The sequence below is a fragment of the Aureimonas sp. AU12 genome, assembly GCF_001463705.1.
Taxonomy (GTDB): Bacteria; Pseudomonadota; Alphaproteobacteria; order Rhizobiales; family Rhizobiaceae; genus Aureimonas.
Genome location: NZ_BBWH01000020.1, coordinates 113,798 through 160,124 on the forward strand (window position 1 = coordinate 113,798; position 46,327 = coordinate 160,124).

42 protein-coding genes and 1 tRNA gene (1 of these 43 only partly in view) are annotated in these 46,327 nt (G+C 69.6%); 20 read left to right on the forward strand and 23 right to left on the reverse strand.

The features are described 5' to 3' along the window. A protein-coding gene (locus AUL33_RS07515) for a HAMP domain-containing sensor histidine kinase (RefSeq protein WP_062206031.1) crosses the window boundary here: on the forward strand, nucleotides 1-1,424 show its 3' portion. It extends 1,150 nt beyond the left edge of the window; 1,424 of the gene's 2,574 nt are visible here — the last part of the coding sequence; its start codon lies beyond the left edge, outside the window; it ends in the stop codon at nucleotides 1,422-1,424. Next, a complete protein-coding gene (locus AUL33_RS07520; protein ID WP_062206034.1) occupies nucleotides 1,421-3,112 on the forward strand; it encodes an ABC transporter substrate-binding protein in 1,692 nt (563 codons plus the stop codon). Before AUL33_RS07515 ends, AUL33_RS07520 begins: the two co-directional genes overlap by 4 nt. A gap of 24 nt (nucleotides 3,113-3,136) precedes the next feature. Here AUL33_RS07520 and AUL33_RS07525 read toward each other — a convergent pair whose 3' ends face one another. The 3 genes from AUL33_RS07525 to epmA all read right to left on the reverse strand — a co-directional run bounded on the left by AUL33_RS07525 (nucleotide 3,137) and on the right by epmA (nucleotide 7,191). Then, nucleotides 3,137-4,711 carry an ABC transporter substrate-binding protein gene (locus tag AUL33_RS07525; protein ID WP_062206037.1) on the reverse strand — a complete coding sequence of 525 codons (1,575 nt, stop codon included), beginning with the start codon at nucleotides 4,709-4,711 and terminating at the stop codon, nucleotides 3,137-3,139. A 381-nt stretch (nucleotides 4,712-5,092) separates the two neighbouring features. After that, complete coding sequence (locus AUL33_RS22755; RefSeq protein ID WP_062206040.1) at nucleotides 5,093-6,142, reverse strand: lysine-2,3-aminomutase-like protein; 1,050 nt, start codon at nucleotides 6,140-6,142, stop codon at nucleotides 5,093-5,095. Next, nucleotides 6,139-7,191 (reverse strand): EF-P lysine aminoacylase EpmA, encoded by a 1,053-nt coding sequence (gene epmA / locus AUL33_RS22760; RefSeq protein WP_062206044.1) that lies wholly within the window; start codon nucleotides 7,189-7,191, stop codon nucleotides 6,139-6,141. Before epmA ends, AUL33_RS22755 begins: the two co-directional genes overlap by 4 nt. Nucleotides 7,192-7,353: 162 nt before the next feature. Here epmA and efp point away from each other — a divergent pair, with 162 nt between their 5' ends. The 7 genes from efp (at nucleotide 7,354) to AUL33_RS07570 (ending at nucleotide 11,873) form a co-directional block, all read left to right on the forward strand. Beyond that, nucleotides 7,354-7,923 (forward strand): elongation factor P, encoded by a 570-nt coding sequence (gene efp / locus AUL33_RS07540; protein ID WP_062206047.1) that lies wholly within the window; start codon nucleotides 7,354-7,356, stop codon nucleotides 7,921-7,923. A 101-nt stretch (nucleotides 7,924-8,024) separates the two neighbouring features. Further along, nucleotides 8,025-9,134 (forward strand): hypothetical protein, encoded by a 1,110-nt coding sequence (locus tag AUL33_RS07545; RefSeq protein ID WP_062206050.1) that lies wholly within the window; start codon nucleotides 8,025-8,027, stop codon nucleotides 9,132-9,134. 151 nt (nucleotides 9,135-9,285) lie between these two features. Then, on the forward strand, nucleotides 9,286-9,627 hold the full coding sequence (locus AUL33_RS07550; RefSeq protein ID WP_062206160.1) for a multidrug efflux SMR transporter: 342 nt from the start codon (nucleotides 9,286-9,288) through the stop codon (nucleotides 9,625-9,627). Nucleotides 9,628-9,629: 2 nt separating this feature from the next. Next, nucleotides 9,630-10,184 (forward strand): TetR/AcrR family transcriptional regulator, encoded by a 555-nt coding sequence (locus tag AUL33_RS07555; protein ID WP_062206053.1) that lies wholly within the window; start codon nucleotides 9,630-9,632, stop codon nucleotides 10,182-10,184. A gap of 167 nt (nucleotides 10,185-10,351) precedes the next feature. After that, nucleotides 10,352-10,618 carry a GlsB/YeaQ/YmgE family stress response membrane protein gene (locus AUL33_RS07560; protein WP_062206057.1) on the forward strand — a complete coding sequence of 89 codons (267 nt, stop codon included), beginning with the start codon at nucleotides 10,352-10,354 and terminating at the stop codon, nucleotides 10,616-10,618. A 323-nt stretch (nucleotides 10,619-10,941) separates the two neighbouring features. Next, nucleotides 10,942-11,322 (forward strand): DUF6481 family protein, encoded by a 381-nt coding sequence (locus AUL33_RS07565; protein WP_062206061.1) that lies wholly within the window; start codon nucleotides 10,942-10,944, stop codon nucleotides 11,320-11,322. A gap of 368 nt (nucleotides 11,323-11,690) precedes the next feature. Continuing rightward, nucleotides 11,691-11,873 carry a hypothetical protein gene (locus AUL33_RS07570; RefSeq protein ID WP_062206064.1) on the forward strand — a complete coding sequence of 61 codons (183 nt, stop codon included), beginning with the start codon at nucleotides 11,691-11,693 and terminating at the stop codon, nucleotides 11,871-11,873. Nucleotides 11,874-12,276: 403 nt separating this feature from the next. On the opposite strand, the gene AUL33_RS07575 is transcribed toward AUL33_RS07570, so the two are convergent. The 6 genes from AUL33_RS07575 to AUL33_RS07600 all read right to left on the reverse strand — a co-directional run bounded on the left by AUL33_RS07575 (nucleotide 12,277) and on the right by AUL33_RS07600 (nucleotide 19,345). Further along, complete coding sequence (locus AUL33_RS07575; RefSeq protein ID WP_062206067.1) at nucleotides 12,277-13,149, reverse strand: DMT family transporter; 873 nt, start codon at nucleotides 13,147-13,149, stop codon at nucleotides 12,277-12,279. A gap of 378 nt (nucleotides 13,150-13,527) precedes the next feature. Next, a complete protein-coding gene (locus tag AUL33_RS07580) occupies nucleotides 13,528-13,932 on the reverse strand; it encodes a host attachment protein (protein WP_062206070.1) in 405 nt (134 codons plus the stop codon). A 122-nt stretch (nucleotides 13,933-14,054) separates the two neighbouring features. Next, nucleotides 14,055-14,855, reverse strand: a complete 801-nt coding sequence (locus AUL33_RS07585; protein WP_244492049.1) for a DUF2189 domain-containing protein — start codon at nucleotides 14,853-14,855, stop codon at nucleotides 14,055-14,057. A gap of 182 nt (nucleotides 14,856-15,037) precedes the next feature. Next, nucleotides 15,038-16,210 carry a YihY/virulence factor BrkB family protein gene (locus tag AUL33_RS07590; RefSeq protein WP_062206073.1) on the reverse strand — a complete coding sequence of 391 codons (1,173 nt, stop codon included), beginning with the start codon at nucleotides 16,208-16,210 and terminating at the stop codon, nucleotides 15,038-15,040. A 157-nt stretch (nucleotides 16,211-16,367) separates the two neighbouring features. Further along, nucleotides 16,368-17,921 (reverse strand): GMC family oxidoreductase, encoded by a 1,554-nt coding sequence (locus tag AUL33_RS07595; protein ID WP_156419320.1) that lies wholly within the window; start codon nucleotides 17,919-17,921, stop codon nucleotides 16,368-16,370. Continuing rightward, nucleotides 17,918-19,345: an alpha/beta fold hydrolase gene (locus AUL33_RS07600; protein WP_062206076.1), complete on the reverse strand. Its 1,428-nt coding sequence runs from the start codon at nucleotides 19,343-19,345 to the stop codon at nucleotides 17,918-17,920. The genes AUL33_RS07595 and AUL33_RS07600 overlap by 4 nt, the downstream gene beginning before the upstream one ends. Nucleotides 19,346-19,527: 182 nt before the next feature. Between AUL33_RS07600 and AUL33_RS07605 the strand changes: the two genes are divergently transcribed. Next, a complete protein-coding gene (locus AUL33_RS07605) occupies nucleotides 19,528-20,919 on the forward strand; it encodes a deoxyribodipyrimidine photo-lyase (protein ID WP_062206079.1) in 1,392 nt (463 codons plus the stop codon). A 13-nt stretch (nucleotides 20,920-20,932) separates the two neighbouring features. Here the strand turns inward: AUL33_RS07605 and AUL33_RS07610 are convergent, their stop codons facing one another. Next, complete coding sequence (locus AUL33_RS07610; protein ID WP_062206082.1) at nucleotides 20,933-21,817, reverse strand: GGDEF domain-containing protein; 885 nt, start codon at nucleotides 21,815-21,817, stop codon at nucleotides 20,933-20,935. 267 nt (nucleotides 21,818-22,084) lie between these two features. Between AUL33_RS07610 and AUL33_RS07615 the strand changes: the two genes are divergently transcribed. From AUL33_RS07615 to AUL33_RS07630, 4 genes are all read left to right on the forward strand, one after another. Next, the gene (locus tag AUL33_RS07615; RefSeq protein WP_062206085.1) at nucleotides 22,085-22,795 is read left to right on the forward strand and encodes an ABC transporter ATP-binding protein; all 711 of its coding nucleotides are present in this window, start codon (nucleotides 22,085-22,087) and stop codon (nucleotides 22,793-22,795) included. Continuing rightward, nucleotides 22,785-25,328, forward strand: coding sequence for an FtsX-like permease family protein (locus AUL33_RS07620; RefSeq protein WP_062206088.1), 2,544 nt, complete (start codon nucleotides 22,785-22,787; stop codon nucleotides 25,326-25,328). Before AUL33_RS07615 ends, AUL33_RS07620 begins: the two co-directional genes overlap by 11 nt. Then, complete coding sequence (locus AUL33_RS07625) at nucleotides 25,328-26,398, forward strand: lipocalin-like domain-containing protein (protein ID WP_062206091.1); 1,071 nt, start codon at nucleotides 25,328-25,330, stop codon at nucleotides 26,396-26,398. Before AUL33_RS07620 ends, AUL33_RS07625 begins: the two co-directional genes overlap by 1 nt. Before the next feature lie 163 nt (nucleotides 26,399-26,561). After that, nucleotides 26,562-26,837: a hypothetical protein gene (locus AUL33_RS07630; RefSeq protein ID WP_062206093.1), complete on the forward strand. Its 276-nt coding sequence runs from the start codon at nucleotides 26,562-26,564 to the stop codon at nucleotides 26,835-26,837. Between the two features lie 163 nt (nucleotides 26,838-27,000). On the opposite strand, the gene AUL33_RS07635 is transcribed toward AUL33_RS07630, so the two are convergent. From AUL33_RS07635 to gspD, 8 genes are read right to left on the reverse strand one after another with little or no spacing between them, the layout of a single operon-like run. After that, the gene (locus AUL33_RS07635) at nucleotides 27,001-27,852 is read right to left on the reverse strand and encodes a general secretion pathway protein GspK (RefSeq protein ID WP_062206095.1); all 852 of its coding nucleotides are present in this window, start codon (nucleotides 27,850-27,852) and stop codon (nucleotides 27,001-27,003) included. 40 nt (nucleotides 27,853-27,892) lie between these two features. Continuing rightward, the gene (locus tag AUL33_RS22505; RefSeq protein WP_062206097.1) at nucleotides 27,893-28,651 is read right to left on the reverse strand and encodes a type II secretion system protein J; all 759 of its coding nucleotides are present in this window, start codon (nucleotides 28,649-28,651) and stop codon (nucleotides 27,893-27,895) included. Further along, nucleotides 28,648-29,085, reverse strand: a complete 438-nt coding sequence (locus tag AUL33_RS07645) for a prepilin-type N-terminal cleavage/methylation domain-containing protein (protein ID WP_062206099.1) — start codon at nucleotides 29,083-29,085, stop codon at nucleotides 28,648-28,650. Before AUL33_RS07645 ends, AUL33_RS22505 begins: the two co-directional genes overlap by 4 nt. A 3-nt stretch (nucleotides 29,086-29,088) precedes the next feature. Then, on the reverse strand, nucleotides 29,089-29,547 hold the full coding sequence (locus AUL33_RS07650) for a prepilin-type N-terminal cleavage/methylation domain-containing protein (protein ID WP_082652402.1): 459 nt from the start codon (nucleotides 29,545-29,547) through the stop codon (nucleotides 29,089-29,091). Next, nucleotides 29,525-30,001, reverse strand: a complete 477-nt coding sequence (gspG, locus tag AUL33_RS07655) for a type II secretion system major pseudopilin GspG (RefSeq protein WP_062206106.1) — start codon at nucleotides 29,999-30,001, stop codon at nucleotides 29,525-29,527. Before gspG ends, AUL33_RS07650 begins: the two co-directional genes overlap by 23 nt. Nucleotides 30,002-30,009: 8 nt before the next feature. Beyond that, a complete protein-coding gene (locus AUL33_RS07660; protein WP_062206109.1) occupies nucleotides 30,010-31,221 on the reverse strand; it encodes a type II secretion system F family protein in 1,212 nt (403 codons plus the stop codon). Between the two features lie 54 nt (nucleotides 31,222-31,275). After that, nucleotides 31,276-31,833: a prepilin peptidase gene (locus AUL33_RS07665; RefSeq protein ID WP_062206112.1), complete on the reverse strand. Its 558-nt coding sequence runs from the start codon at nucleotides 31,831-31,833 to the stop codon at nucleotides 31,276-31,278. Between the two features lie 20 nt (nucleotides 31,834-31,853). Next, the gene (gene gspD / locus AUL33_RS07670) at nucleotides 31,854-34,013 is read right to left on the reverse strand and encodes a type II secretion system secretin GspD (RefSeq protein WP_062206115.1); all 2,160 of its coding nucleotides are present in this window, start codon (nucleotides 34,011-34,013) and stop codon (nucleotides 31,854-31,856) included. A gap of 473 nt (nucleotides 34,014-34,486) precedes the next feature. On the opposite strand from gspD, the gene AUL33_RS07675 reads away from it, so the two are divergent. Genes AUL33_RS07675 through AUL33_RS22080 form a run of 4 tightly spaced genes read left to right on the forward strand, consistent with a single transcriptional unit; the run spans nucleotide 34,487 to nucleotide 38,611 of the window. Continuing rightward, nucleotides 34,487-36,199, forward strand: coding sequence for a GspE/PulE family protein (locus tag AUL33_RS07675; RefSeq protein ID WP_244492051.1), 1,713 nt, complete (start codon nucleotides 34,487-34,489; stop codon nucleotides 36,197-36,199). An 8-nt stretch (nucleotides 36,200-36,207) separates the two neighbouring features. Further along, complete coding sequence (locus AUL33_RS07680) at nucleotides 36,208-37,389, forward strand: PilN domain-containing protein (RefSeq protein WP_062206118.1); 1,182 nt, start codon at nucleotides 36,208-36,210, stop codon at nucleotides 37,387-37,389. Beyond that, complete coding sequence (gspM, locus tag AUL33_RS07685) at nucleotides 37,386-37,937, forward strand: type II secretion system protein GspM (protein ID WP_062206121.1); 552 nt, start codon at nucleotides 37,386-37,388, stop codon at nucleotides 37,935-37,937. Before AUL33_RS07680 ends, gspM begins: the two co-directional genes overlap by 4 nt. A 2-nt stretch (nucleotides 37,938-37,939) precedes the next feature. Further along, the gene (locus tag AUL33_RS22080; RefSeq protein WP_062206124.1) at nucleotides 37,940-38,611 is read left to right on the forward strand and encodes a hypothetical protein; all 672 of its coding nucleotides are present in this window, start codon (nucleotides 37,940-37,942) and stop codon (nucleotides 38,609-38,611) included. A gap of 127 nt (nucleotides 38,612-38,738) precedes the next feature. Here the strand turns inward: AUL33_RS22080 and AUL33_RS07695 are convergent, their stop codons facing one another. From AUL33_RS07695 to cpdR, 4 genes are all read right to left on the reverse strand, one after another. Then, entirely contained in the window at nucleotides 38,739-39,662 is a 924-nt protein-coding gene (locus AUL33_RS07695; RefSeq protein ID WP_062206127.1) for a ferritin-like domain-containing protein, read from the reverse strand. Nucleotides 39,663-39,793: 131 nt separating this feature from the next. After that, nucleotides 39,794-42,109, reverse strand: a complete 2,316-nt coding sequence (locus AUL33_RS07700) for a glycosyltransferase (RefSeq protein ID WP_210171788.1) — start codon at nucleotides 42,107-42,109, stop codon at nucleotides 39,794-39,796. A 622-nt stretch (nucleotides 42,110-42,731) separates the two neighbouring features. Beyond that, nucleotides 42,732-42,806, reverse strand: a tRNA-Val gene (locus AUL33_RS07705). Nucleotides 42,807-42,890: 84 nt separating this feature from the next. Further along, the gene (gene cpdR, locus AUL33_RS07710) at nucleotides 42,891-43,256 is read right to left on the reverse strand and encodes a cell cycle two-component system response regulator CpdR (RefSeq protein ID WP_019996719.1); all 366 of its coding nucleotides are present in this window, start codon (nucleotides 43,254-43,256) and stop codon (nucleotides 42,891-42,893) included. A gap of 164 nt (nucleotides 43,257-43,420) precedes the next feature. Here cpdR and AUL33_RS07715 point away from each other — a divergent pair, with 164 nt between their 5' ends. Both AUL33_RS07715 and hisN read left to right on the forward strand, forming a co-directional pair. After that, nucleotides 43,421-44,323 (forward strand): N-formylglutamate amidohydrolase, encoded by a 903-nt coding sequence (locus AUL33_RS07715; RefSeq protein ID WP_244492052.1) that lies wholly within the window; start codon nucleotides 43,421-43,423, stop codon nucleotides 44,321-44,323. A gap of 100 nt (nucleotides 44,324-44,423) precedes the next feature. Next, a complete protein-coding gene (gene hisN, locus AUL33_RS07720; protein WP_062206132.1) occupies nucleotides 44,424-45,206 on the forward strand; it encodes a histidinol-phosphatase in 783 nt (260 codons plus the stop codon). Nucleotides 45,207-45,225: 19 nt separating this feature from the next. On the opposite strand, the gene AUL33_RS07725 is transcribed toward hisN, so the two are convergent. Beyond that, on the reverse strand, nucleotides 45,226-46,327 hold a 1,102-nt coding region (locus tag AUL33_RS07725; RefSeq protein WP_210171789.1), incomplete at its 5' end, for an alpha/beta fold hydrolase.

The window sequence follows — 46,327 nt, forward strand, 5'->3', positions numbered from 1 at the left end:
CCCGCATCATCGCCGGGCGCTCGCCGCCGCAGGTGGCCGGGCTTCTCGCCGTCAGCCGCGCCATCGGCGACAACGTCGCCTCCCTGCCGATCTCGCCGCTGATCCAGACCGAGATGATCGACGCCATGCAGCGCTGGCAGGAGGATCTCGGCGCGATGAAGGAGGGGCTGGCCACACAGAACGGGCTGCTCGTGGCGATGTCGGACACGGCCGGTATCATGCTGCTGCAGGTCTCCGACCTCAACAACGAGCTGTCGGCGCAGGCCGACGAGATCGGCACCGCGGTGCGCCGCATCGGCCTCTTCGGCGGCGGGCTCGCCTTCCTCCTCGCCTCGGCCGGCGGCCTCCTCGTCGCCCGCTCGATCACCGGGCCGTTGCGCCGGCTGGAGACCGGCATGATGGACCGCGCCTCCTCCGGCCGGTCCTCGCCGCTGCCCGATGCCGGCCGGCGCGACGAGATCGGCTCGATGGCGCGCGCCACCAACCGTTTCCTCGCGGAGATCGGCCACCGCGAGGCGGCGCTGCGGCTGGCGGTGGAGGAGGCCGACGACGCGTTGCGGCGCCTGCGCGACACGCAGTCCGAGCTGATCCAGGCCGAGAAGCTCGCCTCGCTCGGCCAGCTCGTCGCCGGCGTCGCGCACGAGATCAACACGCCGCTCGGCGTGGCGCTGACCACCGCCACCACCGTGACCGGCGAGGTAATGCGCTTCGAGGCCGAAACCCGCGAGGGGCGGATCACCAAGGCCGCCTTCGACGATTTCGTCGCGCGCCTCGGCGAGGGAACGCGGCTGACCACCCGCAACGTCGAGCGCGCCGCCCACCTCGTGCAGGCCTTCAAGCAGGTCGCGGCCGACCAGACGAGCGGCGAGCGGCGCTGCTTCTCGCTCGGCGACTTCGCGCAGGACCTCTTCATCAGCCTCGGGCCGATGGGCCGGCGCGGCGGCCACCGGCTGGAGGTCGTCTGCGAGAAGGGGCTGGAGCTCGACAGCTACCCCGGCGCCCTGGCGCAGGTTCTGACCAACCTCCTCTCCAACGCCTATGCCCACGCCTTTCGCGAGCGGACCGGCGGCGCCGTCACCGTGACGATCGCACGCAGCGGCCCGGGCGGCGTGCGCATCCGCTTTTCCGACGACGGGCGCGGCATCGCGGCGGCGGACCGGGCGCGCATCTTCGACCCGTTCTTCACCACCGGCCGGGCCACCGGCTCGACCGGGCTTGGCCTTCACATCGTCTTCAATCTCGTCACCGCGACGCTCGGCGGCTCCATCGCGGTGGGCAGCGAGGTCGGGCGCGGCACGACCTTCACGCTCGACCTGCCGATCGAGGCGCCCCGCCACGACCCGGCGGCAACCCTCACCGACGAGGCGCCCGCCGAGCCTGCCCCTGCCGCCGCAGGGCGCACCCAAACGGGAGAGCCCCGATGAGGCCGATCCTCGCCCCGGCGAAACCGGTTCGCAAACGCCCGCGCCGGCTTGCCGGGTGGCTGGCGAGCGCGCTTCTCGCCGTCACCACGCTGGTTCCGGCGACCGCCGCCGCCAAGACCTTCGTCTTCTGTTCCGAAAGCAATCCCGAGGCGATCAACCCGCAGCTGGCGATCACCGGCACCGCGATGGATGCGGCACGGCCGATGTTCGAGACGCTCGTCGAGTTCAAGCCGGGCACGACCGAGATCCAGCCGGCGCTCGCCACCGCATGGGAGATATCGCCGGACGGGCGCGACTATACGTTCCACCTGCGCCAGGGTGTCGCCTTCCACGCCAATGACGAGTTCACCCCGACGCGGCCACTGACCGCCGCCGACGTCGTCTTCTCGATCGAACGGCAATGGCGCGCCGACAATCCGTTCCACACCGTGTCCGGCCCGCGCTTCGACTATTTCGCCGATGCCGGCTTTTCCGATCTTCTCGAAGCGGTAGAGGCGCCCGATCCCCACACGGTCCGCATTCGCCTCAGGCGCGCCGAGGCGCCGTTCCTCGCCAACCTGACGATGCCGTTCCTCTCGATCCTCTCGGCCGAATATGCCGAGGCGATGCTGCGCCGGGGCACGCCCGACCACATCGACATCCGCCCGATCGGCACCGGGCCGTTTCAGCTCGTCGATTTCCGGCCGAACGTGATGGTGCGCTACCGCGCCTTCGAGCACTCTTGGCGCGGTCGCCAGCCCATCGACACGCTGGTCTTCTCGATCACCCCCACCGCCTCGGCGCGGCTGACGAAGCTCTCGTCGGGCGAATGCCACATGAGCGCCTATCCGAGCGCCGAGGACATCCGGGCCATCCGCGCCCATCCCGCGCTGAAGCTCTACGAGAAGCCGGCTTTCAACATCGGCTATCTCGCCATCAACACGACCCGCCCGCCCTTCGACGACCCCCGCGTGCGCCGCGCGCTCAACCTCGCGATCGACCGCCCGGCGATCCTCGCCGCGATCTACGGCGACAGCGCCGTTCCCGCCGTGAACCCGCTGCCGCCGACGCTCTGGGCCTATGACGAGACCGCCGAGCCCGACCCCTACGACCTGCCGCGCGCCCGCGCGCTGATGCGCGAGGCCGGGTTCGAGGACGGTCTCGACGTCGATCTCTGGTACCTGCCGGTGTCGCGGCCCTACAATCCCGACGGGGCGGGCGTCTACGCGATGATCGCCGCCGATCTCGAGAAGCTGGGTATCCGCACCTATCCGCGCACGGCCGACTGGAACACCTACCGGCAGATCATGCAGGACGGCAACGTGACGCTGGCCCTCTACGGCTGGACCGGCGACAATGGCGACCCCGACAACTTCATGAACACGCTGCTCGGCTGCGCCGCAGCGCGGATTGGGGGCAACAACATCGCCCGCTGGTGCGACCCCGAGTTCGACCGGCGCATCCGCGAGGCGCAGACCGTGTCCGACATCGCCGTGCGGCGCCGGCTCTATGTCGAGGCGCAGCGCATCTTCCGGCAGGCCAGCCCCTGGGTGCCGATCGCCCATTCGGTTTTCGCGGTCGGCGCGCGGCGCGAGGTCCGCAACTTCGTGGTCGACCCGCTCGGCTACCACAACTTCGCCGGGGTCGATCTCGCGGACGAGGATCTGTCCCGCGAAGACCTGCCTCGTGAGGGCGAGCCGGCGAACTGACGGCCGCCGGCCGCCTCGCGGGTCTTACCGCAGCTGCGTCGCGGGTGTCAGCGTCGTGTAGTTCAGGGGGTGGGACACTGCGCCCTCGACGCGCGCCGAGACCGCGTCGAACGTTGTCTCGTGGACGATCGGCACCACCACGCTCTCGTGCACCACGATGCCGGCGACCTCGCGATAGAGCGCGAAGCGCCGTTCGGGATCGTCGTCGGCCCGCGCGCGCCGCAGCGCCTCGTCGATCTCCGGCCGGCAGACATGGGCAAGATTGTAGGAGCCGCCGCAGGCGAAGTCCGCCGCCAGGAAGCCGATGGGCTCGGCAACGTCGGTGAGATAGCCGCGCGACAGGAGCGCCAGGTCGAAATGCCCGGCGAGGAGGTCGGGCTCCAGTCCCGCATAGGTGCCGATCTCGATCTCGACGGCGATGCCGACCTCGGCCAGCGCATCCCGGATCGTCGTCGCGAGATCGGGAAAGTCGGACCGCTCGGAATAGGCGAGGAGGCGCAGGCGCAGGTGTCGCGGCGCGATGCCGGCTTCGCTGAGGAGCAGCCGGGCGCGCGCGGGATCGTAGGGGCTGGGACCGGGTCCCCGCCCGGCGTCGAGATCGGCGAGATCGGGCTGGCGGAACTGTGCGGCCGCATCGGGCTGCGCCTCGTCGGCTGGCAGCCCCCAAGGCTCTCCCGGCCGGAACAGCCCGGCGGCGGGTGGCATCAGGCCGTCGTAGAGCCCGTCCGAGATCGCCTCCCGGTCGATCGCCGCGGCCACCGCGCCGCGAAGACGGGCATCGGCGAGCGGACCGGAGCCGTTGTTGAGCACGAGAAGCGTGAGGCGCGGCGCCGGCACCTCGCGAAGGTCGAGGCCGGGCGTGCGCCGAAGGGTGGAGAAGCTAGCGGTCGGCACGAGGCGCGCGATGTCGGCGGCGCCCGAGGCGACGTCGGCGGCGCGGCTGGTGCCGTTCGGCACGAAGCGGATCCGGGCCTCCGCCAGGGCCGGCGCGCCGCCCCAGTAGTCGGGATTGGCGTGAACGCTCAGCCCCACGCCCGGCTCGACCGCGGTGATCGCGAAGGGGCCGGTGCAATGGCCCACCGGATCGACCCCGTCGCCGCGAAAGGCGGCGGGCGACAGGATCGCCGTCGCCGGGGAGGCGAGATGGGCCGGCAGCACCGCCAGGGGCTCGCGCGTGGTGATGCGCACGGCCATTGGCCCCGCCGGCTCCACGGCGGCGATGAGGCGTGTCGAGAAGGCGCGGGCGGGAACGGCTTCGCGCAACAGATGGTCGAGCGCCAGCGTCACGCTGTCGGCGTCGAGCGGCGCGCCGTCTTGGAACCGGACGCCCGGACGCAGCGCGAACTCCCAGACCGTGGGCGCGAGCCGCCGAAACGACAGCGCCAGCCAGGGTGTCATCCGGCCGCTCTCGTCGACCCGCGTCAGCCCCTCGTAGCAGCCGGCGCGCGCGCCGACATAGGCGTCGTCGGAGGCCATCTGCCAAGGGTTTCCGGGGATCCAGCTCTCGTCGACCACGAGGACATCGGCCGCGCGTGCCGGGCCGACCGCGCCGAGCCCCGACAGCGCAAGCGCAACGGCCGCGACGAGCAGGCGGGACAACCGATATCGCGGGGTCAGCGGCGCCACGCCGGATCCCCTTGCGAGCGGGGCCGGTCGGACACGATCGGCGGGACGGGGGGCCGGTTTGGCCGCCGACGCATTTGGGGCAGCAAGGCCCGGCGGTGGGGACGCGACGGGCCTGCGCATGATGTTCATTTCGGCCCTTCGTGGCCGTGCGAACGGCCTGCAAAGGACGAGGATCGAACGAAACGCGGTCTTTGGCCAGCCCGTTTTTCCAGTTCGTGCGACCGGTGTGCCGCCCGCGCCTCACAGCGATGGCGTTGGGCGCGCCCCGGCAAGGTCGCGGCTCGTCGCGACCGGGTGGAGCCGCCCGGCCGCTCGTTCATGGGGTCGCCGAAACCGTGTGGGCCGGCGCCGGCCTTAGACCTTCGGCGGATAGGCGTGGAGCCGCCCTTCGCGGTCGCGCACGCGCCAGGTCTCGCCGTCGCCGTCGCCGTCGTCCGCGCGCGAGATGGCGGCACGGGCGATCGGCACCTTGCCGTGGCCGCCGGGAATGTCGAGCACGTAGGTCGGCTGGCAGAGGCCGGAGATGCGCCCGCGCAGCGCCTCGACGAGCGCCTGGCCCGTCTCGATCGAGGTGCGCAGATGCGCGGTGCCGGGGGCGAGGTCGCCCTGGTGGAGATAGTAGGGCTTCACCCGGTTCTCGACGAAGGCGCGCATCAGCGCCGCCAGCGTTTCGGCGTCGTCGTTGACGCCGGCCAGCAGCACCGACTGGCTGACCATCGGAATGCCGGCATTCACCAACCGCGCGATGGCGGCGCGCGCGGCCGGGGTGAACTCGGCGGGGTGGTTGGCATGGAGCGCCACGAACACCGCGCCGTCGAAGCGCTTCAGCGCCGCGATGAGCGCCGCGTCGACGCGAGCGGGGTCGACGGTGGGAACGCGCGTGTGCAGCCGTAGGACGCGCACATGCGGGATGGCGGCGAGTTCGGCGGCGATCGCGCCGAGCCGGCGCGGCGAGAGGAGGAACGGATCGCCCCCCGTCACCACGACCTCCCAGATCTCGGGATGGGCGGCGACGTAGCCGAGCGCTGCGGCAAGCTCCGCCTCGGTGAGCGAGCCCGAGCCGCCGGGGCCGACGACCTCGCGTCGGAAACAGAAGCGGCAATAGACCGGGCAGACATGCAGGGGCTTCAGGAGCACGCGGTCGGGATAGCGGTGGACGATGCCGGGCAGCGGCGAATGCACTTCGTCGCCGATCGGATCGGCGCGCTCCTGCGGCGTCGTCAGGAGTTCTTCGGCGCGCGGCAGGAACTGGCGGCCAATGCCATCGTCGGCATGGTCGATCAGTTCGGCCATGTCGGGCGTGACGGCGACCGCGTAGCGCGCGGCGACGCGCTCGAGTTCGGGCAGGCGCGCCGGGTCGACATGGCCGGCGGCGACGAGATCGGCGGGGCTGCGAAGGGTCACGGGCCGGTGTCCGCCACGGGCGTCCAGATCACGTCCTCGACACGCGACGCGCCGACCGCGAGCATCGCCAGCCGGTCGAAGCCGAGCGCGATGCCGCTGGCCTCGGGCATGATCGCGAGCGCTGCGAGGAAGTCCTCGTCGATCGGGTAGCGCTCGCCGTAGACGCGCTCCTTCTCGTCCATCTCCGCCACCAGCCGGCGGCGCTGCTCGGCGGGGTCGGTCAGCTCGCCGAAGGCATTGGCGAGCTCGACGCCGCAGCAATAGAGCTCGAACCGCTCGGCGACGCGGGGATCCCCGGCCTTGCGGCGGGCGAGCGCGGCCTCGGGCACGGGATAGTCGCAAAGGACGCTCGCCCGTCCGAGCCCAAGCGTCGGCTCGACGCGCTCCACCATCACGCGGCTGAAGAGATCGGCCCAGCCGTCGTCCGGCGCGGTGCGCAGCCCGGCCGCCTCCAGCCCGGCGCGAAGGCCCTCGCGGTCGGTCGAGCCGTCGGGCGCGACGGTCGCGAGAAGGTCGATGCCGGCATGACGCTCGAAGGCTTCGGCGACGGTGACGACCTCGATCGGGGCGAGCGGATCGGCCTCGCGGCCCCGGAAGGCGAACCGCGAGCGCCCGCCGATCTCGGCGGCGAGCGCCAGGAGCGCGGCGCAGTCCTCGACCAAGGCCCCGGTGGTCTCGCCGACGCGATACCATTCGAGCATGGTGAACTCCGGATGGTGCAGCGCCCCGCGCTCGCGGTTGCGATAGACCGGGCCGAAGGAGAGGATGCGCCGCTCGCCGGCCGCCAGGAGCTTCTTGCAGGCAAATTCCGGCGATGTATGGAGATAGAGGGTCTGGGGCGCGTGCCCGAGGATTTCGGCCCGCGTCTCGAAGGCCGCGAGATGGGCTTCGTTGCCGGGCGAGACCTGCAGCGCGGCGGCCTCGATCTCGACGAAATCGCGCGCCGCGAACCAGTCGCGAATGCCGCGCGCCATCGCGTTGCGCTTCAGGAGGCGCGGCCGACGGTCGGCATGGACATGCGGGGTCCACCAGGGCGAGGCATCGGTCATGGCAGGCTCGAAGATCCAGGGGCCGGGGTGGGTCCGGGGTGGGCGCCGCGCGGGGAGGACCGGGCGGGAAGCGCTGGCGATCCGGCGCCAGATGGGCTAGGGCGCAGGGGAAGGCCGCCAGAGCCCAGATCCATCAACCCCATCGTGTCAGGAAAACCGTCCGTGAAAGTGATCGCCAGTTCGCTCCGCAAAGGCAACGTCGTCGAACGGGAGGACGGCAAGCTCTACGTCATCCTCTTCGCCGAGAACATCCATCCTGGCAAGGGCACGCCCGTGACCCAGCTCGACATGCGCCGCATCGCCGACGGCGTGAAGGTGTCCGAGCGCTACCGCACCACCGAGCAGGTCGAGCGCGCCTTCGTCGAGGAGCGCGATCACACGTTCCTCTACAATGACGGCGACGGCTACCACTTCATGAATCCCGAGACCTTCGATCAGGTCGCGGTGCCCGAGAGCGTCGTCGGCGATCAGGCGCCCTACCTCATCGAGAACATGGCCGTGCAGGTCTCCATCTACAACGGCGTGGCGATCTCGATCGAACTGCCGCAGCGCGTGACCTTCGAGGTGACGGACACCGAGCCGACCACGAAGGGCCAGACGGCCTCCTCCTCCTACAAGCCCGCGATCCTCTCGAACGGCGTTCGCACCCTCGTTCCCCCGCATATCGCGCCGGGCACGCGGATCGTCGTGATGACGGCCGATGGCTCCTATGTCGAGCGCGCCAAGGACTGATGCGACGACGGGCGGGGAGGGGCGAGAGCGCCGCTTTCCCCGCCGGGACGACGCGGGCGTGACGCCGGTGCGGGCGTGATGGCAGACGGGAAGGGACTTCGATGAGCAACCGGGCGGATCGGCGGGCGACCGCGAAGATCGCGAAACAGGCCGTCAAGCGGGCGCGCACGCCGACCGAGAGCGGCATCCTGCGCGCCGCCGCGGCGTTCGCGGGCGAGGATCTCGTGGGCCTCCTCGGCCCCCATCTCGACGCGGACGATTTCGACGACGCCTGGGCGCGGCTCACCCCGGATCTCCACGACATTCTCGAGGATCGCTTCGGGGAGTTCCAGGCGCAGGCTTATGCCGAAGCCGGGCTCGGAACGCTGGACGCCGCCGAGGCCGGTGAGCGCAGCATTGGGATGGGCGTTCGGCTGTTCCTCTGCCCCGTGGTCGGCGCGCCCGACCGACTGTCGCGCTTTGCCGCCAGCCCGGCCGATCTCGGCCGGCTCGCCGCTTCGCTGCGCGAGTTCGGCGTGGTGCCGGAGACGGGCCGCTGCCTCGTCGTGCCCGGTCTCGTCCCGATCTCGGCCTTCGCGCCCTCCGCCACGACGCCCGGCCGGGTGCGCGCCCTCTACCGGAACCTTCGCGCCCGCCTGATCGAGCCCGAAGGCGCACCGTCCGGCCAGGGTGATGCGGCCGGACTGTCCAACCTCCTCGGAGGGCGTCCCGAGGATGCCGGCGCAGGAGCCGCGTTCGCCGCGCTCGTCGGCATCGAGCTGGTCCCGATGGGCCGTGCGGAGGGGACAGAGGTCCCGGAGGAGGAGCTCGACGCCGAGGATATGGCGCGAGCCGCGGCCCTCGCCTCCTGGCACGATTCCTACGCCGCCGAGGTCGAGGGCGTCGCGATCAGCGCGCCGCTGGACTGGCCGGCCTGCGCCGCCGCGCTCGCCTTCGAAACGGTGCTGGTGCCGATGGAAGCCGCGCGCCTCGCCCGAAAGCTGCCGGACGGGAACCCGGACACGATCCACACCGGACTGTCCGACGATGGCGACCGCGTTTTGGTGTCGGCCGTCTACGGACGTGTCGCGCTCGGGCCGTTCCCGGCCGCCGCCGAACTCGTCTGGTTCGATGCGGACGAGTTCTTCGGCCGGGCCGAGGCGAGTGCCGGGGCGCTCATCGAGCACGATAGCGAACGCGGCGTGATGGAGACGCTTCTCGCGCGTCGCTGAGCCAACGAAACGGGGGGCGGCCTCCGGCAAGGCACAACGCCGCGTTCGTTTCGCAAGGGACGCCGAGCGTGATGGAACGGCGGCAGCCTTGCATGAAACCAAACGGTTGGTATCTTTCGGCGACCTGATCCTGTTCGCCGAAAGATCCGCCATGACCCCCGCTTACGCCTACGGCGCTCTTGCCATCGCGATCGTCTGCGAGGTCATCGGCACCCTGTTCCTGCAGAAGTCCGAGCAGTTCTCGAAGCTGGCGCCGACGCTGGCGATGGCGGTCTTCTACGTCGGCTCGTTCTTCTTCCTCTCGCAGGCGCTGAAGCTGCTGCCGCTCGGCATCGCCTATGCGATCTGGGGCGGGCTCGGCATCGTCCTGACCGCCGTCATCGGCGTCGTGGTCTTGCGGCAGACGCTCGATACGCCGGCGATGGTCGGCATCGCGATGATCGTCGGCGGCGTCGTGGTGGTGAACACGCTCTCGCAGTCGGGCGGGCACTGAAGGTGGAGAACGCCCACAGGCGCAAGAAGCAGCCCGGGATCGTCCGGCGCGCGCTTCTCGACCATGCCGCACGGCTCGTGGTCGAGGAGGGGCTGGCGGCGGTGACGGTGCAGGCAGTCTCCGATGCCGCGGGCGTCACCAAGGGCGGCTTCATGCACCATTTCCCGAGCAAGCAGGCGCTGATCACCGCCGTCTTCGAGGATCTGCTCGGCCAGATCGACCGCGATCTCGACGCCCGGATGGCCGGTGATCCCGAGCCGTGGGGATCGTTCACCAGGGCCTATGTCGAGGCGGTGCTGGACATGGTGCCGCGTGGCGATGGCGGGCCGCTGGCCGCGCTGTCGCTTTCGTGGTTGACCGATGCCGGGTTGCGGACCCTTTGGGCGGACTGGTTCGCGGAGCGCCTCCGCCGCCATGACGCTACGGACGGGGCGGTGTCGCTGGCGGTGGTCCGCCTCGCTGCCGACGGTCTCTGGCTTTCGGATCTTGCGGGGATCGCGGTGGCCGACTGCAACGCGCTTCGCCGGCATCTCGTCGAGGCGACGCGACCGGCCTGACCCGGGCTTCGCATCGGCCGGCGGTTCCCGGTGCCCTGCGCTTCCGTGCCCGGTTTCCGACCGATGATCTCGCTTGTTGACGCCAGAGGGGCGGAACTTCCGGTTCCCTAGGCCATTTCGTTCGCAATCGCGAGATCGCGAATGGAACGGGAACGAGGACGACGGACATGAACGACGCAGGCATCGGCTGGATCGCGGCCATCATCATCGGCGGCTTGGCAGGTTGGCTCGCGAACCGGTTCATGGGGCGCGACACCGGGGTCTTCCTCAATATCCTCATGGGCATCCTCGGCGCGGCCATCGCCAGCTTCCTGTTCGGCCTGATCGGCGTCTCCTTCGGAGGCTGGTTCGGCTATCTGGTGGCAGGCTTCGTCGGCGCCTGCATTCTCATCGCCATCATGCGGGCGGTCACCGGACGCACGGTTCGCCGCTGATCGATGCCGCACCGGCCGTCCCGCAATGACGCGCCGTGCGGGACGGCTCGACATCTTCCGGGGCCCGGCGGATTTTCGCGCAAGCGAAGACCGTCGGGCTCTTCGGCTTTTGGCCGGCCTGATCGGATCGCCGCGACACGGGCTGTTGGCGCAAAGGGCCGATCTGCCTTCCATCGCGACCGAGGTGCTCATAACGACGGCCGTGGTGCGGCGATCGCGTTCGTCATGGGGGAGACCTTTCGGCCGATATGTGTTATGGCCAGCCTCCACGCAGGGAAAGCGGCGATTGCCGACCCTCGTCACGATCATCAGCGAGACCCGATTTGAAGCACGACAATTCTGACTTTGCCGGACGCCTGACCGCAGCCAAGGATGCCAGGGCTGCCCTCATGGAAAAGGTGAACGCAAAGCGCAACGACCCGGCCGTCGAGGCGCGGCGCGCCGAGCGCGCCGAGATGGCGGCCGCGCGCGCCGAGCGCGAAGCGGCCAAGCGCGAGGCGGCCGCTGCCAAGGCCCTCATCGAGGCGCAGCAGCGCGAAGAGGAAGAGGCCCGGCGTCAGGCCGAGCTCGCCGAGCAGCAGGCGGCTGAAGCGGTCCGCAATGCCGAGGAAAACAAGCACGTCACGCGCTTCCTGCAGGACGAGGCCGCACTGAAGGCCGCCCGCGACGCGCGCTACGCCGCACGGCAGGCCCGCAAGGGCTGATCGGGCGAGGCGCCCGACCGGCGCCTTTCTCCCCATCCGCTTGGCCGCGCGTTTCAGTGTGCCTCCGCCTGCTGAGCCGACATGACGTAGGGCTCGGCATCAGTCGATGTTTTCGTATCGTCTGTTTCGAGACCCAATCCTGTTGCTGAACCTATTCAGGCGCATGGATTGTCTGCTGCTTCTCAAGCACAGGCGGCCCGGTGTGTAGGGTTGAGCGATCGATCGGGTCCGGAAACGCGACCGGCGACAGCGACGACAGCCATGCTTTCAGGCAAGGATCGACGTTTCGGGCGCGCGGGACGGTCTCCACTAGCATGACCGCCATTCCAAGCTGCATTACCCGACGAGCGTCGAGAGGATCCGAGACGATGGCCTTCAAGACGCCTGCGGAAACCGCCGCTGAAGCCGAGATCGCCAAGTCCGGCTGGAAACGCGACAAGAAGACCGGGCTCTGGAAGTGCTTCCGCGACCCCGATCGCGGGCGCACCTTTTCCGGCACGGCGGTCGAACTCGCGCGCACGCTGAACACCAAGCCCGTCGCCGAGACCTGAGGCAGGCGCCCGCCTTTTTGTTGCTCGACGGGCCGGTGATATCCCACAACTCTGTGAAACTTCCGGAGAAGCCGCGAGAGTCGACGAACCGTCGGCGCTCAGCCAGCGCCTGCGTCGGCGTCGCCTTTTGCCGTCTCGTCGGGCAGGCTGCCCGCACCCGGCGTCGCGTCTGGATTGGTGAGGTGCGGCTGGGCGTGAGGTCCCGCGGCAGGGAGGTCCGGGGAGGTTTTGGGGGCGGGATCCCGACCCTCGCGGGAGGGATCCGGGCGGGATGATGTCTCGGATCGTCGATCGGCCATGATGCACCGTCCTTGCGTTGGAGCACAGAACGATAAGTGCCGAGGACCGACCAAGGTTGCGCCCGAAGCCGTCTCGATCCGCCATCGCCGTCGCGACGGGTTCGTCAGGCGCCGACCTGCCGGCGGTTCTCGCGCCACCAGATATAGACGCCGCTGCCGACCAGGATGGCGGTGCCGATGATCGTCGTCGGGCGTAGCGCGTCGCCGAAAACGAGGAGGCTGAGGCCGCTCGCCGCCAAGACCTGCGAATAGAGGAAGGGCGACAGGAGCGAGGCCGGGGCTCGCGAAAAGGCGCGGATCAGCGTGAAATGGCCGAGCGCGCCGACCGTGCCGATGGCGATCATCAGCGCCAGCGTGACGGGCGCCGGGGTCTGCCAGACCGGGATCACCGCCAGCGACAGGACGATGGCGCCGGCAGCCGTGGTGTTGAACTGCGTCGAGGCGGCGTCCTCGCGGCCGGCGAGATGGCGGGTCAGGAGGAGATAGGCCGCGTTCGTCACCGAGGCCGCGAGCGACAGGCCGAGCGCGGGATGGATGGCGCCGAAGCCCGGCCGCAGGATCAGCAGCATGCCGGCAAAGCCCGCGAGCACCGCGAGGATGCGGTGCGGCCCGATCGTCTCGCGCAGGATCACCACCGAGAGGATCGTCACGACGATCGGCGTGAAGAACAGGACGGCGGTCGCATCGGCGAGCGGCACGCGCGACAGTGCCTGATACATCAGGAAGGTGCTGGCGAGCAGCATGAGGCCGCGCAGGATCTGCAGCACAGGATGGCGCGTGCGCAGGAAGCCGGTGCCCGTGGTCGCCGCCAGATAGGTCGACAGAATGACGGTCTGAACGAAGTACCGGCCCCAGATCACTTGCAGCACCGGCAACAGCGTCGTCAGGTGCTTGCCGAGCGCGTCCATGCCGGCAAACAACGCTCCGGCGAGGACGGTGAGGATGATGCCGGTGAGAAGCGGGTTCTTCGATGTCATCGGCACTTCGGCACTGCGGGGAGCGGTCAGCCGGGCTTATCGTGCGGCGGCGATCCTGCCTAGAGCACCGGACGTGAAAGAGGGCGCCGTCCTGGCCGGGCCGATCAAACGGTGCGCCAAGGTCGCGGCGGGTTGCAATCGCGATGTATCCCATCGGCGGTGGTCGACCAGACGCCTGGACGCGATCGCCAGCGATGCCGTCCATCGCGTCCAGGCGTCTGGTTGTCATGCTATGGGCGAGCGCCTCCGTCAGCCTGATGGCGCTGAGGGAGCGGAACTCAGGCCCCGTTGATCGTTCTGCGTCTGGGCGCCAGGTTGCGGACAGGTCGCAGAACAGGGCGACTCCGGCGGCAGGACACCGCCGGAGTCGCCGATCGCTCAGGCCGAGGCGATGGCCTTTTCGATGTCGTCGCTCGTCTGGCCCGTCAGGTCCTTCGAGATCTCGCCCGCCAGAACGTCCTTCAGCTTGGCGTGGTAGTGCTTGCGCAGCTCGCCGAGCGTGCGGGGCGCGGCGATTACGATCAGGCTCTTCAGCTTGCCGGAGACGGCCTGCGCGTTCAGGTGCTCGGCGATGCCTGCCGCGAAGCCGTCCTCGTCCTGCTGGCTGTCGTCAGGGTTGGCGGCGCTCGACGAATGGCCAGTGCCCCCGCTCTTGTTGCTGGTCGAGATGTCGCCCGTCGGGACGGCGGTGAGCTTGGGGTTCGCCTCGTCGCCGGTGTTGTGGAACAGGCTGAGCTTCTGGCCGTCGGCGACGGCGATCGTGGCACCCTTGGCGATCTGCATGTCATGTCTTTCCGTCTGCGAGGCCGGCGACGGGCGTCGGCCCTCACGTTGCGTCGGCGCATCCGGACTGATGCGCCTGTCGCGGCATCAACGTGCCTGCGGCGTTTTGGATGCCTTGGACGCTAGCCAATCACCCGGCGATAGAGGTGCCAGGTGGCGTGACCCATGACCGGCAGCACCACGGCGAGGCCGACGAGGAGCGGCAGCGAGCCGAGGAAGACCAGCCCACCGGCGATCAGCCCCCAGGCGGCCATCGGCGCGGGGTTGCGGCGCACCGCCTCGACCGAGATGCGCATCGCCTCGCCGGCGCCGACATGGCGGTCGAGGATGAGCGGCAGCGACACGACACTCAAGGAGAAGGCGACAACGGCGAAGACGAGACCCAGCATGTTGCCGAGAATGGCAAGGGTCCAGCCGGCGGGCGAGCCGAAGAGCTCGCGCAGGAACGCCGGATAGCTTGCGGCCTCGAGCGGCGGCGCCAGCACGGAGAACAGAAGCTGGGCGGTGACGAGCCAGGCCATGAAGAGGGCGACCAGCACGAGCGCGACCTTGGCGATGGCCGGCAGCGCCGGGCTATGAACGATGGCGAGGGCGTCCCGCCATTTCGCGGGCTCGCCGCGCTCCGCCCGGCGGCTGACCTCGTAGAAGCCGAGCGCGGCCAGCGGGCCGAGAAGCGCAAAGCCCGCGACGAGCGGGAACAGGACGGGGAAGGCGCTGGCGCCGGTGGCGGCGAGCGCGATCGCGATGCCGGCGACGGGATAGATGAGGGCAAGGAAGACGTAGTGCGAGGGATGGCGCCGGAAATCCTCGACGCCCCGCTCGAGGGCGAGCCGCAGATCGGGGAAGCCGATCGGCCGGATGGCCACGGCCACATGCGGGTTGGAGGCGCGCCGCAGGGGAATGGGCGTGGATGCCATGATCATGATCATGTCTCCTCTGACCGAGGACGACCGGTTTGGGAGGCCGGGGGCCACGGCGGGCCAGACGCCGCGAGCCGTCTATCCGCGCCAGCCTACACCCGAAGTCCGGGATCGCCGACCGAAAACGCGCCCGTGCCGATCCGCCGCAGTCGGGACGCGGCAGGCCGGCCCCGGGCGATGTCGGATCAACCCTTCGCTTCGCCCAGCGTATCGGCCATGTGCGCGCCGCGCGCGCCCATCGGGCGGGCCTGCCCCTTCGTCGTGTCGAGGGCCGTCTGGTGCTCGAGTTCGGCGTTGAGCTCGGCGCCGAGCAGCACGACGATGGTGGAGATCCAGATCCAGGTCATGAAGCCGATGGCGGCCCCGAGCGAGCCGTAGGTCTCATCATACGAGCCGAAGTTCTGCACGTACCAGGAGAAGAGGATCGAGAAGGCCACCCAGAGCACGGCCGCCACCGTGGCGCCGGGCGAGATCCAGCGCCAGGCGGCGACGCGCCGGCTCGGCCCCGTGCGGTAGACGACGGAGAGGCCGAGCGCCACGACGGCCAGCAGCACCGGCCAGCGCAGCGCGAGGAGCCAAGTCTCGGCCGAACCGAGGCCGACGAACTTGAGGACGATCGGCAGGAGCACGACGGAGGAGAGCGCAAGCACGAGGAAGAGGATGGTGCCGAGCGTGAAAGCGAGCGTCACGGCAGTCAGCTTGATGAAGCCGCGCTTTTCTTCCTCCTCGTAGACGATGTTGAGCGCATCGAAGAGCGTCTTCATCCCGGCATTGGCGCTCCACAGTGCGATGCCGAGGCCGAACACCATGCCGAAGCCGAGCTTCTCGTCGCCATGCGAGGCGACGCGCGCCATCTGCTCGCCGATGATGCTGAGCGCGCCGGCAGGCAGCACGCCGGAGAGGGCGTTCATCTGGTCGCCAAAGTTCGAGGCATCGGTAAAGAGGCCGTAGATCGAGATCAGCGCGGTGATGGCGGGGAAGAGCGCGAGGAGGACGTAGAAGGTGACGCCGGCGGCGACCAGCATCAGGCGGTCGGAGGAAAACTCCTCGTAGGTCCGCCAGAGAATGTCCTTCCAGCCCTTCGCGGGCACCCGCATGGGGCTGGCGGCGGCGCGCCCGCGACCATCCGGTACCGGAACCGTCACGGAGGGGGCCTTCGGCGTGGTGGCGCCGTCGCTCCAGGACGCTGCGCCGTCCGTCTTGTCCGCGGTCGGCTGCTCGCCGGGCCACTCCTTCTCGGTCGGGCGAGGCGAGAGACGCCCCGCCACGAAGCCGACGAGCGCGAGGCTTCCGGCCGAGGCGAGCCCGATGATCGCGTCCTGAAATGCGGTGTCGCGCCCGCGCTGCCCGTGGCTCATGGTGTCCCCTGTCCCGTCCGTCCCCGTCTGCTTAACGGGCCAGGACGGGAACGGATCCGTGATCCATCGGGTGCCGGGTGCGAGGCCGTCGCCTCCAGGTCTTTGTCGTCTCCGCATTCTACAACGACGAAGCGTATCCGCGTCGTCTGGAAATGCTCTAGCGCCCCGCCTTCAGGAAGGCGTCGGCGGTGCGAAGGCTCAGCGCCATGATCGTCAGGGCCGGATTGGCCGAGAGCGAGGACGGAAAGACCGAGTTGTCGCAAATGAAGAGATTGGGGATCTCGTGGCTGCGGCCAAGCGGATCGACCACCGAGCGGCCGGGATCGCGCCCCATCCGGCAGGTGCCGATCGTGTGGGCGGTGCGCTCCATCACCCAGATGTCGCTTGCCCCGGCGGCTTCCCAGATGCTCCGCATGAAGGCCGTCGCGTGGGTCTTCAGCTTTTCCTCGTTCTCGTTGTAGCCGAAACGGATGAGGGGCTTGCGCATGCCGGTCGCGTCGGTCTCGTCGGAGAGCGACATGAAATTGGTGTCGCAGGGCAGCGTCTCGCCGTTGATGCCGATGCCCGCGAGATGGTTGTAGCGGTCGAGATAGTCGACGAGCGGCTGGCCCCAGAGGCCGCGGCCGCGCGCCACCTGATCGGCGAAGGTCTGGAGGACCACGCCAAGATTCTGCACGAGATAGCCGCCGGCGAAATCCGCATCCCTGGGGCGCACCATGTCCTCGGTGATCATCGCCGAGGGGTAGCCCTTGTTCATCCGCATCTCGGTCGGGAACGTGCCCCAGACCTGCGTCGCGACATGCGCCGTGTAGTTGCGCCCGACCTGACCCGAGGCGTTGCCGGCGCCCAGATGGAGGAGGAGGCGCGGCGTCTCGATCGCGCCGGCGCAGAGAAACACCGCGCCCGTGCGCTGGCGATGATCGACGCCCTCGTGGCGATAGACCACGGCGACGACGCGGCCCTCGCGGTCGAACTCGATCTCGTGGACGAAGCAATCGGGACGGATCTCCGCGCCGTGTACGACGGCCAGCGGCAGATAGGTGACGTCCATCGAGGCCTTGGCGCCGTTGCGGCAGCCCTGGTGGCAGAAGCCGCAATTGACGCAGGCCTGCCGCAGATCGCCACCCTCCTGCTGGAAGGGGCGCGAGGTCACGGCGACGGGTCCGTCGCTGATGCGAAGACCCAGCCGTTCGCAGCCCGCCGCCATCGCCTGCGCCGGCGCGTTGCGCGGAACGGGGGGCAGCTTGTAGCCGCGCTCGGCGTCCCACAGGTAGTCGGCGGGGCCGGAGACGCCGATGAAATCCTCGATCTCGCGGTAGTAGGGCAGCAGCTCCGCGAATTCGAGCGGCCAGTCCTCGCCGACGCCGGTCTCGCTGCGCAGCTTCATGTCGCGCGCATCGGCGCGAGGCACGTAGGCCCCCCAGTGCAGGGTCGAGCCACCGACGCCGATGCCGCTGTTGTTGGCGCCGAAGGCTTCCGGCGTCGCGCCGCCGCTGATGCGCTCGCGCATCCAGTAGAGATCCCCGGACGCCGCCTCGTCGGCGACGAACTCGCTCTCGGGCTGGCGGTTCGAGCCGGCCTCCAGCGCCACGACCTTCAGGCCGGCCCTGGCGAGACGCGCCAGAAGCGGAGCGCCGCCGGCGCCCGTGCCTATCACCACGGCATCGACGGGCTCGTGGACGGCGTGGCGGCGCATGCGGTCGAGGTTCAAGAGGAGGCTCCGTCGGTGCGGGTGGGAAGGATCGGGGTCGCGTGCAGGGGGGTCGGCTCGAAGCTCTCGCGCTCGCCGATGCCGATCTTCTGGAAGCCGGCGAAGAGCGCGCCGCCCTCGCCGCCATTGGCGATGCCGGAATAGCCGAGGCGCGCCATCGTGGCGGGATGGGCGGCGTAAAGACGCACGGCGTCCGAGAGCACCTCCTCGAACCAGAGCTTCATGGCGGCGGCATCGAGCGGGGCGCCGGCACCGACCTCGAGTTCGCCCTTCGACATCGCGGCGAGCACGCGGTCCTGCGCGCCCGCGTCCAGCATCTCGAAGGCACCGCCGGGCGCATCGTCGCCCAGCGTGTCGAGCGCGGCATGATAGGCGTCGGGATCGCCCGGCAGCGCCTCGAAGCGCCAGCCGTTGCCCTCGGCCTCCGCCATCATCGCATCGAGCCGACCGGCCAGATCGAGCGCGGTTCCGAACGGGTGGGGCACCAGCCGGGCCAGAACCGCACGCAGACGCACCAGATGCTCGGCGGACATCGAGCGGGGCGGGGCGCCTGCGGGATCAGGCACGGCGCGCTCGAGAAGGATGCGGCGCAGCTTCGGCGAGACGCGCGAGGATTCGATGAGATCGCGATAGCCCGGGTCGAGAACGGGGTCGCTCGTCGCCTGCGCGGCGAAACCGGCAAGGAGATCGGCGAGTTCGCCCGCGCGCTCCAGCGGCAGGAGGTGCTTTGCGCGGCGCAGCGTCACCCGGCTCGCCTCGCCGAAATGCACTGCCATCAGCCGCGCCTGCGCGTCGGGGCCGAGATCCTCGTCCTCGCCGCCGGCAACGACGAGGGCGGGCAGGCGCAGCGTGCCGATCCGCGCCGTCCAGTCCTCGCGGCTTCCCGCATCCAGCCAGGCGCGCCAGGCGCGCGGGTCGAGGCGCAGGACGTCTTCCACCGCGAGGTCGCGATCCCTGTCGGACAGCTCGACGACGTTGGCGTCGACGAACTCCTCGGCCTCGCGGCGCGACTGCGCGTCGGGGCCGAGGAACCAGCCCATCATCGTCTGCCGGCGCTCCTCCGCCATCGGCTCGGGCGCGGGCGGCGAGCCGGCGACGGTGACGACGCCGCAAAGGCCGCTGAGCGACGCGTCGCCGTCCGCGGCGCGCCGCGCCAGCGCCAGCGCCACCTTCGCGCCCATGCTGTGGCCGACGAGGACGAAGCGCTCGGGCGCGGCCTGCGCCACGGCCTGCGCGACGTGGTCGGCCATGTCGGACACGCCGTAGCCCTCGACCTCGCGCGCGGCGCCGAAGCCCGGCAGGTCGACGGGCAGCGTCGGGATCGCGGCATCCGTCAGTCGCGCGACGACGGGCTCCCACGTGCGGGCGCTGCCGCCGAGGAAATGGAGAAGGACGAGGGTGGTCGGCGTGGCGGTTTTCGACATGCCGGCGCAGATGGGCTGGAACCGTTCCAAGGCAACCGCGCACCGTTGCATCAGTTTGCCGCAACCGATCCTCGGGTCCGCGGCCCGGCCGGACGCGTCGTGCCCTGTCCGCAGGGCCGGCGGGCCCCATCTCCTGTCCCCAGGTCGCGGCCGGGAGACGGTCGCCAGTTCCAGGGACGTCCATGACGATCGAAGACGGCCGCATCCGCATTCTCGCCGACGCCGAGCCCCGCGCGGATGGTGCCTACGTGCTCTATCTCCTGCAGCAGGCGAACCGGGCGCATTTCAACCCGGCGCTGGAACATGCGGTCGCGCAAGCCAACCGGCTGAAGCTGCCGGTGGTCGCCTGCTTCGGCCTCCTCGACGGCTCCAACGGCTTTCCCGAGGCCAATGCCCGGCATTATGCCTTCCTGCTGCAGGGGCTGGCGGATGCCGCCGCCGGTCTGGAAAAGCGCGGCATCGGCTTCGTCATGCGCAAGGCCTCGCCGGCCGAGATCGCGATCGACCTCGCCGAGGATGCGGCGATGCTGGTGCTCGACCGCGGCTACCTGGCGATCCAGAAACGCTGGTACGGCCAGATCCTGGAGGGCGTGAAGGGGCGCATCGTGCAGGTCGAGGGCGACGTGGTGGTGCCCGTCGACATCGCCTCCGACAAGCACGAATACGGCGCGCGCACCATTCGCCCGAAGATCAAGCGGCATCTGGAGGAGTTCCTCCATCCGCTGCGCTCCGCCCCCGTCAAGCACCGCGCCGACGACCTGAAGCTTAAGAGCGAGATCGACATCTCCGACCCCGACAAGGTTCTGGAAGGCATGACGCTCGATCGCTCGGTGGGGCCGGTGAAGCGCTTCACCGGCGGCGAGAGCGAGGCGCGGCGGCGGCTGAAGGCCTATCTCGCCGGGCCGTTCGGGCATTACGGCGCCGAGCGCGGCAAGCCGGAGGCGGGCGCGGCCTCGCACATGAGCCCCTACCTGCATTTCGGGCAGATCTCGCCGGTGGAGATCGTGCTGGCGCTGCGCGAGGCCAAGGGCGCCACCGACGAAGACCGGGATGCCTACACGGAAGAGCTGGTGGTGCGCCGCGAGCTCTCGATGAACCACGTCAACACGACCGAGCGTTACGACAGCTACGATCACGCGGTGCCGGACTGGGCGCGCAAGACGCTGCACGAGCAGGCCGGCGACCACCGCGAGCATCGCTACACGGAAGAACAACTGGCGGAAGGCGAGACGCACGACCACTACTGGAACGTCGCGCAGCGCGAGATGCGCGTCACCGGCTACATGCACAATCACCTGCGCATGTACTGGGCCAAGAAGATCCTCGAATGGTCGCCCTCTGCCAAAGCCGGGTTCGAGCGCACGCTGCGTCTCAACAACCGCTACTTCCTCGACGGGCGCGACGCCAACTCGTTCACCAACGTCGCCTGGACCTACGGGCTGCACGACCGCCCCTGGGCGCGGCGGCCGATCTTCGGCACGGTGCGCTACCAGAGCGAGAACTCGCTGCGCAAGATCGACGCCAAGGCGTACGAGCGGTCGGTGGACGAGCTGTGCCGGGCCGAGGAGGACTGACGCGGCACCCCTCCTAGCGGGAGCGAAGGTCGCCGGCGGTCGCCTCCGTGTGCATGGCGGCCTCGGCGGCGCGCGTCAGGGTCTCGGGCGAAGCGCCGGGCGACCAGACAGATCCACCGAAGCGCAGCGGCAGCGCCGTTGCGTCAGCGGCTTGCGCGGCTGCGAAGACCCGCCGCAGCCGGTCGAGCGCGACGGCGAGCGCGCCCTCGGTGGCGGCCGAGAGGATCGCCACGAAGCGCCCGTCGCCCACATGCGCCAGCCGGTCGTTGGCCCGGATGCCCTCGCGCAGCCTCAATGCCACCTGCCGGAGCGCGGCATCCTTGCCGTCGGCCCCGAGGCGCGCGGTGAGCGACGCGTAGCCCTCGACCTCGGCCAGGAGCACCGAGAAAGGACGCTTCATGTCGATGGCGCTGGCGATGGCATCGTCGAAATCGTAGTCGAGGCGGCGTCGGTTGGCGATGCCGGTGACGGGGTCGAAATAGGCACCTCGCTCCAGCTCGTCCTGACGAGCCTTGTCGGCGGTGACGTCGACGCAGAGGCCGAGGATGGCGACGACGCGTCCGCTGGCGCGATCGACGAGCGGCGTCAGGCTCGTGCGCCACCAGAAGCGGCCGTTCGGCAGGTCGAAGACCTCCTCGTAATCCTGATGGCGGCCGGTGAGCACGCAGCGCATGTAGCGTTCACCGACATGGCGCGCGAGGTCGGCCGGCAGGCACTCCTGCGGCGTGCGGCCCAGAAGGTCGGCCTCCCGCAGCCCGGTCAGTTCGCTGTGCACGGCGTTGAGGCTGCCGAACCGCAGCGCGAGATCCTCGCCGACATCCACCGTGAAGGCGGGAATGCCGATCCGGTGGACGTCGAAGAGCGTCGTGGCGGTGGGGGCGGGGACATGGTGCGTCATGGCGAACTCGGCGGCGATCGGATGAGCCGATCATGACAGGTCCGGCATCGGCCCGAAATCCTGAACTCTGGGGGGCGCGGTGCGTTTGCTGCTAGGGGCGACCGCCTTGGTGCTTCCGTAGGACGCCCGATGGGCGATCGACGGCGGCGCTCGATGCGGTGCGGCATCTTCGCGCGAGGAGGCGAGCGGCCGCCGCGCCGCCCCATAACGAGGCCATGCCCCGCCGTGTTGGGTGGAGACGGGCGGGACAACGGGGAAGGCGGCGCATTGCGGAACGGGACGGACGAGAACGGCGAGGGGCGTGCAGGCCTCCTGCAGGTGCAGGGACTGGCGAAATCGGTGCCGGGCGGACGGCGGCTCTTTGCCGGCCTCGATCTGGCGGTCGGCGCGGGCGAGGTCGTGGCGATCGTCGGCGAGTCCGGCGTCGGCAAATCGACGCTTCTCAATATCCTCGCCGGGCTCGACCGGGCCGACGAGGGCGAGGTGCGCGTCGAGGGCCGGGCGCTCGGCAGCCTCGACGAGGCGGCGCTGACACGGTTGCGGCGCGAGCGGATCGGCTTCGTGTTCCAAGCCTTCCACATCCTGCCCTACCTGACGCTGCGCCAGAACGTGGCCCTGCCGCTGGCGCTGGTGAAGGCGAAGCGCGACGCGATCGACCGGCGTGCCGGCGAGATGCTCGCCCATGTCGGGCTTCACGGGCGCGACGAGGGCTATGCGCGCGATCTCTCCGGCGGCGAGTTGCAGCGCGTCGCGATCGCGCGGGCGCTCGTTCATCGCCCGGCGCTGATCCTCGCCGACGAGCCCACCGGCAATCTCGATCCCGACACGGCCGGCACCGTTCTGCACCTCCTCGCCCGCACCGTGCGCGGCGGTGGCGCGGCGGCCGTCATCGTCACGCATTCGCAGGCCACCGCCGCGATGGCCGACCGGGTGCTGCGCCTGACCGCCGGCGGCCTCGAGGCCAGCGATGCGCGCTAGCCTCGCCGATCTCGCAGGCGCCCGGCTCGCGCTGCGCTGGCTGGTGGCGGGCGAGTGGCGCGCCCATCCCGGCCGCTTTCTCGCCACCGCCGCGGCCATCGCGGTCGGTGTCGCGCTCGGCTTCGCCGTGCATCTCGTCAACGGCTCGGCGCTCGCGGCCTTCGACGGGGCGGTGCGCGGCGTCAACGGCGCGGCGGATCTCGCGGTACGGGCCGCCAGCCCGCTCGGCTTCGACGAAGCGCTCTATCCGCTCGTCTCAAAGGCAGCCGGCGTCGCCGATGCCAGCCCCGCCGTCAGCCTGGAGGCCGAGGCGCCGAACGGCGCGGCCTTCACGCTTCTGGGTCTCGACGTGATCCGCGCGGCCGCGGTGACGCCGAGCCTCGTGGGGCTGGCGACGCGCGGCGCCGACACGGCGAGCGAGGCGGCCTTCGACCCCTCGGCACTCTTCCTCTCGCGCACCGCATTGCGCGAGGCCGGCGGCGCGATCGGCGACACGATCGAGGTCAGCGCCAACGGGCGCACGGTTCCCCTGCGGATCGTAGGCGTTCTCGAAGGCGCGGGCGAGGGCACACGGATCGGCGTTCTCGACATCGCCGCAGCGCAATGGCGCTTCGACCGGCTGGGGCGGCTCGACCGGCTCGACCTCAAGCTCTCCGACCGGCGCGCCGCCGAGACCGCGCTGGCCGCGCTCCTGCCGAACGACGCCACGCTGGCCAGTGCCGACGACGAGGCGGCGCAGGGCAGCGCCTTGTCGCGCGCCTACCGGGTGAACCTCACCATGCTGGCGCTGGTGGCGCTCGTCACCGGCGGGTTTCTCGTCTATTCCGCGCAGTCGCTGGCGGTGGCGCGCCGCCTTCGCGCCTTCGCGCTTCTTCGCACCCTCGGCCTGCCGCGCGGCGGCATCGTCGCCGCGGTGGCGCTCGAAGGACTGGTGATCGGCCTGATCGGGGCGCTCGCGGGCCTTGCGGCCGGCTACGGGCTCGCCGCGCTGGCGCTGCGTTGGTTCGGCGGCGATCTCGGCGCCGGCTATTTCGCGGGCGCAGGGGCGGGGCTCGCCTTCGATCCTGCCGCCGCGCTCGCCTTCTTCGCGCTGGGGCTGGCCGCCGCGCTTCTCGGCAGCGTCTTGCCGGCCCGCGCCGCCTCGCGCGCCGCGCCCGCCGCCGCCCTGAAGAACTCGGGCGACCTCGTCGACCCCCGCACGCCCGTCGCCTGGAAGCCGGCGCTGGCGCTGGGGCTGGGCGGCGCCGGCGCCTCGCTCCTGCCGCCGCTGGCGGGCCTGCCGGTCTTCGGCTTCGTCGGCATGGCGCTGCTGCTGGCCGGCGGCGTCGCCGGGGTGCCCTGGCTGGCGCGCCAGCTGCTGGCGCCGCTGGCGCGCCGGCACCTTTCGCCCGTACCGCCGCTTCTGGCGGTGCGCCACGTCCACGGCGCGCCCGGCGAGGCGGCGACGGCGCTCTGCGGCATCGTCGCCAGCACGGCGCTGATGATCGCGATGGCGACGATGGTGACGAGCTTTCGCGGCGCGGTCGATGAGTGGCTGGCACAGGTCCTCTCCTCCGACCTCTACATCCGCACCGTGGATCCGCGCGGCTTCGACCCGGCCGAGCAGGCGCGCCTCGCCGGCGTGCCGGGCGTCGTCCGGCTCGACTTCTCGCGCCAGATCCCGCTGCGCCTTCAGCCCGATCGTCCCGACGTGACGCTCATCGCCCGCCCGCTCGATCCCTCCAGCCCCGGCAGCACGCTCGTGCTCATCGAGCGCGCTGACGCGCCGGTGCCCGGCGCCGTGCCGGTCTTCGTCTCCGAGCCGGCGGCTCGCATCTATGGCTGGCGCGTCGGCGAGACGGTGTCGCTGCCAATCGGCGCGGCATCGGGTGCCAGCTTCGCGGTCGCCGGCATCTGGCGCGACTATGCGCGGCAGGCGGGCGCCGTGGTGATCGACACCGCCGACTACACGCGGCTGACCGGCGACGCCTCGCGCAACGAGGGCGCGGTGACGCTGGCGCCCGGGGCCGAAGCGCAGGGCGTCGCCCGCGCGCTGGAAGCGGCGCTCGATCCGCAGGCGCGCGAAGGGGTTTCGACCGCCGAGCCGGCGACGCTGCGGCGCTTTGCGCTCGATCTCTTCGACCGCTCGTTTGCCGTCACCTACGGGCTGGAGGCGGTGGCGATCCTCGTCGGCCTCGCCGGCGTCGCGGCCACCATGTCGGCGCAGACGATCGCGCGGGTGCGCGAGTTCGGCATGCTGCGCCATCTCGGCGTCGCCCGGCGTCAGATCCTCGGCACGCTGGCGATCGAGGGCGCGCTGCTCGGGCTCGTCGGCGGCCTTGCGGGTGTTCTTCTCGGCGGGGCGCTGTCGCAGGTGCTGATCCACGTGATCAATCCGCAATCCTTCAACTGGACGATGACGACGCGCATTCCCGCCGGCACGATCCTCGCCGTGGTCGCCGCGCTCATCCTGGCCGCCGCCGGCACCGCCGTGGTCTCGGGACGGCGCGCGGTGACGGGCCGGGCGGTGGACGCCGTGAGGGAGGACTGGTGATGGTTCGCGCGCTGACCCTTTTGCTCGCGCTGGTCTGGATGCTGCCGGCCTGGGCGGCCGAAGTCGAAACCGCGGCGGTGGTGCGGCCCGGCGTCGCCTTCGCCTTTCCGCGCGACCACGGCGCCCATCCGGCCTTCCGCACCGAATGGTGGTACGTCACCGGCTGGCTGCAGGGCGCCGACGGGCGCGAGATCGGCTTCCAGGTGACGTTCTTCCGCACCCGCCCGGGCCTCGACCCCGCCAATCCCAGCCGCTTCGCGCCGGCGCAGGTTCTCTTCGCCCATGCCGCGCTGTCGGACCCGGCGGTCGGGCGGCTGCTTCATGGCGAACGCGCCGCCCGCGCCGGCTTCGGCTTGGCGCAGGCAATCGAGGGCGATGCCGGCGTGACGCTGCGCGACTGGCGCTTCTCGCGCGAGGCGGACGGGCGCTTCGTCACCGACGTCGCGACGCCGGATTTCGCCCTGCAACTCGCCTTCGCGCCGACGCAGGACGTGTTTCTGCAGGGCGAGGATGGCTACAGCCGCAAGGGGCCGCGCGAGGGTGAGGCCAGCCACTACTATTCGCTGCCGCACCTGAAGGTCTCCGGCCGCCTGACGCGCGAGGGCACGGCGCAAGAGGTGACGGGCGAGGCGTGGCTCGACCGCGAATGGTCCTCGAACTATCTGGCACCGGAGGCCGCGGGCTGGGATTGGACCGGTCTCAACCTCGACGATGGCTCGGCGCTGATGGCCTTCCGCATCCGCGGGCGCGACGGCGGCACGGTCTGGGCCGGCGGCTCGCTGCGCCGCCCTGACGGCGAGATCGTCCGCTTCCAGCCCGGCGACGTCTCGATGGTGCCGATGGACCACTGGCGCTCGCCGCGCACCGGCGCGCTCTATCCGGTGGCGCAGATGCTGCGGGTGCGCCTGCCCGAGGGAGAGCGGTCCTTCCCGCTGACGCCGTTGTTCCCCGACCAGGAACTCGACGGCCGCTCGGGCGGCTTGCCCGTCTACTGGGAGGGCGCGGTCCGCACCACCGGTGGGCGCGGCTATCTCGAACTCACCGGCTACGTGGCGCCGCTGGCGCTGTAGGGCGGCCGGCCGACGCCGGTCGGCGGAGCGAAGGAGAAGCGGTCGCGACCGGCGTCCGGCTCCTCGTCTTTCGCGTGTTCCGCAATCGTTTGGCCGACCACATTGATTGTGACAGGCGCCTGCGCGACATCGTGTGACGGTTTTAAGACGATAGGAATTGCAGATGTCCGAAATTTCGACGATCGCCGCCACGGTGAGCACGCTGGCCGCGCCCGGCATGAAGCCCAAGGAGCTCATCGCCGCGGTGCGCGAGCGCCATCCCGAGGCGACCAAGAAGCAGGTCGTGCGCGCCGCGTTCTACGCCCTGACCGAAGGCGGTGAGACCGATCCCGAGGCGGCCCGCCGGCTCCACGACTTCGCTCTCACCGAGCGCGCCGCCCCCACCGAGGCGACGCCGGCCCCCCGCAAGCCCCGCAAGCGCAAGCCCGCCGCGGCCTGACCCACCGCCACCCGGCGCATCGTCGGCCGGATCGCCTGGCCCACCAGGTCCGTTGCCGAGCGACGAACCATCTCGTCGGATCGCGGAACGAGCGACGCTTCCTTCGATCGTGCGTGGAACTTGAAACACGCAGCGGAACCCAGAGAGCGGGCCGGGCGGCCGATCAGCGTTCGCGCCAGTCCGTGATCTGGAACGGGCGGTCGGAGAGGACGGGCGCGATGAGGACGACGTCGACCGTCCTGAGCGTGCCGGTCGGCGAGGCTCTCGCCTCGACGCGAACCGAGAAGACGCGAAGGGATTCGCCGAGGACGAGATGTTGCTCGAGCCCGCGGAAGATCGCGCGCAGATGGAACAGGCGGTCGAGGCCGGACCGCGCGCGGGCATCGGCCAAAGCGTCGAGGGCACCGGGCGGCAGGCCCGGCAGCGCCGTGAGGAGCGCGGGGGCGGCGAACATCGGATCGATCTTGCCCGATGGGTTCGACACGGTCACGAAGGGACCGAGCGCTGCGACATCCGGCGCAGAGAGGCCGAGCACGAACTGGAGATCCGCGACGGTCCGGAACGGCGCGTCGGGCGGCGTGTAGGCAAAACCGGCCGCCCGGTAATCGCCGGCCTCCGCTCCGCCGGGACGGGCCGTGTCGTCGGCATCGCGCCAGTCCGCCACACGCGCGGCGAAGTCGGCGGGCGCAAGGGCGCTGAGCCCCGCCGCTTGGTAGGCCGCCGCCAGCAGCATTTCGTCGGCCCCGTTGAGATCGACCCGTCCCGCTTCCGGGGCGGCGAAGAGCGTGACCGTTCCGTCGTCGAGCCGCACCTGCTGGCCGCTGAGCGCCAGCGGATCGACGCCGAGCACGAAGAGCTGATGCCCGGCAAGCTGGACTCCGGAGCGCAGGAGCGCATCGACGCGCAGATCCTCGCCCGCGAGCCGTGCCGTGTCGACGCTGCCGCGCGACAGGAGGACGACGCCGCCAAGCATCAGGGCGAGCAGCGCGGTGACGGACAGGACCGCGACCAGCATGAAGCCGGCATCGGGGCCTCCGTTTCGAGACCGATCCGGGTCAGCGCGCATAGCGCAGCCAGCCGAGCGGATCGTTGGCGTCGACCGCCTCGATGGGCAGGTCGGCATCGTCGATCGCGTCCGCCTCGCCCGTCTCGACATAGGAGCAGACGCCGCGCCGGGGCGAAGCGCAGCCCGGCTCCGCATCGACCATCAGGGGGATGCGGACGGACTTGGTGATCCCGCCCGTCTCCGGATCGATCAGGGCGACCCTGATCGCGGCCGGCATGTCGAGAGGCGCCGTCCAGGTCTCGACCAGGGCTTCCTGCCCCCCGCTGAGGCGCTGGAAGTAGGCGAAGCGGACGTTGGAGGCGCCGGCATCGAGATCGGTCGTGGCGCCGGGTCCCAGATCGCCGGGCCCGACCGCGAAGGGCGGAAAGGCCGCGTCGGTTCGAAGGACGCGCCCGTCCTCGGCCTCGAGCGTCACGAAGCGGATGTCGCCGATGCCGGCGTCGCGCTGGGCGAACTGCATTCGGCGGTCGGTGCCCGCGAAGACGAAGGGGGCTCCCACCCCGCCCCAGCGTGTCCGGCTGACCGGGCGCAGATCCCGGCCGATCGCGTCCAGCGCCCGGCTTTCCGCCTCGATCCGGCGCGAGAGCTCCACCGTCCTCGCATCGGCGCGTGTCAGGAGATGGACGAGCGACACGAGCGCGACGAGAAGAAACGCCCCGATCGCCATCGTCACCAGCGCTTCAGCCAGGAGAAACCCTTGCGATCCCCCCATGCGGCCCGGCTTGCGAGCGGTCCGTTCGCGTTTCATGGCCCGGCCACCATCGTTCGAACCGACTGGATCTGCTCGGCGGTGAAGACACCGTCTTTCCCGTCGGACAGGCGCACGTCGACGATCATGCGCATCGGGCGGAAGACGAAGAGGCCTCGCTGGCCGACCGCGCCCGCGGCGACCGGCACGTCCTCGAAGCGGGCCGTCCAGTCGTGGCCGTTCATTCGCCCGGATGTCGCCTGTCCGAGTTCGGCGACGGTGGGGCTGGACAGGAGAGTCTGCGCGACGAGGCCGGCATCGATGCGCTGGCGCGCCCGCATCGCGGCATCGACGCTGCCGACGACGCCGCGCTGGAGCACCACCATGACGATCGCGAGCACGAGAAAGGCCACGAGGGCCTCGATCAGCGTGAAGCCTGCGGCGTGTGATCTCCGGCCGCGTTTCAGGTGATCGGGCACGCGAGGGTCTGCCATCGCTCAGAACGCTTCGATCTGAACGGCCGCGGTCTGCGGATTGACGCGGATGCTGAGGCCGCGTTCGCGCGTGCCGAGGAGGAGGCGCCCGCCACTCGATCGTCCGCTGCCGGTGAAGGCGAAGGCCCGAAGGTCGCCCGGCTGCGCGGCCAGCGTCAGCGCCGGCGACAGGGTGATCTCACCGCTGGAAGCGCCCGACACCATGCGGCGCCCGGTGAGGTCGACGAGCGTCGTGACCGACCGGCCGGAGCGCAGTGCGGCGTTCCGGTCGGCCTGCAGGAGGGCGACGATGCGCTGCGCCTCGTAGCGCTGCAGCCCGGGGCCGGTGCCGAACCTTGCCGACGGCAGCGCCAGCGCCGCCAGAAGCGCGACGATCGCCAGCGCCAGCATCAGTTCGATGAGCGCGAACCCGCCCCGGCGATCGCGCAGCGTGGGCGGTCTAGTTGCTGGTGATGTCGGCATCGGACCCGCTGCCGCCCTCCTGCCCGTCCGCGCCGTTGGAGACGATGCGGTAGGGCGCGTTCTGGCCGGGCACCACGTAACGATAGGGGCTGCCCCACGGATCGGCCGGCACGCCGGCCTGCTGGAGATAGGGTCCGTTCCAGCTCTGCACCGAGGACGGGCGGGTGACGAGGGCGCCCAGTCCCTCGCTGGCGGTGGGGTAGCGGCCGGTGTCGAGGAAGAAGAGGTCGAGCGCGGACTTGAACGAGGAGATCTGCAGGCTGGCCGCCCGCTCGCGCGAACTCGTCAGGTAGTTGAGGACGCGCGGGCCGACCAGTCCCATCACGAGGCCGAGAATGACGAGGACGACGAGAAGCTCGACGAGCGTGAAACCGCCGGCCCGGTCGCGCCGGGCGGCCTTCGCGGTCCCGGACAGGGTTGCGGCGGACGGATCGGGAGATCGATGGGATCGCATGGGGTCTCTCATATCAGAAGATCGTTGATGCTCATGAGGGCGGTCATGATCGAGATGATCAGCCAGCCGATCAGCAGGCTGACGCTCATCATCAGGACGGGCCCGAGAATGGCGGTGAAGCGGGCGAGCGCCGCGTCGAGCTTGGCCTCGTAGAACACGGAGACGCGCGCCGCGCTTTCGGAGAGGTTGCCCGCCTCCTCGCCGACGCGCAGCATCTGCACGACATGGGCGGGCAGGAGCGGCCGGCGCGCCAGCGCCTGCGACAGGCGCGTGCCCTGGCGGACATCCGCCAGCACCGCGTCGATCGCCTCGGCCGATCGCGGCACGCGCGAGATGCCGCGGATGAGCCGAAGCGAGGTCGAGATGTCGACGCCGTTGGCGAGGAGGATCGACAGGGTGCGGCAGAAGGTCAGCGTGAGGCTGTAGATGACGAGCCGGCGGGTGAAGGGCAGACGCGACAGGAGTTCCAGCCCCAGCGAGCGTCCGCTCATCAGCCGCTTGGCCAGAAGGAAGGCGGCGAGAAGCGCGATGAGGGTCGGCAGAATGTAGCCGGACACCGCGCGCAGCCCTTCCGACAGTTCGAAGACGAACAGGGCCGACCCGTCGATCCGGTCGCGGAAGCCCTGGATGGCGCCCTCGAACTGCGGGATGATGTAGAGGAGAACGAAGAACAGGACGCCGATCGCCGCAACGCCCAGGAAGGCGGGATAGGAGATCGCGGACATCAGGCGCTTGCTCAGGGCTTCCGTGCGCTGGCGCTCGGCGGCGATGCTCGTCAGCGCTTCCTCCAGCCGGCCCGACATCTCCGCCACCTCGACCATCTTGACGTAGAGCGGGGGAAAGAGCGCGGGGTGGGATCCCAGCACCGACGAGAAACTCCGCCCCCCCGACAATTCGGTGTGCAGCGAACGCACAAGCTTCACCAGCCAGCGCCGGGTTTCCATCTGGGTGAGGATCACCAGCGCCTCGTCGAGCGAGACGCCGCCCTTGAGAAGCATCGCGAGATCGAGCGTGAAGGCCGTGATCTCGGCGGGCTTGGGATCGGGCGTCAGCCGCTCCGACCACGAACGCCCGTCGCCCGCGCCCAGGGGCTTGGCGGAGACGGGCGTGAAGCCGGCCTCGTCGAGCACGCGCACGACCTCTGCCGAGGACGCCGCGTCCATCGTGCCGTCGAGCATCTTGCCGGTCGCGTTCAGCGCCTTGTACCGAAACTTTGCCATCTCAGTGCCGGTCTCGGCCTGCTTTGCGGCGCTCTGGCGACGAAGCCGCCCCGGTCACAGGCTCGCTCCCGAAAGCCAGACGAGGAGAAAGGCCGGCGCGAGGCAGGCCCCGAACGCGACCTTGCCGCTCGCCCGGCCCGGCCGGACGCGTCGCTGAATGAGTGCGACCGCCAGACCGGCCAAGCTGGCGATGAGGAGCGCCAGCGAGAATCCGGCGAGGCCGCAGAGCAGCCCGCCGACGCCGGCCAGCTTCACGTCGCCGAACCCGATGCCGTCATGTCCCTGCCGGCGATAGTAGATCTCGCGCACGAGAAGCACGCTGCCGCCGCAGACGAGGCCCTCGAGGACGAAGGCGCCAGCGGCGAAGGCCGGATCGATCGCGAAGAGCGGCCGCGTCGTCAGGTCGAACACCGCCAACGCCGCCCATCCCGCCAGCGCCGCGTCGGGGATGGTGAAGCTGCGAAGGTCCTGCGCCGCGATCCACGCGACGAGGACGGCGAGCGCGGCTTCCGGCGCGTGCGGCACGACGGGAGCCGCGAGGAGAGCCGCCGCCACCAGCGCGCCGACGAGAACCCACGATCCTGCGGACCATGGCAGGATCGGACCACCCATGATGCGGGCGCTCCGCGGGCTCACTTGGACGGGGTGGATCGCATGCCCATCCCCCACATCTGAGACTTGAGTTCAGCGGCCACGGACGCGGCATCCTGCGACGAGCGCACGACGGTCGGCCGGATGAGCATGATGAGTTCGGTGCGATTGGCCGAATTGTCGGTCTGGCCGAGAAGCGTGCCCAGAACCGGAATGTTGCGGGTGCCCGGCACGCCGGAATTGCCCTTGCGGGCCTGCGCCGAGATCAGACCCGCCAGAAGCACGGTCTGACCGTTCTGGACGGAAATCTGGCTGGCGACGCGGCGCTTGGAGATCGTCGGGGTCAGCGTGTTGCTGCCCTGGACCACTGCCGATATCTCCTGCTCGACATTCATCGTCACGGCGTCGTTCTGCCCGATGCGCGGCGTCACGTTGAGAATGATGCCGGTGTCGCGGAACTCGACCTGGTTGACGAGGGGCGCGAGACCGTTCTCGACGCTCTGGGCCTGGCGGGTCGTGACCGGCACCTGATCGCCGACCTGCAGCGTCGCGGTCTGGTTCTCCACAACGACGAGCGAGGGCGACGAGAGGATCTCGACATTGCTGATGACGCTGAGCGCCGAAATGATCACGTCGGGATCTGAATTGGTCCCGAGCAGAAAGTTGAAGCCCGGAATCTGGCTCTGGACGACGCTCGACGCCACGTCCTTGACGCTGATCGACTGATTGTTCGAGTTGTTGAAGCCGACGCCATGGCTGTTGACGTAATACTGGACGCCGTATTTCAGCGCGTCGGTGAGCTGCACCTCGGCGATCGTCACGTTCACCGCCACCTGCTGCGGCGTCGAGTCGAGCTGGCGCAGCGCGACGAGAACCTTCTGGTAGACGTCGGCATCGGCGTAGGTGACAACGGAATTGTTCGACGGATCTGCGCTGATGCGGATGCCCGAACCGCCGCCCCCCCCGCCCTGCGGCTGGCTCGTCATGTCGATGACCCCGGGCGCGGTTCCCGAGCCGAAGTCGGCGCCCGTGCCGTTCGCGGTGTCGAAGGCCGAGGAGACGCGCGAGTTTCCGCCCTCGCCGGCGGTCGAGAACCCGTCGCTCCCGCCCTCGCTTCCATCCGGCGAGGCGCCGGACAGGGAAGCAGCCTGACGCGTCGGCCGCGCCGGTGACTGCCCGCCGCCGCCGCCGAACAGGCTGGATAGAACCTTGGCCAGATCCTCGGCGCTTCGATGCTTGGGCTTGTAGACGAATACACCTTCGCCGATGCCGGGATTTTCCCGGTCGAGACGCCGCACCCAGGTCCCCGCCCGCGTGATCAGCTTGGGGTTCTGCGAGATCGCCAGGATGCTGCGCAGCCGGTCGATCGAGCGGAACTGGATGGCCGCATCGTCGCCGCTGGCCCCGAAGATGCGCTGCAGTTCCGGGATGATCGCCTCGGGCTTGGCCTCCTGCAGCGTGAAGACGGAGACGGACTGGTTCTCCATCCAGTCGTCGTCGAAGGAGAGGACCGCGTTGACCGCCGCCTGACGCTCCGCGCCGCTGCCGCGGATGAAGATCGTGTTCTTGGACGCGTCGATCTTGAGGTTCTCGCCCTGCGCGACGAAGCCGGACAGAAGCTCCATCATCGTCGACGCCTTGACGAAACGGAGCGGCACGACGGAAACGCCATAGCCGAGCCGCGTCCGGGTTCCGACGTCGACGAGGGCGCCGGAGGATCCCGATGGCGAGATCCGGTAGGTTTCGCCCTCGCGGGTCAGGGAAAAACCGAGCGAGTCGAGCGCGGTTTCGAGCGTCGACAGAAGCTCCGCCCGGCTGACGGGACGGGTCGAGGAGAGCGTCACCGGCCCGGTGACGTTGCCGCTGACGACGTAGTTCACCTTCAGCGCATCGTTGAGCACGGCGCGCACGACGTCCTTGATGTCGGCATTCTCGAAGTTCAGCGTGTAGCTGCCGCCGCCCTCGCTCGTCGTGGGCGTCGCCATCGTCAGGCCGCGCGCCGACGTCGAGCCGTCCGACCGGAAGTTCTGAACGACGGTTCCCCCCGCGCCGGGCGCCTGGCGTCCCGTCAGGTCGCCGTAGCCGGGGTTGTTGCCCTCGGAACGAGCCTGCATGTCGCCGAAGGCGCCACTGAAGATCGAACCGGTCTCGGGCCCACTGGGATCGCTCGTCTGACACCCCGTCAGGATCAACGCAAACATGACTGACGACAGTCGACGACTCACGCGCACCCCATTCCCAAGCTTGTCCCAAGCTGACCGCAGCTTCATTCCTGCGCGCTTAGGTGGATCTTCACCATATCCAAATGGCAACAGAAGCGCTTGATTAGCTACGGGAACCCGGTCTCCTTGGCTTCGTCGTCCCCCTACATTTTAAGACAAGGTTAACATTTGGCGGCCCGGCGCCGACGCGGCGCGCTTCCGAACAAGGACGCGGGCATCGGCTCGGCATGCCGAACGGCTCCGGGCGATGGCGCGCGATCGCGTCGATGCCCGGCGCGGCATGCCGCAATCGTGACCATCGTGGGTTGCGGCCATCAGGTCCGCCGCGTGCGCCGGGCCTGTCTTCGAGAGCGCATGCCTGTCGGTGCGGCGTGACCGTCCCGCGCCACTCATGCTAGAGTTCGGGCCGTTCGATCCCTCTGGCGGCGGACGATGTTTCCGGGAGACGATCGGTGAACTGGACCTCGATCTTCGCGAAAGGCGATCGCGAACTGGGTGGCGGCTCGCCCGTGCCGGAAGCGGCGAACCATGACGCCGCGCTCGTGCCCGTCGAGGGAGGAGCGGCACCGGGGCCGTTCGCCGGACAGGAGCCGGAGGCCGCGTGGCGCGACGGCGCGGCGTCCGCAGACGACATCGCATCGCGCCTCGCCGCCCATCACGCCATGCCCCGCTTCGGCTTCGACGATGTCGCGGGCTGTCCGCCGCACTTCGTCGACCTGTCCCGCCGCTTCCTACGGGAAGCCTATGCCTATCCCCATCGCCGCGAGGACGGGAGCATGGCGATCGCGCTGGCCGATCCCGGCCGGACGGGCGCGATCCGTGCTATCCGCCTGGCGCTCGGCCAGCCAGCGGCGGCGGGCGTCCTGTCCTTCGAGGAGGTCGACCTCCTCTTCGAACGCGCCCTGCAGCAAGCCGATCCCGACGCTGCCGTGGCCTTCGCGACACCCGATGCGGTGGCCGATCAGGAAGGCTCGGCCGACGATCTGAAGGATCTCGCCCGCGGCGCCCCGATCGTGCGTCTCATCGACCGCATCCTCGAGCGCGCCGTGGAACTCGGCGCCACCGACATCCATCTGGAGACCGAGCGCGACCATCTCGCGGTCCGCTACCGCGTCGACGGCTTCCTGCGGCGCGACCAGAAGGTGCCGGCCACCATGGCGCCGGCCATCATCTCGCGCATCAAGATCCTGTCGGGGCTCGACATCGCCGAGCGGCGGCTGCCGCAGGACGGGCGCGCGAACCTGCGCGTCGGTTCGGTCGAGGCCGACCTCCGGGTCGCCGTGATGCCGACGATCCACGGGGAGACCGCGGTCCTGCGCATCCTGATCAAGGATGCGCGCCTTCTCGAGTTCGGACGCATCGGCATGACCGCGTCCGACCAGTCGGCGTTCGAAGCGCTCCTCGCCGAGCCGCATGGCATCGTCATCGTCACGGGCCCGACGGGCAGCGGCAAGACGACCACGCTGGCCACCGCCATCTCGCTCCTGAACGACCCGTCCCGCAAGATCGTCACGGTCGAGGATCCCATCGAGTATCAGCTGGCCGGCGTCCACCAGACGCAGATCAAGCCCCAGATCGGGCTGACCTTCGCCACGGCCCTGCGATCCTTCCTGCGCCACGACCCCGACGTCATCATGGTCGGCGAGATGCGCGACCGCGAGACGGTGGGGATCGGCATCCAGGCCGCCCTGACCGGCCACCTCGTGCTGACGACGCTGCACACCAACTCGGCGGTCGACGCGGTCGTGCGGTTGATGGACATGGGCGTCGAGCGCTACCTGATCGGCGCCAGCCTGCGCGGCATCCTCGGCCAGCGCCTCGTCCGGCGCCTCTGCGAGCGGTGCCGGCGGCCCGACGCGTCGATGGCGGCCGCCGCGCGGGACCTCGTCGCCCAGCGGCAGCTGCGCTGCGAGCCGGCCGACACGTTCTATGCACCGGGCGGATGCGACATCTGCAGCCAGACGGGATATCGTGGCCGCATTGGCATCTTCGAGGTGATGCGCGCCGATGCCGACCTCCATGAACAGATCCGCGAGGTGCGCGACGCCGGCCTGATCCTCGAGGCGGCCCGCCGCGGTGGCATGCGCACGATGCTGGAAGACGGGCTCGACAAATGCGCGAGCGGGCTGACCTCCTTCGAGGAAGTCCTCAGGGCGACGGGTTGAGAGCGGCAATGGCGAAGACCGCGAAGTTTCCCTTTCGAACGCCGCCCGTGCCGCAAACGGTGCAAGGCTTGCCGGTCGACGTGCTGCCGGCGCGTCGCAGCCTTGCGGCCCTCCAGACCACGGCGGCGACGCCTTCGCTCTCGATCCGCGGGCTGCGCGATCTCGCCGACGTCGCCGCTGACATGATCGAGTCGACGCTTGGAAACCGGGGCAGCCGTCGGCGCTGGGTCGTTCGCGAGGCGGGATCGGCCCTCGAGGTGATGCGCGTCACGCGCGGCGCGAGCGAGAGGCTGGCGACGATCGAGGACGGCGCGGTGTCGGGGGGCGAGCCATGGCGCCGGGATTTCGCCAAGGCCGACATCGTGGAACTGCGTCTCGATCCCGAAACGATCGTACGCCAGCGCTTCACCCTGCCGGCCGAAAGCCGGGCCTTCGCCGCGGCGATCGTCGAGCATCGCCTCGATCGCCTGACGCCCTGGAAGGCCGACGACGTCATCTACGGATACACGGTGCGACCCGGGGCGGGTTCCGGCGAACCGATCGAGATCGACTTTGCGGCGACCTCCCGCGACATCGCGGCCAAGGCGCTGGAGCGGGTCGCGCGGTTGGGCCGAGCGCCCACCGCGATCGGCTCCGCCGCCGATCCGGCGTCCGAGCCCCTGGCGGTCGATCTCCTCGGCGGCGCGTCGGGCGCCAGGCCGACCGGCAGGCACCTCGCGCTTCGCCGCCTGTGTCTCGCCGTCCTGCCGCTTTCGATCGCCGCGTTCCTGGGAACGACGCTGTTGCAGGCCAAGGTGCAGGGCGATCTCGATACGGCCACCGCGGCGCTCGATCTTCAACGCCGCGCGGTCCAGTCGCGCATCGCCAACGACGATCCCGCGCAAGCGATCGCCGGATTGCTGGCGACCAAGACGATGGACGGCGCGACCTTCGTGCTCATCGACCGGTTGTCCCGAACCATTCCCGACGGAACGTTCCTCACCGACATCGAGATTTCGCCGACCTTGCTGCATCTCAAGGGACGCTCGACGAATGCGCTGGCGCTGGTGCCGATCCTCGAAGGCGAAGCGGGCCTCACGGGCGTTCGGTTCGAGTCGCCGGTCATCCGTGAGGCCAACGGCGGCGACCGCTTCGACATCGTCGCGAGCCGCGAGATCCCGGCTCCGGCTGCGGAGCCCGTCCAGCCATGACACTCGAAACCGCCAGCACGCCACGTCGCTACACTGCGCTTGCGCTCTTCGTGATCCTGCCGCTGGCGTTGCTGCTCGTCGCTGCCGCCAATCTGGCGGGCATCGCGGATCTCGGCACGCAGGCGGACGCGACGCTCGACCAGCTCGACCGCTACCGAACCCGGCTGGCGTCCGGCCCGGTGCAGGAAACCCCGGCGGCAACCTCGTCGGCCTTCGTCGATGCGCCGTCGCGAAGCCTTGCCGAGGCCGAGTTGCAGCGCAGACTGGTGGCGCTGGTCGAGGCCTCTTCGGCACGGGTCGTCGAAAGCAGCTCGGGCGCCGTTCCCGAGGCGGATGCCGGCAGCGTCATCGAGATCCGCGCGACGCTCGACGGCGACAATGGCGATCTCCTGCGTTTCCTCCACGCCATCGAAACCGGACTGCCGCTGATGACGATCGTCGATCTCGCCGTGCGCCGTCTCCAGTCGGAGGACAGCGATCTCGGCGCCAATCCCGAACTGCGCATCGACGTGGTGGTGCGGGCACCCTGGAAGGCGGCGGTCTCTTGAGAATGCTGGCAACCCTCATCGGCGCCTGCCTCCTGTCGTCTGCGAGCGCGTTCGCGCAGGACAGTCCCGCCGTCCCGCCGTCACCGCAGGTGGTCGACCCGAATGCCCTGGCGAACCCGCTGGCCGGCATCGCCGTCTCCGACATGACCTCGTTCCTCAGCCGACCGTTGTTCAGCGTCAGCCGGCGACCCGCCCTGCCGGCCGCAACGATCGCCGCCCCGGCACCCGCGCCCCCGCCGGTGACCGTGTCGACGGCGGAGAACCTGCAACTGGTCGGCACGCTCGCCTCCGACACCGGCCGCTTGGCGCTCATTCGCGACACCGCCCGCGCCGAGACGGTTTCCGTCGCGGACGGCGATCTCGTCGATGGCTGGCGTGTCGTCGAGATCCAGTCCGCCCTCGTGCGCATCGAGCGCGATGCCAGAACCGTTTCGCTCGAAATGTTCCGGCCGGGCGCCGTGCCTCCGCCGCCAGCCGCCACCCCTGGCAGACCGGCCGTCGCGGCTGCGCAGTCCGGCGCAATCGCCCCGGTCGCATCTCCGCCTGCACCGCAAGCCGGGGCGGCGCCCGGCGCAGCCCCGCCCGGTACGGTCGCGGGCACGGCGGCCGCCGCGGTTGCCGCCCAATCCCCCTATCGGCTGACATTCGGCGCTCCGCCCCCAGCGCAGCCCTGAAGCGAGGGGGGGGCGCGCGCGGCTCTCGGCTGGAGCGGTGCCTCAACGAAAAAAGGGCGGGCACCTCGTCGGTGCCCGCCCTTCTGAAATCGATCGGTCGCGATGAACCGCTCGTTCTCGCTGAGGCTTAGCGAATGTCGCCGTTGACGCCGATCGGGAAGAAGCTGACCGGGCTCGGCGCGCTGCCGAGATAGACGATGTTGAGAACCTGCTGCGGCGAGCGGCTGAACGCGACGCTGTTGGCGTCGGTCGGCACGAGGTTGGCCTGACCGGCCATCGGGCTCGCCGGATCGGAAATGGTGATGCCCTGATCAGCGGCGGTTCCCGCCACGTTGTCGCGCGCCTGCGAGATCCGGTTGGCGGCGTCGACGAAGCCACGCTGGAACAGGAGCGTGCGGATGATGCCCGCATGGTAGGCTTCGACGGCGAGGATGCCGGCGGCTGCTTCCAGGTAGTCCTTGTTCGAGATGAAGCGCGCGGCGCCCTTGTAGGCGGTGACGCCGACGTCCTCGAAGATGAAGGCGCCGAGGAGGAAGTTGTCTTCGCTCTCGAACGGATTGAACGTGCCGCCCGGCTGGATCAGGCCGGCAGCGAGCGCTGCGGCGCTGAAGGACGAGTCGAGATCGATCGGCGGGCGAGCCGCGGCGCTGGAGCCGAGCGCGGAGCGCAGGAAGTTGACGTGCTTCTCCTCGTCGTCGGCGATTTCCATCGCGTATTCGCGGATGGCCGGGGTGACGAAGGGAACGGCCTGGCCTTCGATCGCCTGACGAACGGGGCCCAGCGTGCCGGTGCCCTGAATCTGCGAGTTCTGCAGGCCGGTTCCACGGATGGCGCGCAGATAGAATTCGGCCTCGAGATATTCGAGGTTGAGCGCGAAGTTCAGCACGGACACGTCCGAGACGGTCTGCGCCTCAGCCGTGCCCGGAAAGCCTGTGGCGCCGAGAACCGCTGCACCAACTGTGGCAAGCCCGGCCGTGCGAAGGAAAGCCCGGCGACCGGCCTCCATATCGACGGGCTTGGGCGTATCGCTCTTGAAACTGATCACCGACATAGGGAGTTCCTCTCGACGCGTTACTTCGCGCAAGGCAGATACGAGACTGCCTTAAAAAAGTTTCACCCTCGCCGTGTAATTTCTGCAATTCTTGCGCATGGCTGCCGCAAAGGCAGCAATGGCCCTGCCGATCAGACCCTCATCTGGACTTTTCGGAGCCGGAAGGCCTTCGTCGGCTTGGCCGCCACCACCAGTTTCGTGCCCGTCCAGTCCCACTGCATCCCGTAATAGGGATCGCTATTGTCGATCAGATCGCGGTAGCGGTTTTCGAATAGCGCGGTATCCTCGGGATGATCGAGGCTCTTGGCATCCGTTCGCGTCACCGACTCGTAATGGACGGCGAGAACGCTGCCGACATAGGTCGAGTGATAGCCGAGCTCGCCGATGCGAAGGCAGAGATCGGTGTCGTTGAAGCCGACGGCCAGTTGCTCGTCGAAGCCGCCGACCGCCTCGAACAGGCTGACGGGAACGATCATCAGCGCGGCCGTGACGGCGCTGTAGTCCCGCGTCGCGACGAGGGACGACAGATGGCCCGGCGAACGGATGTCGCCCCCCGGCTGCATCAGTTCCTCGAACCGGTGCGAGTGATCGGCGGCGCCCGTCAGTCCGACGACCACGCCGCCATGCTGCACCCGGCCGTCAGGATACTGGAGACAGCAGCCGACGACGCCGACGTCGCCCCACGAGAACTGCTCGATCATGCGATCGAGCCAGTCGTCCGTCACGATCTCGATGTCGTTGTTCATGAAGACGATGTGCGTGTAGTGGCTGCCCGGCAGGATCCGGCGCAAGGCGGCGTTGTTGATCTCCGGATAGTTCCAGGGACCGCTGTGAGGCACGACGCGGATGTGCCCCGCGCCCTCCTGCTCCTCGAGGTAGGCGAGCGTCGCCGGATCCGTGCTTTCGTGATCGATGACGTGGATGTCGGCCGAGATCCGGTTCTTGGCGGCCCGCTCGACGATCGACCGGACGCAGGCGCTGAGGATCTCCTTGCCGTTCTTCGTGGGAATGACGATCGCGGCCTTGGCCGAAGCCGGCAGGGGCGGCCGCACGTCCAGCTCGTTGAAGTTGATGCCGGGCTCGACCTCGAACGACGTCCAGTCGCGCGTCTGCCTGAGATAGGCGACGACCGCCGCGCGCGTATTGCCCAGAACCTGGCTGCTACCGACATGGCCAAGGCTTGCCGCATGCGTGCGCCAGAAATAGAGGACCAGCGGAATCTGCACGACCGAACGGGCCTTGGCGATGCAGCGCAGGAAGAACTCGACATCGTGCGAGATCCGCATCGTCTCGTTCAGGAGCCCAGCATCCAGCGCCAGCGAGCGACGAATGAAGATGGGATGCACGATGTAGGGGTGACTGAGATAGTGCCGGATATCGAATCGGCCGCGCGTCGCGATCGAGATCACGGCCGTCATGTCTTCGTCGACGATCGCCTCGTCGGCGTAGAGGATATCGGCCGGTTCGTTGGCGGTGGCGGCGCGGAAGGCTTCGACGAAGTGCGTCTCGATCACGTCGTCGTGGTCGACCACGACCACGTACTCGCCGGACGCCGCCCGCATTCCGGCGTTCGTCGCCGCGGAGACGCCGCGGTTGTCCGGGAGCACCACCTGGGTCGACCGATAGGCGCCGCCGGCGTTCACCGATACGAGTTCGGAGAGGTCCGGCTGCTCGCCGTCGAAGACGAACACGACCTCGAACGTCGGGTCGGTCTGTCGGTTGAGGCTGTCGACGAGCGCCAGCAGCCATCGTTCGCGGGTCCGATAGATCGGAACGACGATGGAGAGGGACGCCGGCGAAGCGACGGGCGCGTCCAGTTGCGTCATCGCCTCGGCATTCTGGGCGGCGACCTTGCGGATCAACGAGCCGATCCGCATCGCGATCATGGTGTTGGGCAGCGTGCTGGTGGGATTGATGACGTCGAGGATGCGGCGTTGCACCTCGAGCACGCCCCCGTTGTTCAGCCCTTCCCATCCCGACATCAGATCCCGAGCGATGACGCCCGGCGACAGCGCGCGCCGCTTCAGGCCTCGCCAACCGCGTCCCAGTCGCCAGCGGGTCGTCGATATGCGGCGAAGGCTGCAGGCGCCGACACGCAACAGCGGCTTGCCGTCGCCGAGCAGCGTCAGGGTCATCGCCGTGGCGTCGCCGAGGAGGACGAAATAGACGTGGAGCCGGTCATCCCTCGCCTCGACCGTCACGCGCAGCGGACCGAAGGCTCCGCCTCGTTCCACGGTGGCCTGGGCGTAGGCCAGAATGCTGCCGGCATCCGGCGTGTCGATCGTCAGTTCGTACAATCCGTACGGGAGGTTGGCCGGGAAGGATTCCACCTTGAGTTCCGGATCGAGATGCCAGCCCCCGAACACCGTGAAGCCCCCGGCGGCGAAGGTCTGCGTGGTCCGGTCGATGGGGGAGAAGGAAACCGGAATGGATTCAGGGTTGGGCAAACGCCGCATCCTCAAGCTCGTGTGCCGCGATCGGCGACGGTCGGGTGTTGGCGAGACCCTTAATGCCTCGGAGAACGGCATGGAAGGCAAGTCGACACGAGATAGAGGAAGGTCAGAGCGGAGCGAACGGTCTTGTCTCGAGGTCGAGACTTGCCGAAACGTCGCTCAAGCTCGATGAAACCGTTCGGCACAGGCCCTGTGTCGAGCCCCTCCATCGGAATGCTTCACCCTGATGCGGGGCTTCGCGAGCCTGATGGGGGCTCGGCACAATGACCTCATGCCAAGGCATGCTCGCCCGAACCGACGCGTCCGACCTCAAGTGTCCTTGGACATGATCTTGCGGAACTGGCCGACGAGACTGTTCAAGGCTTTGGGACAACGACATCGTCGTGGTCGGTGCCGATGGAGTGCGAGAGCCAGTCGTCGCGCAGGAGCAACCACGCGTTTCGATAGAGTCTAATGGGAGAAGGCCGGCATGATGTCGGCAAGCGCGACGGCCTGCCCGTCATGTCCACCCCAGGCTGGCCCCGCCAGGCCTTCGTTTCGTCATGTCTCACCCGAAAGGATCGTACTGTCCCTCGAGTGACCTGCCTTGCCAGCTTCATATGATGGAAGAGTCGAATGGTGGGCGTGACAGGGATTGAACCTGTGACCCCTACGATGTCAACGTAGTGCTCTCCCGCTGAGCTACACGCCCATTCGACGAAGGCGGATAGACCACAGAGGCCGCAGGGGGTCAAGTGATTCCCTGCGCCTTTTCTGGGGTCCCCGCCCGAAAAGTTCAGGCGGCGTCCTGGAGCATCTTGCCGACCTCTTCCACGAGCTCGCGCAGGTGGAAAGGCTTCGACAGGATCTTGGCGTCCTTCGGAGCCTTGGAGTCGGGATTGAGCGCCACGGCGGCAAAGCCGGTGATGAACATGACCTTCAGGTCGGGGTCGAGCTCTGTGGCGCGGCGCGCCAGTTCGATGCCGTCCATCTCGGGCATCACGATATCGGTGAGGAGGAGCGAGAAGGGCTCTTCGCGCAGCCGCTCGTAGGCGGAGCCGCCGTTGTCGTAGGCGGTCACCTCGTATCCCGCCTTCTCCAGCGCCTTCGCCAGGAACCGGCGCATGTCGTTGTCGTCTTCGGCGAGGAGAATCTTGTACATCCGTCAGCACCTGTCTTCCGGCGCCGCAGCAAGAATGCGGCAAAATGATCGGTCGGGATGATCCTTTTATCAGATTGCTTAAACAAGGGCTAAATGGAATGTTCGGGAGGCAGAACGGGCCTAGTTTCCCCCCGAGCATGGTCAAGAATTCGGAAGCGAGGACGTTGCAGACCGCCATTCCCAACCTCGAGACGGCAGCCGGCCCCTGTCCCGCCTTCGAGATCGTCGAGCCCACGCGCCAGAGCGTGCCCTTCGTCTTCTGCTCGCCGCACAGCGGGCGCGCCTATCCGAAGGCCTTCCTCGAAGCCTCTCGCCTCGGGTCGTCGGCGATCCGGCGCTCGGAAGACCTCTTCGTCGACCAGCTCTTCGACTTCGTACCCTCGCTCGGCGCGCCGATGCTGACGGCGCGCTTTCCTCGCGCCTTTCTCGACGTGAACCGCGAGCCCTACGAGCTCGACCCCGCCATGTTCTCTGGCCCGCTGCCGGACTGCGCCAACTCCGCCTCTGTGCGCGTCGCCGGCGGGCTCGGCACCATCCCGCGCATCGTCGCCGAGCGTGAGGAGATCTACCGCGCCAAGCTCTCGCCGGACGAGGTCGCGGCGCGCATCGAGGGCATCTACTTCCCGTTCCACGAGGCGCTGGAGGCGCTGGTCGAGGCGACGCGCCGCCGCTTCGGCTTCGCCATCCTCGTCGACTGCCACTCGATGCCCTCCTCGGTGCGCACGCTGCCGGGCGGGCGCCGGGCCGACATCGTGGTGGGCGACCGGTTCGGGACGAGCGCAGCGCCCGCCTATGTCGCGATGGCGACGCAGCGGCTGACCGCTCTCGGCCTCGATGTGACCCGCAACAAGCCCTATGCCGGCGGCTTCATCACCGAGCGCTACGGGCGTCCGCGCCGCGGCGTCCACGCGATCCAGATCGAGATCAATCGCGGCCTCTATGCCGACGAGGAGAACTTCCTGCCGCATGCCGGCTTCGAGCCGCTGCGCCGGCGCATGTGGTCCTTCGTGCAGCTCTTCGCAGCCGAGGTCGATGCCGAGCTCGACCGGCCTGCCGCGGCCGAATAGCGCGGTCCGCCTCGTTCTGGCCTAGACCAGTGGCTGGTCTCGCCGGACAGAGTGGTTCATAGAACCCGCACCCGCCACCCGTTCGAGGACCTTGTCGACGATGACGCTGCCCGACGCCGAATTCCTGTTTCGCCTTGCCGACGCGGCAGCTGCCGAGACCCTGCCGCGGTTTCGCTCGAAGCTTCTCGTCGACAACAAGCCGAAGGAAGGCTTCACCTTCGATCCCGTCACCGAGGCCGACCGCGAGGCGGAAAAGGCGATCCGCCGCGTCATCGGCGAGCATTATCCCGACCATGCCATTCTCGGTGAGGAGTTCGGCCGTTCGGGCGAGGGCGACCTCCTCTGGGTGATCGATCCCGTCGACGGCACGCGGCCCTTCATCTGCGGCATTCCCGTCTGGGGCACGCTCATCGGCCTGACGGTGAAGGGGCGCGCCGAGATCGGCATCATGAGCCAGCCTTTCACCGGCGAGCGCTTCTACGCCACGCCCGAGGGCGCCTTCGGCGAGGGGCCGCACACCGGCCGCTATCCGCTGAAGGTGCGTGACATCGGCGAGTTGGGCGATGCCACGCTGTTCTCCTCGGCGCCGGAACTCTTCCGCGGAGCCTTGAAGGACCGGTTCCAGACGCTGGTCGACGCCGTGCGGCTGACGCGCTTCGGCTGCGATTGCTACGCCTTCTCGATGCTGGCAGCCGGCCATGTCGACATCTGCGTGGAGCCGGGCCTGCAGCCCTACGACATCGTGGCGCTGACGCCGATCGTGGAGCGCGCCGGCGGCGTCATCACGACCTTCTCGGGCGATCGGCCGGAAGACGGCGGCGACGTGATCGCGGCGGCGACGCCGAAGCTGCATGAGGCGGCGCTGCGCATCCTCAACGGCTAAAGCGTCGGCGGCGCGCTCGTCAGAGCTCGGTGAGCGCATCCTCGACGGCCGCGACCTCGGCCGGCAGCGGTTCGGCCGAGCGCACGGGCAGGCTTGAGCCGACGAAGCTCTCGAAGGCGGCGAGCACAGGCTCGCGAAACCGGTCGGCCTCCTGCAGCAGTTCGTGCCGGGCGCCGGGTACGTCGATATGGTGGCCCGAGCGCATGCGCCAGGCAAGACGCGCCGCCGCCGGGCTCGACACGATGCGGTCCGTGCCGGCGGTGACAATGAGCGTCGGCAGGCGCATCGCCGCCACCACGTCGGATCGGTCGATCCGCTCCATCGCCCGCAGCATCGCTCGCAGCCAGGACGCCGAGAGCGCCCGCACGAGAAGGTCGGGCGCGGCCGCCTCGATCGCCCGGTTGCGCTCGAAGCGGCGGCGATCCGTGGTCAGCGGATTGTCGGCGAGCGTCGTGCCCCGCCCGGCGGTGCGGGCGCGGCGCACGGGGAGCGTGCCGAGGCCGGTCCAGTGGAGGAGGCCGGCGGCGACGCGCATGAGGCGGTGCGTTCCCGGCGAACCCGGCAGTGCGACGAGCGGCGTGGTCAGCACCATGCGCTCGACCGAACCGGCGAGGCGGTCCGTCGCCTCCAGCGCCACGAGGGCCCCCATCGAATGGGCGAGGATTGCATAGGGACCGGGACAGCGGGCGAGCACGAAGGCGCGCAGCACCTCGTCGAGATCCTCCAGGAAGACCCGCATCGACGGGACATGGCCGACCGAGGCGAGGGACGCGAGGCGACCTGAACGGCCCTGGCCGCGCCAGTCAAAGGTCGCCACCGCGAAGCCGCGCCGGTTGAGATCGCGCATCGTTTCGAAGTATTTCTCGATCGCCTCGTTGCGCCCCTGCAGGAGCAGCACCGTGCCGCGCACCGGGCCGTCGCCCTCGCCGGGCGCGAGGGCGCAGCGCAGCCGGTGTCCCGCGCCGACGGGCAGGAACGACACGGCGAGGCCGACGGGCGCGGGATTGTCGGGGGTCGAGACGAAGCTCGGTTCGGGATCGGTGGTCAAGGCGAGGCTTTCCGCTTCCCGCCCCATGAGCCTGCCGATCGCAGCCGCTGGACGGATGGATCCTGTCCTAGCC

What these genes read in the sequence shown, in the direction of transcription:
- AUL33_RS07520 (WP_062206034.1), top strand. Translation starts at nt 1,421, where the DNA reads ATGAGGCCGATCCTCGCCCCGGCGAAACCGGTTCGCAAACGCCCGCGC.
- epmA (WP_062206044.1), bottom strand. Translation starts at nt 7,191, where the DNA reads ATGACCGATGCCTCGCCCTGGTGGACCCCGCATGTCCATGCCGACCGT.
- AUL33_RS07545 (WP_062206050.1), top strand. Translation starts at nt 8,025, where the DNA reads ATGAGCAACCGGGCGGATCGGCGGGCGACCGCGAAGATCGCGAAACAG.
- AUL33_RS07550 (WP_062206160.1), top strand. Translation starts at nt 9,286, where the DNA reads ATGACCCCCGCTTACGCCTACGGCGCTCTTGCCATCGCGATCGTCTGC.
- AUL33_RS07560 (WP_062206057.1), top strand. Translation starts at nt 10,352, where the DNA reads ATGAACGACGCAGGCATCGGCTGGATCGCGGCCATCATCATCGGCGGC.
- AUL33_RS07570 (WP_062206064.1), top strand. Translation starts at nt 11,691, where the DNA reads ATGGCCTTCAAGACGCCTGCGGAAACCGCCGCTGAAGCCGAGATCGCC.
- AUL33_RS07575 (WP_062206067.1), bottom strand. Translation starts at nt 13,149, where the DNA reads ATGACATCGAAGAACCCGCTTCTCACCGGCATCATCCTCACCGTCCTC.
- AUL33_RS07580 (WP_062206070.1), bottom strand. Translation starts at nt 13,932, where the DNA reads ATGCAGATCGCCAAGGGTGCCACGATCGCCGTCGCCGACGGCCAGAAG.
- AUL33_RS07585 (WP_244492049.1), bottom strand. Translation starts at nt 14,855, where the DNA reads ATGATCATGGCATCCACGCCCATTCCCCTGCGGCGCGCCTCCAACCCG.
- AUL33_RS07590 (WP_062206073.1), bottom strand. Translation starts at nt 16,210, where the DNA reads ATGAGCCACGGGCAGCGCGGGCGCGACACCGCATTTCAGGACGCGATC.
- AUL33_RS07600 (WP_062206076.1), bottom strand. Translation starts at nt 19,345, where the DNA reads ATGTCGAAAACCGCCACGCCGACCACCCTCGTCCTTCTCCATTTCCTC.
- AUL33_RS07605 (WP_062206079.1), top strand. Translation starts at nt 19,528, where the DNA reads ATGACGATCGAAGACGGCCGCATCCGCATTCTCGCCGACGCCGAGCCC.
- AUL33_RS07610 (WP_062206082.1), bottom strand. Translation starts at nt 21,817, where the DNA reads ATGACGCACCATGTCCCCGCCCCCACCGCCACGACGCTCTTCGACGTC.
- AUL33_RS07620 (WP_062206088.1), top strand. Translation starts at nt 22,785, where the DNA reads ATGCGCGCTAGCCTCGCCGATCTCGCAGGCGCCCGGCTCGCGCTGCGC.
- AUL33_RS07625 (WP_062206091.1), top strand. Translation starts at nt 25,328, where the DNA reads ATGGTTCGCGCGCTGACCCTTTTGCTCGCGCTGGTCTGGATGCTGCCG.
- AUL33_RS07630 (WP_062206093.1), top strand. Translation starts at nt 26,562, where the DNA reads ATGTCCGAAATTTCGACGATCGCCGCCACGGTGAGCACGCTGGCCGCG.
- AUL33_RS07635 (WP_062206095.1), bottom strand. Translation starts at nt 27,852, where the DNA reads ATGCTGGTCGCGGTCCTGTCCGTCACCGCGCTGCTCGCCCTGATGCTT.
- AUL33_RS22505 (WP_062206097.1), bottom strand. Translation starts at nt 28,651, where the DNA reads ATGAAACGCGAACGGACCGCTCGCAAGCCGGGCCGCATGGGGGGATCG.
- AUL33_RS07645 (WP_062206099.1), bottom strand. Translation starts at nt 29,085, where the DNA reads ATGGCAGACCCTCGCGTGCCCGATCACCTGAAACGCGGCCGGAGATCA.
- AUL33_RS07650 (WP_082652402.1), bottom strand. Translation starts at nt 29,547, where the DNA reads ATGCCGACATCACCAGCAACTAGACCGCCCACGCTGCGCGATCGCCGG.
- gspG (WP_062206106.1), bottom strand. Translation starts at nt 30,001, where the DNA reads ATGCGATCCCATCGATCTCCCGATCCGTCCGCCGCAACCCTGTCCGGG.
- AUL33_RS07660 (WP_062206109.1), bottom strand. Translation starts at nt 31,221, where the DNA reads ATGGCAAAGTTTCGGTACAAGGCGCTGAACGCGACCGGCAAGATGCTC.
- AUL33_RS07665 (WP_062206112.1), bottom strand. Translation starts at nt 31,833, where the DNA reads ATGGGTGGTCCGATCCTGCCATGGTCCGCAGGATCGTGGGTTCTCGTC.
- gspD (WP_062206115.1), bottom strand. Translation starts at nt 34,013, where the DNA reads ATGTTTGCGTTGATCCTGACGGGGTGTCAGACGAGCGATCCCAGTGGG.
- AUL33_RS07680 (WP_062206118.1), top strand. Translation starts at nt 36,208, where the DNA reads ATGGCGAAGACCGCGAAGTTTCCCTTTCGAACGCCGCCCGTGCCGCAA.
- gspM (WP_062206121.1), top strand. Translation starts at nt 37,386, where the DNA reads ATGACACTCGAAACCGCCAGCACGCCACGTCGCTACACTGCGCTTGCG.
- AUL33_RS22080 (WP_062206124.1), top strand. Translation starts at nt 37,940, where the DNA reads ATGCTGGCAACCCTCATCGGCGCCTGCCTCCTGTCGTCTGCGAGCGCG.
- AUL33_RS07695 (WP_062206127.1), bottom strand. Translation starts at nt 39,662, where the DNA reads ATGTCGGTGATCAGTTTCAAGAGCGATACGCCCAAGCCCGTCGATATG.
- cpdR (WP_019996719.1), bottom strand. Translation starts at nt 43,256, where the DNA reads ATGTACAAGATTCTCCTCGCCGAAGACGACAACGACATGCGCCGGTTC.
- hisN (WP_062206132.1), top strand. Translation starts at nt 44,424, where the DNA reads ATGACGCTGCCCGACGCCGAATTCCTGTTTCGCCTTGCCGACGCGGCA.